Below are 56,180 nucleotides of genomic sequence, written 5' to 3'. Positions count from 1 at the left end.
CTTTAACATCAGCCTGCAGCCGGATATGAATGTGCTGAAACAAGCGATATCGGAACACTGGCAAAGCGCGGGCGGGGTGGCGGCGAAAGTGCTGCCTTCGCTGACCAGCGGCGGCATGGCGATTGTGGAGTTTCTGGTCAACATGCTGCTGGTGCCGGTGGTGCTGTTTTATCTGCTGCGCGATTGGGATATGTTGGTCAAACTGGTCGATGAAATGATTCCGCGCTACTGGCACCAGCAGATTTCCATATTGGCGCGCGAGACCGATCAAATTCTGGCGGAATTCCTGCGCGGACAGTTGTCTGTCATCCTGCTGATGAGTATTTGCTACATTACCGGCCTGTGGCTGGCGGGATTGGAATTCGCGTTGCCTATCGGCTTGGTTGCGGGCATTCTGGTTTTCGTGCCTTATCTCGGCATGATCGTCGGCCTGACGCTGGCGACGCTGGCCGCCGTGATGCAATTTCAGGATTGGAGCGGATTGATTCCGGTGTGGATCGTATTCGGCGTAGGTCAATTGCTCGAGGGCATGCTGTTTACTCCTTGGCTGGTGGGGGATCGTATCGGGCTGCATCCAGTCATGGTGATCTTCGCCTTGATGGCGTTCGGTCAATTATTCGGTTTTTTCGGCATCCTGCTGGCGCTGCCGGTGAGTGCCGTGTTGCTGGTCTGGCTGCGGCACCTGCATCAGCATTATCTGGTCAGCAATTTCTATAAATCATAAGCGCTGCCAATTTCGGGTCCGGCGATTACCTTGAGTCAGTATGATGCAACAATTGCTGCTGGATATTAGGCCGCTACCGTCCCCCCTGCTGGAAAATTTTCAGCCGGGAAGAAATGCCGAGCTGTTGCACATGTTAAGCGGTATTTTGTCGGGGCGCGAGCGGGAGCGTTTTGTTTATTTGTGGGGTGAGCCGGGATGCGGCAAGAGCCATTTGCTGCAAGCAACGGTCGCCGCTTATACCCAAAGAGACCTGAAAGCGGTATATTGCAGCGCCAAAAATCATAGCGGATTTCCCGTGGATAGCGCTATCGATTGCATCGCAATTGACGATATTGACTGTCTGGATGCACCGGCTCAAATCGAATTGTTTAATTTGTATAACCAGTTGCGCGACGAAGGTCACACATTTCTACTGTTGAGCGGCACCGTCGCGCCGATGTATCTGGAGATGCGGCAGGATCTGGTTACGCGCTTGGGGTGGGGGTTGGTGTTTCAAGTGCACGAATTAACCGAAGCAGAAAAAATCCAAGCGATGAAAACACATGCCGCCGATTGCGGTTTTGATATATCGCTGGAAATTTGTCTTTATCTATTGCGGCACGGGCGGCGCGATTTACCGTCGCTGATGATGACGCTGGATGCGCTGGACCGCTATTCGCTGGCGCAGCAGCGTCCGATTACCATTCCTTTATTACGAGAATTATTACAGGTGGCTTCATGAATTTAGCATTATTTGATCTGGATAACACGCTGATTGCAGGCGACAGCGATTTCCAATGGGCGCAATTTTTGATTGAAAAGAACGCATTGGACCGCGAGTTGCACGAAGCGAGAAATATCGAGTTTTACGAGCAATACAAAGCAGGCACGCTGGATATTCACGAATTTCTCGACTTTCAGCTCAAACCGCTGGCGCGTCATCCGCGTGCGCAACTGGAAGCCTGGCGTAAGGAATTCATGATCCAAAGGATTACACCGATCATCGCGCGCGGCACCCGGGAATTAGTCGAGCGGCACAAATTGGACGGCGATTTATGCATCATCATCACCGCCACCAACAGCTTCGTCACTGCGCCGATCGCCCACGCGCTCGGCATCGAACACTTAATTGCAACCGAACCGGAAGAAAAAGACGGCGAGTTTACTGGCCGGGTATCTGGCACGCCTTCGTTCCGGGAAGGAAAAGTTGAGCGGCTGGAGAAATGGTTGGATGCACATAATCTGACCTGGCTGTCGTTCCTGCGCAGCTGGTTTTACAGCGACTCACTCAACGACTTGCCGCTGCTCAGCAAAGTCACCCACCCGGTCGCCGTCGACCCCGATCCGACATTGAAAAGCCACGCCGAGAGAAATAATTGGCCGATTATTAGTTTGCGTTGATGGGGTGGGTTGGCGACTGAAGACTTAGGGAATGCTTTTCTTCCCGGATGACGTAAGCTGATCCAGGTTACTTGCTGATCGTGGCAAATGCATAAATATTCCCGATAGGGAATATTTTCTCAAATAAGCTGAGTCGAAGCATAATTTTTCCCGATCAGGAAAATTAACTTGCTCAGATGTGTACTTTGTTTCATAATTTCCCGAACGGGAAAATCGACAAAGCGAAATCCATGATCCGCATCCACAGCACTCAATCGCTCGGGCTCGCCCTGCGTGCAGCACGCAAGCAGCTTGGCCTGACACAGTCTCAGCTAGCTTTGGCAGCCGGTGTCGGGTTACGTTTCATTGTCGATCTCGAGGCGGGAAAGCCCACGCTGAGACTTGAGCAGGTTCTGCGGGTCATCGATGCATTAGGCGGCGAAGTCGTTCTTGCGGGCCTGCCGGAACAATCCGCAGCGATAAAAATAGACAACAATGACGCATGAACTCGAAGTCTGGCTGTTTGCCGATCACGTCGGTACTTTGTCGCTGCAGGAAGGGCGGCTCAGTTTCCACTATCTTGAAAACTGGCTGAATCGACCGGGAGCCATCGCGCTGTCTTGCTCGCTTCCCTTGCAATCGGATGCATTCGATGACATCCACACGCGCCCATTCTTTGCCGGTCTGCTCCCCGAAGGTCATCTGCGCCGCTTGATCGCACAGCAATTCCAGGTATCGGGTCAGAACGACTTTGCCTTGCTCGATCACATCGGCGGAGAGTGTGCCGGAGCCATTACGTTTCTGCCGCCTGGAACAACACCTCCTTCACCGTCCGGGGATGATCGCGTTCAGTGGCTGAACGATGATGAGCTGGTTGCCATCCTTGATGAATTGCCCCGCCACCCGATGATGGCTGGCAAGGATGGCTTGCGGCTGTCATTGGCCGGTGTGCAGGACAAGCTGCCGGTTGTTTTTGACGGACAGCGCATTGGTCTGCCTCAAGGAGGGCAACCCAGCACCCATATCCTGAAGCCGCTCATCCATGGCGTGGAAGACAGCGTCATCAATGAAGGCTTCTGTCTGGCCCTGGCTCGCGCCATGAAGCTGCAAGCCGCGCAAGCGCAGATCCGTGCCGTCACCGGGCGCCGCTTTCTGCTGGTGGCGCGTTATGACCGGCAAGACGGTACGCAAGGCCGCGTAGTACGCCTGCATCAGGAGGATTTTTGTCAAGCGCTGGGCGTGGTGCCCGAGATGAAATACCAAAACGAAGGGGGGGCCGATCTTGCTGCGTGCTTCAGCCTGTTGCGTGATGTTACCCGGCCTAACGCGCCGCAGGTACTGCGCCTGCTCGATTACGTGGTGTTCAACGCCTTGATCGGCAATCATGACGCGCATGCCAAGAACTTCTCCTTGCTTTATACCGGCAAGTTTCCGGTACTGGCACCGTTGTACGACACCCTGTCGACGGCGGTATACCAGACCCTCACACCCAAGATGGCGATGAAGATCGGCAGCAAATACAAGTTCAGCGAGGTGCAGGCTCATCACTGGGACCAGTTCGCCGAGAGCGCTGGCTTGGGCCGGGCCCAAACCCGCAAGCGCATTCTGGAACTGGCGCAGAGCCTGCCGAGGACTGCCCGCCAGCTTCAATCGCAAAAAGAGCTTGGATTCGCTGAAAACCCCTTGGTCGAGCAGATTATCACCCTGATAGAGCAGCGAGCCGCGCTAACGATACGTCGGCTCACCGAGCCGCAAGGAGATGCATAGACGATCGATGGGCGCGGATTCGATTCTTATTGGGGGATTGAACCGACTCGGAATGGCATAACTGTGTCCTCTGGGATTGACTGAAATTGGGGAAGGAACGAAAGATACCAAAGAATGGAGCGGCTACCGTTCTTCACGGCTAAACCGGCAGTAAAGGGTTATCTATCAAATTAATAACAATGAAGTTTATGTTCTCGTTGAACAGATTTTACCGCACGATGACCGGAGAAAATAATGAACGAATATCAATTGGCCAAAAAAACATACGACGTGTCAGTCGGCGAGTCGGTAAATGTCGTATACATTACGTTAGTTTGAATCACAAAAGGGAGCATACATGAATCGTAATATTGCAATATCGATGTTAGCTGTTTCAGTTTTTACCGGCTGCGTCTCAACCAGTGCAGTCTATGAAAAGGCTAGAAACCTAAATTATGAGCCTGAACCAAAAGCAGAAGTGTTAATTGCCTTAATGGCTGAACGCATTAGGCCAAATTTAAAAGACCCTGACTCTTTGAAGAATTAAAAATTTCATCTAAATACGCTTGTTACGCTTCATCTATGGGCGTCCCTGACAACATAAGTCCAAAGTATGAGTATGGCTACTGGTGTTACAACTTTTCTTATAACGCCACAAATAGTTATGGTGGCTATGTGCCAGGTACTGCTTTTGCAGTTTACTACAAAGGCAATTTATATAGTCCTTCTAAAATTGGTGAAACTGTTAGAAAGTCAGATGATGTCTGGGTTTACCACACAAAATAAAACTAACAAAGTGTTCCAACACCATTCCGACGCTTCGCCCCTCCACTCGGCAGTTTGTAAGTAGCGCATTTAACGGATTGCTGCGCAAAGTTTATCGCAATGCGTTACTTACAAACTGTGGTTGAACACTACGTTAGGTTTCACAAGATACTCTCGATCTTCCCGACAGAGGTTCCACCGACGGGCGATTTGGACAGGCACTCCAAAGTCGGAGTCGCATGGTTCTCGGATACGGTTCTTCTATACAAAAAACGACACCGACGAAGTGGTTCAAGAACTGCTATCTACTGTCGCTTGGCTTGTATTTGAGACTCTTCAAGGAGGGAATACCAAGGTTCGGGGCGGCTTAGCCTATGGGGATGACCCACTAAACGCCCTGTTCGTCGGGCGACCCATCGCCGAAGCATATAACCTTGAGAAAAGCCAGCAGTGGTCAGGAGCGGCATTTTCGCCTTCAACCGTTAATCGGCTCCCCGAAATGACTCGAAGTGGTCAATACGCCGATTGGTGGGTTAAGCCGTAGACGTGCCGCTAAAGAATCAGAAGACACTTCAAACGCTAGCCATTGACTGGAACTCGGGAATTCACCATCCGAGCTGGCGCGTGCGATGGTCGAAGGATCATGAACTACCGACCAAGACCGACTGGGAAACTAAACCCTGCGTGTGCGAGAAGTTTGTTAACACGAAAAAATTCCATGATTTCTATTGCCACGACTGCAAGCGCGGAACCTAACTCTATACAAAGTACAAAGGGGTCACGTCTTGACATCATTCATCCATAAAAGGCAGTCGCATAGGCGATAACGCCCCTAATCCTCCCGCCTTAACTGCGGAAACAAAATCACGTCGCGAATGCTGGGACTGTCGGTCAGCAGCATGACCAGCCGGTCGATACCGATGCCTTCCCCGGCAGTGGGCGGTAAACCATATTCCAACGCGCGGATGTAATCCGCGTCGTAGTGCATGGCTTCGTTATCGCCAGCATCCTTGGCTTTGGCTTGTTCCAGAAAGCGTGCGGCTTGGTCTTCCGGGTCGTTCAGTTCTGAGAAGCCGTTGGCGATTTCGCGCCCGGCGATGTAGAGCTCGAAGCGGTCGGTGATTTCGGTGTTGTTGTCGTTGCGCCGCGCCAACGGTGAGACTTCCGCCGGATAGTCGACGATGAACGTCGGTTCGAACAGCAGATGCTCCGTGGTTTCGTCGAACAATGAGAGCTGCAAGCCGCCGATGCCATCTTTCGGGCTAAAGTGTATGTTCAATGCTTGCAATTTTTTCACCAGAAAATCGCGGTCATTCAGTTGCGCATCGGTATATTCTGGATGGAATTTCCGGATGGCTGCGGTGATGGTCAGGCGGGCAAACGGTTTCGCCAGATCCATGGTTTTACCTTGATACGTGACTTCGGTGGTACCCAGCACTTTATGCGCGATTTCCGCCAGCATTTTCTCGGTGAAGTCCATCAGGTAAGTAAAGTCCTGATACGCCTCGTAGAACTCCACCATGGTGAATTCCGGATTGTGCCGCGTGGAAATACCTTCGTTGCGGAAATTGCGGTTGATTTCAAACACCTTTTCCATGCCGCCGACCACCAGCCGTTTCAAATACAATTCCGGCGCAATGCGCAGATACAGCGCCATATCCAGCGCGTTATGATGTGTCGAGAACGGCCGTGCCGAAGCGCCGCCGGGAATTGGATGCATCATCGGCGTTTCGACTTCCAGGTAGTTTCGCGCTACAAAGAATTCGCGCATGGCCTGAATAATTTTCGAGCGCACGGTAAATACCTTGCGCGCCTCTTCATTGGTGATTAAATCCAGATAACGCTGGCGGTATTTTTGTTCCTGATCGGACAAGCCGTGAAATTTTTCCGGCAACGGGCGCAGCGATTTGGTCAGTAACTGTAAGCCCGTGACGCGGATCGACAGCTCGCCGGTTTTAGTTTTGAACAATGTGCCTTGCGCGCCGAAAATATCGCCCAAGTCATGATGCTTGAACGCCGCGTGCACGTCTGCACCGGTGAGATCGTCCGAAATGTACAGTTGAATGCGGCCGCTCATATCCTGGATCGTGGCGAAACTGGCTTTGCCCATGACGCGCTTCAACATCATCCGTCCCGCCACTTTGACCGTAACCGGTGCTTCTTCCAGTTGCTCCTTAGTTAAATCATCGTATTGCCGGTGCAGATCCGCCGCTACATGTTCGCGCCGGAAGGTATTCGGGAAAGCGTTGCCTGCTTGCCGCCACTCGGCCAGTTTGGCGCGGCGTTCGGCGATAATTTGGTTTTCATCCTGGGGAACGGCTGATGGATTTTCCTGAGTCATATTCTTGTTTGCGGGAGTAAGTAATCGATTAAATGGATTGTTTGTCGTTTGGCGCTCATTATACGCTGCAAGCAGGGGATTCGTGACAGTGTGTGTCTATTCAGGGATCTTGAACAGAGTGACGGAAAACACATTGTGATAAACATAGTGTGTAAGGCTTTAACCCGGTTGCTGCTTTTATATCCAGCTTGTTAAAACGCGTATTTCCTGGCACGATGACTTCAAGATATCTTACATCAGTGGGACAGTTTCTTTCCTGGATAACCGAAAATGACTATCGATTAAATGATGAATGACATCTATTTATTAAATGTTAATTCGGTTACATTGATCATTGGTCGAAGAGGCTTGAGGTCTTCCTGATTGGCAATTAAGATGAATAAAACCAATAAGTTGATCTCAATAAATGAGCTTTATAAAATAAAAAAGATACTGCATAGGGTAGCGATCAATGATTCGAATACAGGGTATGACGTTGAAGGCGATTCAACAATCGAATGGAAACGTTCGTGCCAATGGCCGCGGAATCACGAATCCGGAAATGCTGTCCGCAATGACTGGCGCTATTGCCAGTAACCAACCATGTACTTAAGGCTAAAACCATCCATTCTCCTTCAGCGCGCAAAGAAGGAGCAAGGAGATCAAGCGGCTTCCGCTACTGACTGTTCCGAACGGCGCCGGGACGAGCGGCGCCAGCGGGAGGACAGACGCAATGTAACAGTTCTGCGCGGACAAGCACGCTATAACCGGCGGCGGCATGAGCGGCGTGATGTCCTCATGCAGCATGATCCGGCTTCCGGTTTGTCCATTCAGTCAATAACCAGGCGATTTGATGCATCCGGCCCGTCTGTGCAATGGAGCGCTCCCTTTCGTTTATGGATTATTTCCGGGCGAGAGGATTTAACGGGCCAGCTGCAAAACTACGCGGAGAAAGTGCCTGTTATCAGCGTTCTTCCGTACAAGCTCGATCAACTTAAAGATCGCTACGAAGAATTGGAGGATTCCGGTTCCAATTTGATCCTGATCGATACCGCTTTACCCGAAGCCGTTGTCATCGAGCAGTTGCGCGCCATTAGAAGAAGCCCGTCGGACGTGAAGATAATCTTGTTGTACGATAACGTTCTGCCCGATTTGGTCCAGGCCATTGTTGAATATCGCGTATCAGGACTCCTGTTAACCGGAGTCAGTCAGGAATTCTTTTTGAAGGCGGTGCATGCCGTGCATAAAGGGGAATATTGGTTCCCCCGTCAACTGATAAGCCGGATACTGAGTTTTTTCAGTAACCAGCGAAATCATTCCGCTGGCTTGCAGTCAGGCAATATTGTTTTTACCGAATGCGAACAAAAGGTCATCAATTTGCTGGTTCAAGGGTTAAGCAACAAGCAGATTGCAGCGCGTTTGGCCGTGAGCCCGGAAACGGTCAAGTCGCATCTGAAAGCCATTTTTGTAAAAACCGGAGTCAGTAACCGCAACCGGTTGATCTCGCTTTGTCTTACCGGAATGCGCGGTGGTCAGTTGAATCTAACAAATAGCGAGCGTTAATTTGCCGGATTCAGAAGTGTCTTTCAACGATCTATTCTGGCCACTTCAACCCGGTTGCGGCCTTTATGCTTGGCTTGGTAAAGCGCTTCATCGGCCCGTTGCAGCAGCAAATGTTCATCCAATGATTCTTCCCCGGTAGCGATAGCCACGCCCAGACTGATGGTTGCTGGAATCAATGTCTGGTTGGTGTTGATTTCCTCGCTGGCAATAGCCTTGCGAAATCGTTCCGCGGCTTTTACCGCACCTTCCTGACTATACGGTGAAATGATCGCCAGGAACTCTTCGCCGCCGTAGCGCCCGATATATTCATGTGAGCGCGCCGATTGTGTTAAACGATTGGCGATTTCGCATAACACCGCGTCCCCGGCGGGATGGCCGCAGGTGTCGTTGATGTTTTTGAAGTGATCGATATCGATCATAATCACCGCGATGCCAAACCCGCCACGCTTGGCGCGCAAAATCTGCTTGTGCAGAATATCGAAGATGGCAGGGCGGTTAAGCAAGCCGGTTAATGCATCGTGCGTGACGCGCTGTTCCAATGATTTCTTCTGTGCGATCAGTTGCTTGTTGAGTTTGATGCCTTTGTAGAGTTGGGTTTTCTCGATGATCACGGCCAGTTGGCTGGCGATTTGCAGCGATAAATCCTTATGCAGGTTTTTATAGGCGTTTTTTTTGCGGCAGGAAAAGAAAAGAAAACCAACGGGCTTTCCGTCCGCAATCAAAGGACAAATCAGGCAGGAGCGGATACCTTCCTTAAAAATGGCTTGCGCCAGCCTGGATTCCGCATGCATTTGCAAATGCGTGTTCAAATCATCGATGATCAGCATTTCATTGAGATCGATGAGGGTATGTAAGCTGCGATCCGTCATGGGAATGGATAAACCGGAGATTAATTCCGGCTTGTCATAGCTTGCACGCGACCAATGCAGTTTCAGTTTGTTTCTGTCACTCTCCAACAAAGCCAGACTGATCCGGTCGTAAGGCAAATGCTCCTGGAAAGATTCATAAATATGATTCAGCACATCGATCAACTGCAGATTGAGGTTGCACTCAACCATGATTTTGTACAGCGACTGACTTCTTTCCGATTGTTTTTGCAGGTAAGCGGATAATTCTTTGAGAGACTTGCCCAGGTTGCCGATGTCGTCGTCTCCGATGGGAATATCCGGTGCGAAATCACCACGCGCCATTGCTTCAGCCGCTTTACGCAAAGCCAGGATCCGGTCATTTTTTTTCATCTTCTCACCAATCCGTTCAAATAGTGACGTGCTTCAGCTTAAACCATGCAATCATCCGCTCATGTCAATTACTGCATCAGGGGCTTTGATGTAATTTACAGCGGATTAATTCACAGGAAAAGATATAACGTAAATAAATATAGCGTATTAAGCTATCCAATGGTTGGATATCATCAACCGTAAATATTTTCATGATCATTCCGGTAACACGGCATATTAAGGCACTGTCAATGCTAAAATCCGGAATGAGTGCTTATATTAAGCCGGATAACAATATAACAAACAGAATGATCGGGATTTTAGTTCTTACACATGAAGATTTAGGCGAGCATTTGATTCGTTGCGCTAGCCACGTCGTCGGTATGAAACCGCCGCAACTGATGCACTTGGGCGTTTTTATTCAAGATGATCCTGATGCGGTGCTAATCCAGGCGCGTGAATTGATTCAGCAGCTGGACAGCGGCGATGGTGTTTTGATATTGAACGATATGTTTGGCGCAACGCCCTGCAATATTGCCAGCCGCTTGGTGCAACCCGGTAAAGTCGCCTGTCTGTCCGGCGCTAACTTGCCGATGCTGGTGCGCGTGTTGACTTACCGGCATGAGCCGTTGCCGGCCGTGATCGAGAAAGGCTTGAGCGGCGGTCAACGCGGTGTGATACAAATTGATGCGGAACCTTGCCATGCAAACTAAAGAAGTCGAAATTATCAATAAACTCGGACTGCACGCGCGTGCCTCCGCCAAACTGACCAAACTGGCCAGTCAATTCCAGTGCGAAGTCTGGGCGACGCGCAATAACCGCCGCGTGAATGCGAAAAGCATCATGGGCGTAATGACACTGGCGGCCAATAAAGGCTCGCGGATTCAGCTGGAAACCAATGGCGATGACGAGATAGATGCGATGGCGGCGCTGGTTGCGTTGGTTGAAGATTATTTTGGCGAGGGCGAATGAGCTTTATATTGCAGGGTTCGGGCGTATCGGAAGGCATTGCCATCGGGCACGCGCATCTGGCTGCTCCGGCTGCATTGGAGGTGATGCATTACCTGATTCCGAAGCATCAGGTGGACAAGGAAATTGCCCGGCTGGATAGCGCTTTTGCGGTGGTGCGCAAGGAATTTGAGGCGCTGCAGAAAGCGGTTGCCGATGGGCATGCGCGTGCAGAGTTCAGTGCGTTTCTCGATCTGCATTTGATGATTCTGGACGATCCGACCTTGTCGGACGCCACCCGCAACATGATTACGCACACGCTGTGCAACGCGGAATGGGCGCTGACGCAGCAGATGCAGGCGTTACTGGAGCAGTTCGAGGAAATCGAAGATGCCTATTTGCGCGAGCGCAAAGCCGATGTCGTTCAAGTGGTCGAGCGTGTGCTCAAGGCGATGCTGGGGCATCCCGGTTATTTGCCGGTAGCGTCGCGCCTGACTGGCGACAGCATTCTGGTGGCGCATGATCTGAGTCCCGCCGATGTGATGCAGTACAAACAACACCAATTCACCGCTTTCCTGACCGATCTGGGCAGCCAGACATCGCATACCGCGATTGTGGCGCGCAGCCTCAATATTCCTTCGATCGTGGCATTGCATCATGCGCATCAGCTGATTCTGGAAAATGATTGCCTGATTGTCGACGGCACGCAGGGCATCGTCATCGTCAATCCGGATAAATACGTGCTGGATGAATACCGCTTGCGGCAAAGCCAGCTCGAATTGGAGAGAAAAAAGCTGCAACGGATTAAGACGGTTGCCGCAATGACGCTGGATGGCACGTTGGTCGATTTGTACGCCAATATCGAACTGCCGGAAGATATTGCGCAGGTTAAAGAAAGCGGTGCGACCGGCATCGGTTTGTTCCGCAGCGAATTTTTGTTTCTGAACCGCGATGATTTACCCGGCGAGGATGAACAATTTGAAGCGTACCGCACGGTTGCGGTCAAAATGCACAAACAGCCGGTGACCATCCGCACCTTTGATCTCGGCGCGGACAAAAATCTTAAAGGCAGTGAGCAAGTGGCGGCTAACCCGGCGCTCGGTTTGCGCGCGATCCGCCTTAGCTTGGCGGAGCCGAAGATGTTTCACACGCAGTTGCGCGCCATTCTGCGCGCTTCCAAGTACGGCGATGTGCGTATCTTGGTGCCGATGTTGTCCAATATCGCGGAAATTGATCAAACACTGGTTCATATCGAGTATGCGAAACAGGCATTGCGCGATGACAAAATAGATTTCAACGAGCACATCAAAGTCGGTGGTATGATTGAGATTCCGGCGGCCGCGTTGAGCCTGGATATTTTTATGCGCAAACTGGACTTTCTGTCGATCGGCACCAACGATCTGATTCAATACACCCTGGCGGTCGACCGCATCGACGATACCGTGGCGCATCTATATGATCCGTTTCATCCGGCGATTTTATGGCTGGTTTCGCATGTCATTCAAAGCGCCAATCGCGCCAAGGTGCCGGTATCGATTTGCGGTGAAATGGCGGGTGATAAGCAGTTCACAAGGCTGCTGCTGGGCTTGGGGTTGCAACAGTTTTCCATGTATCCGGCGCAATTGCTGACGGTAAAAAACCAGATCTTGAAGAGCAATTTGCCTGATATCATTCCGTTAGCGCAAAAAATCATCAAAGCCGATCAACCGGAAAAGATCGCCGCGTTGATGGCTAAGTTGAATGATTAAAATGCACTGTTGGGTTGAGTCATAGTTTTCCCTAGTGTGTGCCTCTTTTTTTGGCGATATAATGGCTGCCTGATATTCAGCCGTTTCTTCGGGATTTTCCTAATCTACTATACATGCAAGAATCAAAATCAGTCGGTGTGGTAACACCGCAGTACGTGCAAATCGACAAGCCATTGCAGTTGAAAAGCGGATTGTCGCTGGAGAGCTATCACCTGGTTTATGAGACCTACGGGCAGCTGAATGCCGCGCGTTCCAATGCAATCTTGATTTGCCATGCGCTTTCCGGTAATCATCATGTCGCCGGTGTGTATGCAGAAAATGAAAAGAGCGTTGGCTGGTGGGACAATATGGTGGGTCCCGGCAAGCCGATCGACACCGATCGTTTTTTTGTCATCGGCGTGAATAATTTGGGTGGCTGTCATGGTTCCACCGGCCCGGCCAGTATCGATCCGCGTACCGGTAAACAATATGGCGCGAGTTTTCCGGTGGTGACGGTGGAAGACTGGGTCGAAGCGCAGGCGCAATTGGCCGAGCATTTAGGAATTGAGCAATTTGCCGCCATCGTCGGAGGCAGCCTGGGCGGTATGCAGGCGATGCAGTGGACGCTCGATTATCCGGAGAAAGTGCGCCATGCGTTGGTGATCGCCGCCGCGCCAAAGTTGACCGCGCAAAACATCGCGTTTAATGATGTGGCTCGCCAGGCGATCATGACCGATCAGGAATTTTACGGCGGTAATTTTTATGCCTACGACACGTTGCCGCGCCGCGGTTTGCGGCTGGCGCGCATGCTGGGGCATATCACGTACCTGTCCGATGATTCGATGGCGGCGAAATTCGGCCGCAGTTTGCGCAAGGGTGAGCTTTCTTTCGGTTTCGACGTGGAGTTTGAAATCGAATCGTATTTGCGCTATCAAGGCGACAAATTCGCCGATTTGTTCGATGCCAACAGTTATCTGCTGATGACCAAGGCGCTGGATTACTTCGATCCCGCTGCGGCGTATGGTGGTGATTTGAGCGCGGCATTCCGCGCGGCCAAGGCGAATTTTCTGGTGGTTTCGTTTACCTCGGACTGGCGTTTTTCCCCGCAGCGTTCCCAGGAAATCGTCAAAGCGTTATTGGATAACGAACTGAGCGTCAGTTATGCGGAAATCAGTTCCAGTCATGGCCACGACTCGTTTTTGATGGAACCGTCCTGTTATCACCAGCTGGTACGGGCGTATATGGACAATATTACGATCTAAGTAAATCATGATTAATACCCCAGCACCTTCCCCCCTTGTATTACGTCCGGACTTTGCCGCTATTGCCGAATGGATCAAACCCGGTGCGAAAATACTCGATTTGGGTTGTGGCGACGGTTCGCTGCTGCGTTATTTGCGCGATACGCGCGATGTGTTCGGTTATGGCGTGGAAATTGACGAAACCAATCTGCTGAAATGTTTTCGCAACGGCATTAACGTTATCCAGAATGATCTGGAAGCGGGGTTATCAAGCTTTGCCTCGGATTCGTTCGATTATGTGATTTTGTCGCAAACCTTGCAAGCGATGCGGCATACCGAGGGGATCATCCAGGAAATGCTGCGTGTCGGTAAGGAAGGCATCGTCTCATTCCCCAATTTCGGTAACTGGAAAAACCGTATGCAGGTGATTTCCGGCCGTATGCCGGTGTCGGAAACACTGCCGTACCGCTGGTACAACACCCCCAATATCCATCTCTGCACACTGGACGATTTTGAAGAGCTGTGCCAGCAATGCGATGCACGCATTCTGGAACGCAAAGTGATGAGCAATCATTACCGTCCGGTTAATTTTCTGCCGAATCTGCGCGGTATGCTGGCATTTTACCGCTTTGAACGGCGGACGTGATTTCCTAACAGCGGAGTAACTCTGCAACGGCTGTCATTCACTGTGCCGTATTTCCGCCATGTTTTTTGGCGATTTCCATCTGTTCCAGCGCTTTGAGTTCCGCTAAGGAAAAACCCGCTTGCTGTCTTGCTTCGTAGTCGAACGGGCCGCACATCTGCCCGGAAAAATACTGGTTGACCAGTTCGTGAAATGTTTGCTCCGGATCGAGTCCGCGTTGCCGGCATAGATACTGAAACCAATGTGATCCGATGGCGACGTGCCCGATTTCATCACGCAGGATAATCTCCAGCACTGCTGCCGTTTTCGCATCACCCGCTTGGCGCATTCGTTTGATCAAACCGGGCGTTACGTCCAATCCCCTGGCTTCCAATACGCGCGGCACCAGCGCCATGCGCACCAACGGATCAAAAGCCGTGCGCTTGGCCATGTCCCACAAGCCGTTATGCGCCGGAAAATCGCCGTAATCGTAACCGAGCTCGTTCAGGCGTTCGCGCAGCAATTGGAAGTGATATGCTTCTTCGACCGCTACGGTTATCCAGCCGCTGTAAAATGCTTGCGGTAGATCGCGGAAACGATATACCGCATCCCACGCCAGATTGATGGCGTTGAACTCGATGTGCGTTATTGCATGAATCAACGCTGCCAGCCCTTCTTTTGTGTTCAAACGGCGTTTCGGCACATCAACCGGCGCGATCAGCACAGGCTTCGCCGGGCATCCCGGTTCTTCAACCGATTCAGGCTTGCCTGGGGATTGCAGTGCTAGCTGGCCATCGTGCCATGCCTGCGCGGTTTGCCTGGTCAAATGTAGTTTTGCTTCGATTTCATCGGCTGCAAGGCAACGGGCTGCGGCATCAAACAAGGATTCCATAACTCTGACAGACAAAATAATTCAATCGCGGTATTTTCCCGTGTTTTGGGCGGAATGGCCAATCCGTAATCGGTGGTAAAAAGAAATTCTGGTTCAAACGGAAAGATCATTGTATTCTTGGATAACAGGAATTCTTTTTGATCACTATCCGTTGAGCGACCTCTCTGCTATGGCTGATATACCGGACGATCCATCACTTCAAGTTCACTTGCCGGAAGGGCAACCGGTATTGCGCATGGTGCCGATGCCAGCGAATACCAATTATGCCGGGGATATTTTCGGCGGCTGGATCATGTCGCAAGTCGATATGGCGGGCAGCATTCCGGCGATCCGCCGCGCGCGCGGACGGGTTGCGACCGTTGCGGTCAATTCCTTTGTATTCAAACATCCAGTGTTTGTCGGCGATCTGGTCAGTTTTTATGCCGATATCGTCAAGATAGGGCGCACCTCGATTACCGTCGACGTAGCCGTTTATGCGCAACGCGGCGTGCGCGAAGGCGGCGAGGAAATCTGCATCAAAGTGACCGAAGCGGTGCTGACGTACGTTGCGATCGACAACAACCGCAAGCCAAGAGCAGTGCCGAAGGATTAACGTTGTTGCGTTGAAACCCGGCGGTGCCGAACTGCTTTAAAGTGCCCGCTCTAATCGATTAAAAGTATTCTTTCCCATCTACATGCCTACGCGAACAATTCGCGATCGCGAATCTTCCGGGCATCGGTGTAATCCTCGTCCCACCAGGGCTTCTCGCCAGGATTCCGTGGCGGTTTGGCGAGCACAAATTGCTTCCTGGCTTTCTTGGCTTCCTGTTGCGCCACGCGGAAATGGTGGTGGTCGAAAATGCGCAGCGCTTCAATCATGTAGGAGACGGCAATACGGCGGTCGCGAATCAGCATGAGGTTTTCCCCGTTCTTGAGGTCTGCTGGTGAGGAAAAATTATAAGAGCCGAGATAAACCCGGGCGCTGGGTTTATCGAAATCAATGACAACGAACTTGTGGTGCATGCGGATGCCGCTACCGCCTGCTGGTTCCGCGGAGAATGGCTCAGGGACGTTTTTCGTCAGCGCGGAAGGAAAAACGGGAGCGATATTGCCGTTCGGTTTTTGCAGATCGAGACCGCCGACTTTGCGGTCGGAAATACCATACACAAAGATATCGGCGTTACTGGTCACATTGGTGATCGCATCGAGAACCGGCCCAGGTGTCTGATACAGGAACGCCAGCGAATAGAACAGGGACGATGTTGTCTTGCCGCCGATGTCGTTAGCTACTGCTTTCAATAGCGCATTCGACTTATTGTGGGGTGAAAACGCCACGCGCGCATCGATCTTCGTTAAACCCAGATCGTTCCACAGCGCGGATGCCGTGCCAGTAAAATCTTTCGGTTTCTGCGACCAGTAGCCCTCAAATGCCGCCAGGAATGGTTTGATCGCGCTAGCTCCGTGCAGAATCATGGCGTTATTCGATTGCACGAAAAAACCACGCCAGCTGAAATTGGTCGAGCCGCATACGACCTTCTGAGTGTTGGGGCCATCGGCCACGATGACCTTATTGTGCTGGAGCGACAGCATGTGCTGCCGTTGCACATTTTCTGCACCCGCCGAGACCGTGAGCCGCTGAGCCGCCAGATTTTCACTGGCGTCCTCTTCGCCGTGGTCCTGGCTGTCATCGATGATGATTTTCAAGCGCTTGCCGAGTTTCTCCAGGCGCGTTAGAACGCCGGGTTCGTTGAGATCGTAGGCGATCACGCGAACCTGAGCCTTCGGGTCGGCGATGGCCTGGTCGAGCACTTCGAGAATGGCACTGCGCGCCTCGAATCCCATCCATGCGAGCGCTTCTTTGGTTTTGGGGTGGGTCGGTGTGAAAGTCAATCCATCGGTTGCCTTGGCCGGTAACAATGTCGAGATGTCACCCGCCGACGCGTACCGGTCGACAAACGCCTGCGAGGATACGAAGCCGCGCGTAAATGTGACGTTGAGCAATCCCGGATAAGTTTCGCGCCGTAGCTCGATCGCCACTTCCTGGGCATCGCCGTAGCTCAGTTCATCGGCGGTATTCATAAACACCGGCGTGACTCTGTAGATGAATTCGCCCTCGAGTTCGGCGTTACGCGGGAAATGCACCCAGCGGAATTTCTGGATCGGCGAGAGCCGCGTCGATAATTGGGTGGTATTGAGCTTGCCATCGGCGCCGCGAAAACCGAGGCGGTTTTTCAACGCGAAAAATCGATCGCCGCGGGGTTCCTTGTATTCGATGGCGAAGCCAACGAAATCCTGTGGCGGCCGGCCGTTCTTCCAGTTCATGGCAATGAGCGCCATGCCATCGCCGCGATGAAGTTTGAGTGTGAAGAGTGCTGCTGCGTTTTGACCACTGATCTGAAATTCATCCGTCATGGTAATCCCCTTAAGCATTGAATAAGCGGTTCGGTACGCGCGTTCACGAGAGTTCGCCGATGCCGGATGGAACGCAGGGTTGTTCGTGGAGCTATTCCGTAAAAACGATTGACGAGATCAGTTTACCTTGATGTGCGACTGGTGTCATTTGCCTGTGCGGGAAAGCGTTGAAAGACAGCGCATCAAAGTGACCGGACGTGATTTCACAACCGTGATCACTTGCCAAACCGGGAGTGTCCTTGTAAGTTAGCCATCCGTCATTTCAAAATAAGGCTGCAAAGATGCCGAATCATCCCCAACGCACCCATATCTACCAAAATCATCATTTCGACAGTACGCGCTGGGACTATTTTGAATCGCGCGCTGACGATATCGTCATTGCAACGTCGTACAAAGCGGGTACCACGTGGACGCAAGCGATTGTTGCACATTTGCTCTTTCCCGATGGGAATTTCCCGGCGCCACCGGCGCACATGTCGCCGTGGCTGGATATGCGGATCATTCCGCTCGAAGTGGTTCTGAACAACTTAAAGGCGCAGCAGCACCGCCGCTTTATCAAGACGCACCTGCCGCTCGACGGCATGCCGTATTGCGAAAAGACCAAATACCTGTATATCGCCCGCGATCCGCGAGATGTTTTCATGTCGTTGTGGAATCACTATACCGGCCTGAAAGAAGAGGTGTTTATGCTGATGAACGGGCTGCCTGGGCGCGTGGGTGATGAACTTCCGCCGCCACCGGATGATATCCATGTTTTCTGGCGGAACTGGATAACGCGTGGCTGGTTTGCATGGGAAACCGACGGCTGGCCCTACTGGTCGCACCTCTCCAATGTGCAATCGTGGTGGAATTTCCGTCACTTGCCCAATATCCGGCTGTTCCACTACAACGACATGCTCGCGAATACCGAGCGTGAAGTTCGCCGCATCGCCGAATTTCTCGAGATCGATGTACCCGAACACGCATGGCCCGGCATCATCAAGGCTGTGTCATTTACCGAGATGAAACGCCAAGGCGAATTGTATGCGCCGGGAGGAGGGCAATTCTTTAAGGGTGGAGCGCAGACTTTCCTGCACAAAGGTACCAATGGCCGCTGGCGCGACGTGCTTTCCGATGAAGAGCTGGCGCTTTATGATGCGGCTTGCGGGCGTGCGTTGACTGCTGATTGCCGGGCGTGGTTGGAGAATGGCGGGGCGATTTGATACTGAAACTTGCGCAAGACTCGATCTGAAGCACTGATGTTGTCGGAGGCCGAGCGTGCCGAGTTAGTGTATGTTTTGGTTAAAAGTTTGGATGCACCCATTTTACGGATGCCTTGGAAACTTTGGATAAGGAAATTCTTCGCTGTCTTGCGGAGATTGATGCGGGTACCGCGAAGTTGATTAATCGAGAGGAATTCCGGCGGCGAATGCGAACGTATATCGGCGGTTGATCATGCAAAGAATAAAGATTCTTGAAGAAGCCGCTGAGGAAGTTATTATTTAGATTATCTCTCGATTGATGCGCCTCTTTGCATCGGCACATCCTACCGTGCTTATGCATTTGTTTTTATGAACTCGAAGTCGATGTGCGCAACTGCCAGCATGCGTTCCAAAATAATGTCGCGGGTTATAACGAATGCATCACCATGGCGGGGAAGTGGCACACCAGCTGTTTAACGTGAGTGCAGAAACTTCCGGTGGAGGAAAATAGTAATTAGGCGGTTGCCGGATTTCTGATGCGCCTGCTTACGTCGGCGCATCCTACTGTGCCCGGCATAACATATCCTGTCACATTAGCATATAGTTTAATGAACTGGCTATTTGATCTTCTTGGCTTGGAGTTCTCCAACTATATTTTTTGCGTTCTCTAATGCTTTGTCATGCTGCTCTTCGGTGGTGCTTTTATCTAGCTCTGATAAAACTGAAGCCAAAGCAACCATTGATTCGCGTCTTCTCTCAGAAATATTGAATCGAAGTGTATCATCTTTGATTAAAAGCATCGTTTGGCAATCTGAAAACTGCAAAAGATCTATTGTTCCGATGAGATTCTTTGCTTCTTGTATTTTTTGTGGCTCGAACGATGCGCGCCCTATTTTGAATTCTGCAGAACCGCCAGTAATTTCAATTGGCAATTCAAATCCTGTTACCTCTACTTTATAACCAGAATATTTTACCGCTCTTTCACATTTAACAGATGTTCCCCACCAACTGGATATTGATTCGCAGCCTTGTAAAACAAATAAAACTGAAGTAGCTAGTAATCCAACCGAAAGTTTTTTCATATTAGTACCCTTTTCCTATTTTTTTATTGTAATTCCAGTGTGTTCTAAAATTTTATCCTTAGTAATGGAAATCGCTTTTAACACATCGTGTTCATTCTTTGCACTGCTCAAACGAGAGCCGTAAGTGCCGACAACGTCACTAATTAATTTATTTCTTTCCTCAGCAATCATCATTCTGACATGATCTGGATAAGCTTCGCTTACCATTTTTAGGCACATGGAATAGATAACGTTGTCGATTTCTCGAATAAGATTTGATGATTCTTGTAGAGTAGTTTCTGACACTTCAAGGCTTCCAAAAGCTACCAACTGATCCGGTGTATCCTTAGTCGCCCTCTCACAAGTAATATTTCTATATTGTAATGATGCGGGAAGTGACGAAGATTGTGAATATATGTTCTGGAGGCTACTGCTGACGTGACTAAAATCATCTTTATCAGAAATGGCTGAATTGATAAGTGATTGAGAAAAGTAACTAGAAAATCCTGAGCTAACTTCGAAAGCAAGAGAAACAGATGGGTACACAATAACCATCAAGCTAATTAGTCGCAGATTACTTGTGATCATATATCTGATCTTCATTATTTTGCTTACTACGAACCAGCTACAATTGGGTGATATGATATATTTCATCAGAAATGACAGCGATTAAGATAATAATCATAATGATACCTCACTATTTCAATTGTTTCTTGGGTTTGTTGACGTTTCTAAAATATGTATTTAAGAATAAGCGCTTTTAATCGCGAAAATAATTCACTAACACAAAATGTGTTTTTGTCAAATTTTGTAGACTCTAGGCAATCAAAATCCACCACTAGAGACATTGTGATGATTTTTGCGATATTTTCTAACCAATAGTTTCAAAAATTGTAACTGCCGATTTTGTGCGTTGCATTAACCAAACAATCGGCAATTTCGAATCAGGATTTTCACTCACTCGATCCAACAATCGCCGCTTACTCTCCCCCGTAACCACCAGAGCAATCTGCTCGCTTTCCGCCAGCAGTTTCAACGAAAGGCTGATGCGCAGCGATGGCGCAGCCGGTGGTGCGGCCGCAACGCAGTGATGAGTATCAATTAAATGGGGGGCCATGCCGGGAAATAGCGAGGCAATGTGCCCATCTTCGCCTAAGCCCAATACCGTCAAGCTCAATGGCAACGGCAGTTTTTCCAATCGCTGGTGAATTACTTCGATGGCGTCAAAGGGATTATCGTGATGGGTTCTGAGTCCCACGAAGCGCGTGTTCGCGGGTAAGTGATTCATCAGGTGTTGCTTGACCAGATGCTCGTTGGATTGCGTATCGTTGACATCAACCCAGCGCTCATCGGACAGCGTGACAGTAATCCGATCCCAAGGCAACTTACATTTTGCCAGTGCGGGCAGGTAATGGCGCGGGGTGCTGCCGCCGGGGACGACGAGGGTGGCTTGCGGTTTACGGTTCAGGGTATTTTGCAGCGCGGTTGCGGCAAAATCGGCGAAGCCTTGGCTTAACGACTCAATATTAGGGAAGACCTTGCGTTGCAGCGGCATGCGAGGGTTATTGCACCAGGCTGCGCAGATCCGGCACGGTTTCGATGTGCGCCGGGAACGGATTCGGGTCGCCGGGAAACACGCGCCCGAGGAAAGCGGTGTTGTTGGCTTGCGCACCTTCCAAATCTGCCATCGCATCACCGATCATCAATACCGATTCGGGTTTCAGTTCATGTGCTGCCAGAATTTCCGCGATGATGGTTTTCTTCAGCGCCGGGGCACCGCGTACGGCAGTAAAGTAGGGTGCGAGGCCGCGGCGTTCGACGATGACTTTAAGCTCGACTTCAGGTGTGCCGGAAGCAACGAATAATGGGATTCTGCCGGATTGCTGGCGGATCAGCTCGATTGCGCCAGGTACCGGTTCGGCAGCGATGACCGCTTCAACGACCAGTTCGGAAAAACGGATGTCCAATTGTTGTTCTTCCGCTTCCGTTAATGGCGGTTTGTTGAGGAAATGCTCCTGGAAATGGCGGAATTTGCGGTAGCGCGACATGCCGCCGTTTTGTGTGTGGAATTGCACCACTTGTGCGACGATGTCGTCGCCGTACGCGCGGTACAGTTCAGCGAACGCTTGTGTTTTGATTTTGCCAGATTCGACCACGACACCGTCGAAGTCGAAAATGATCGCTTGCCAGTTGAAATTGTTCATGGCTAGGCGCGATTGTCCGACGTGGACGGTGTGGCGTCGTCGTTTTCATCGCTATGATGCAAATCCTGGTGAATTTCCCGTAGGCAATCGAGGATGCCTTGACCCAGATCGACATGTTCATTCAGTACCAGCTTGCGGCCGACGCGCGGTTGAAACGCGTACGGGGTAATCTCATAGTGGTGCACAGCATTGGCTTCGTCAAAATGCAATTCCACAGGCCACGGCAGGATTTCCGAGATCATCGTCATGACATCCTTGATGCGTAATCTTTCCTGGCCGGTTAGGATCATGTGCCGGTTGGCGAATTCGGGTGCCAATATTTGCACGCTCATGCGCGCCGCATCTTCCACGTGAATATATTCGCGCATCGCGTCGCCACTACCTTTGTAGGTGATGGAATGATGCGCGACGGCTTCGTGCAGCATGCGGTAGATGCCGTTGCGTTTGTCGGAACGCCGCCCATACAGCGAGCCATAGCGCAGAATGCTGTAATCCAGGCCGTAGCGCTCGTGGTAAGTCTCGGTGAAACGTTCCGCGGCCTGTTTGCTGGCGCGGTAAAAAGAACCGGATTCGGAATAAACATAAATGCTGCTGGCGAAGACAAAACGGCGCGCACCGGCGATGCGGGCGGCTTCCAACGCGTGCATATTACCCAGTACATTGATGGTGGCGGTCGGGATCGGTTTGTCGTTGGCTTCGTCGATGTCGGCGATGGCAGCGAAGTTGTATACGATGGAAGTTCCCTTGGCTGCTTCGATCACTTGATCGAGATTCATGATGTCGCCGATGATCATTTCCTGATTGCTTTTCAGAAACGGCGATGGGCTGCGGTCAAATAACCGTACCCGGTAGCCCGCAGCCGATAATGCATCGGCGACATGGCTGCCCAAAAAACCGCTGGCGCCAAATACCACAACCGTTTCATTCACCATAGTGTTATCCGTTGTTGATGAGACCTGCTTTGATTAAACCCTGCACTAGATTTTCCGCCGCTTCGATTTCCATGCGCTGGCGTGATTCCCGGGCCAGCGATCCGACATGCGATGTCAGGGTGATGTTGCTGAATTCAAGCAGCGCGCCTTGATAGGGTTCCTGCTCGAATACATCGAGCGCCGTAGCGCTCACCTTGCCGGATTTCAGCGCATCGGCGAGCGCGCTTTCATCGATCAATCCACCCCGTGCGGCGTTGATGACGATGACCTCGGGTTTCATTGCCGCGAATGCCTTGACATTCAGCAAATGATGCGTATCCGCGCTGTATGATGTGTGCAGCGTGATGATGTCGGCGGTTGCCAGCAATTGTTCCAGCGGCACTAATGTCACGCCGCCGGGCACCTGAGTGGCGAACGGATCGTGCGCGATCACCGTGGCTTCAAACGCCTGGCATAAGCGCGCAACGCGGCGGCCGATGTGCCCCAGGCCGATCACGCCGACGGTTTGCGCCGCGAGCAGGCGGCCTTGCGTGCGCGGCCATTCGCCATTGCGCACTGCGCGATCGATCGTACCGATTTGCCGCAATAAGCTCAGGATATAACCGAGCGTTAGCTCAGCTACGGCTTGCGCGGGGGCTTCCGGTGTGTTCAGCACTTGAATGCCGTGATTCTTCGCCGCTGCCAAATCAACGCTGTCCATGCCGGCGCCGCAGCGCGAAATGACTTTCAGATTCGGGGCGGATTGAAGCACGCGTCCGGTCAACGGTTCGATCCCGGCGATCAAGCCGGTCGCGCCACCGCTCAGCAATTCGATGATTTCATCTTCGGTGAGTTTGCGCTTGTGCGGATTGGTGATGACCTGAAAACCTTGTTGCAGCAGGCGCTGAATGGCCGGATTGTTGCCGGTATCGAACGACGAAGTGGAAATGACAAATGAGTTCATGATGTTTTCAATGTGGCGTGAATGCTTTGTAAATGCGTGCGGCAGATAGAATCGAGAATGCGGATATCCAGTGCGTAGCCGAGGAAATTGAAACCGGCTGCGATGCGTTGCTGCAATGCCTGTGGATCGGGTTCGATGACATGAATACCGCCCGGCTTACCGGCGCAGCGACCTGCTTCCAGCACTTGCGCGATGGCCGCTTGCACGTCCGGGTGATTCAGATCGCCAGGGCGTCCCATCGAGCCGGATAAATCGTACGGGCCGATGATGTAGGCATCGATGCCGGGGACAGCCAGAATCTCGTCAATGGCTTTGACCGCGTCGACATGTTCGATCATCACGACGATCACGGCGTTTTCTTCCAGCCACTGGCGGTAAGCCTGGAAACTTGCACCGTAGCCTTGCGCGCGCGCCAGACCGACGCCGCGTTGCCCGCGCGGGGGGTAATACACGCCATCCACGGCTGCTTTGGCATCGGCGGCGGATTTGATCATCGGCACCATGATGCCGGTTGCGCCAGCATCCATGACGCGCTTGATCTGATCGGGATGATTCGATGTCAGACGCACGATGGCCGGGCATTGCTTGGCGTCCAGCACTTGGATAATCGTTTGTACTTCGCCGAGTTCCAGCACGCTGTGCTCCATATCCAGCACCAGCCAGTCGAATCCGGCGGATGCCATGATTTCGGCAATCGATGGATGCCCTAGCGTGACCCACGAACCGATGGTCAATTCGGACCGATTCAATCTTGATTTTAGTGACATGATCGTTCCTAGTATTGGGACAGCAACGGATCTGTTGCCATCAGTTTCTCGACGCGCGCCAGATCCTCCGGGGTATCCACCGCCTGGGTATTGTATTCGGTAGGAACCATCTTGACTTGCATGCCGTGCTCGAGCAGACGCAGCATGTCGATGGATTCCAGCTGTTCCAGCGGTGTCGGTGTCAAATGCGTGTATTGATACAAGGTGCTGCGGCGGAAAGGAATGATGCAGACTTGTTTGTAAGCGGCTGTATTGGCGAAACCGGTTTTGGCGATTGTCGGAATCGGGCGGCGTGACATATACAGCGCGTCATTGTGCTGATTCATGACGACCTTGATGGTATTGGCGTCGAGGTAATCGGCTTCATGGTCAATTTTGCGCACCAGGTTGACGCAGCCCAGTTTTGGATCATCTTTGAAAGGCGCTACGGCGGTATCGATCATATCGGGGTGTGTCATCGGTTCATCGCCTTGCACCATGACGATTAATTCGGCGTCCAGATAGACAACCGCTTCCGCGACGCGATCACTGGCGCGTTCGTGCGTATCGGATGTCATGATTACTTTGGCACCGAAACCTTCCGCGATTTGCCGGATTTCCTCGTCGCAGGTGGCGATGTAAGTGGCATCGAGCGATTTGCTCATCGCCACGCGTTTGTAAATATGTTCAATCATCGGGCGTCCCAGGATTTTTGCGATGGGTTTGCCTGGGAAGCGCGATGAGCCCATGCGGGCCGGTATTACAGCGATTGTTTTCATGAAAATGTTTTGTGTGTTTTGTAAAGGGTTGAGTACGAAAAGTTACCGTCTGAAGCGATGTGCTGATTATCCGGTTTTTCCTCTTTTCTGGGCAATATTTATTGTTAAATTTTGTCGATGTGTTGCTTGTTGCAATAATTTTAAGAATGCGAAGGATTCGTTGCTGGTAATTGCCAGATCGCCAGAGTAAAATGGCGCGCACTTACAGAATCTACTGTTTAAACTGGGAAAGTACTTGAAATGCTGCGAGTTCTGAATATTTTTGCCATCGTATCACAGTCATGAAAGCCCTCTTTTTTCTTCGCCACTATAACGATATCGATCATGTCACGCCAGTCATCTACAAATGGATTGGATTGGGCCATCAATGCGATGTGGTGCTGATCGGTTCCACCCAATTCCGCCGCGATTTCCGCATTAAATACTTAAGCCAACTGCAAGGTGTGCGCGTTGCGCATATGAAAGAGCTGTTTCCGCTGACCGTGTATATTAAATGGCGCTTGCAAATGTTGATGCTGACGCGCAATGTGCGGCGCATCAAGGTGATAGGCAAGTTGGCGGAAAAACTGGCCGAGCGCTGTGACGAAAAGCAACGCGCGCCATTGTGGCGGCATACCGCTGAATTTCTGTTGAACCGGTGTTTTGGCGATGCAGGTAAAGGTGTTGTCGCATTTGATTGGATTGAACGCAATTCGGTAATTTGCGTGGAATGGGTTGAAGTCGTGATTGCCATGGCAAAAGAGAAGGGATTGGGCACGATCTCTTTGCCGCATGGCGATAGCCCGCACGCCAGCCAATTGATCCGCCGCGGTGAAAGACGTGTGGAGCCGGATATTACATTTTCGGCGGCTACCATATTTGATAAGGTGGTGGTGCCTAATGAGTTATGTTCCGTGCGTTTCCGCCCGTTTATGACAGACAACCAGCTCGCCGTATTGGGCTCGCCGCGTTATTGTGAAGAATGGCTGAAGATACTGGCTGGATTGATGCCGCCTTCGCCGCTGATTCGTTCAGACAGCCGCCTTAAGATTGTCATGTTCCTGAGAAAAGCCAACTTTACGACATTCTGGGAAGAAGTCGGTGAAGTGGTTCATATGATCGCAGAGTTTCCCGGTGTAGAGCTGGTTATCAAACCGCATACCCGCAGCGGCTGGAAGCAGTCGCTGACCACGGACAGTTCGATCAAAAAATTGCCCAATGTCCGTGTTGCCAGCGACGATGCCCATTCGGTGCATTTGATGAATTGGGCTGATGTCATCATCGACTTGGCGACTTCCGTGGTATTTGAAGCCGTGCGGGCGAAAAAGCCCGTTCTGGCGGCTGATTATTTAATCGCGGCGCGTTCGGCAGTAGCGTATTACATGCCGGAAACCGAGCTGAAATGCCGCGACGAAGTGTATGAGAAAATAGATTATTTTCTTAACAACGGCTGCGATTCTTTTTATGTCGAAGAACACCGGCAGCGTTTTTTAAGAGAAATGCTGGATTATCCGGATGCAAATGTGCTACCCCGTTATGTGTCGCTTCTTGAGCAGCTCGCTGGTTAAGTTGCTTCAGATCTTGTCTTGTTAATAATAATCAAGGCTTATACCTAACCTAGAGTGTGATCATGATGCTGGCAAAAGACATATTGAATGAGTTGGTTGTGGCAGCCTATAAATTGAAAGGCGGTTATACCGATGTGCTGGTCAGAGATCAGCATATTTTGATTTCGGTTGATCACTTGCGTACACTCAATCGCGCTAAAACCTATTCAAAAAAAGAACCGGACACCCTGGATTGGCTGGATAGTTTTGAACCGGGCTCGTGTTATTTCGATATCGGCGCCAATATCGGGCAATATTCGTTATATCCGGCCAAGAAATACGGCGATAAGGTGCAAGTGTTTGCTTTTGAGCCGCAAAGTAATAATTACTATGCGCTCAATAAGAATATTTACCTGAATAACTTGGGGAAAAATATTCTGTCATACTGCGTGGCGGTATCGGGGCGAAGTGAATTTTCCAAATTGTATATTCCCAAGTTTATTCCCGGCGGGAACCGCTCGCAGTTCGGGCATGAAGACCTGGAGAACATGAAAATGCCGGCAACGCATATCCAAGGAATGTTTGGCGTGACGTTGGACGATCTGTGCGGGAAATGGGGTTTTCCGGTACCGAATTACATAAAAATCGATGTCGATGGCATTGAGATTCCCATTTTGCGAGGGGCATCCGCGGTTTTGGCAAACCCGGCGCTGAAATCCGTGATCATAGAACTGGGCACGGATACCGAGCAGGAAAAAGCCATTGCCATCATGAAACAGGCCGGTCTCGAAGTGAAACAAAGACCGTCCAAGAATTGGGGCGAAAGCTATTTGATTTTTGGCCGGATTTGATGCGTTAGGATCTCTTAGGCAGAACGCGATGAATGAAACTGCCGCACCGATTATTGATGTCGTGATTCCTGTTTATAATGCAACGGAATTGACGAAACAGTGTATTGATTCCGTCGTGACTCATTTGGGTTCGTCAATCAGAACCGTTCATATTCAGGACGATGCATCGGGTGCTGAGACTCGCGCGATGCTCGACAATCTATCTTATCCGCAGCTTCATATTTACCATGCGCCTGAGAACCAGGGATACGGAAAGTCAGTCAACGAAGCGGTTGCGCGTTCGAATGCCGATTGGGTGCTGGTGCTTAATTCCGATATCGAAGTATCGAACAATTTCTTGCTGCTGCTGTGCGGCGCTCTGGCTGCTGATTCAAAATTGGCGGTCATCAGCCCCATGGAAGGCGATAGTCAGGAAACACAAGCCAGCCGCTACGCGCGGCAGCCGGGCGGGTATATTTTGACCTATCGCTTCAGAGGCTATGCTTTCTTGATCCGCCGTGCTGTTTTTCAGACGATGGGCGGCTTTGATGCGCAATTTGGCAGGGGGTATTATGAAGATACCGATCTGGGACGCCGTTTGGATCAACAAGGCTGGCGCATGGGCGTGCATCCGGATGCGGCGATTCGTCACGAAACCGGCGCGTCGTTTGGGCGAGGAAAATCTTACCGGGAATTGGTGCAGCGCAATCGTGCACGGTATCTCTCGCGTTATCCGCTGGCGCGGCGGAATGTGCTGGCCGTTTCCGGCAATGCTATTTTGGCTGACTTGCCATCCCGGATTGCGGATTCGATGGAGCAAGTGATGCGGCAAGGCGGGCGGTTGCATTGGCTGACGCCATCGCCATTACCGCAGCTGTCGTGCCTGCAAATGCGTAACGGTAAAGCGAGCTTTAAAACCATCCTGAAACTGATGCTGCGTGGCTGGTCACGCGAAGATAAGCGCATCACCGCCGTGTGGATTTTGCCGGGGGTGCCAGCAGGACTGCGCATTGTATTAGCGCTGTTCATTCAGATGTATCGGCTGGAAATGCGCGAGTGGAAAGCGGATTAGCTTGAATCGGAATCACCGTGGCGCTTGCCGGATTCGCAATCGGACTTGCTGCCTCCACAGCGGCGCGCAAACACGATAGGGTCAAACAGAATCCGGAGTAATGGCACTTTCACGTTATTGGGACTTTCACCAAGGCTTATAAACATCGCTTGATTGGCTTTATGCACACATCCATCACACGGCAGGAAATATTCATCCGGTTTGCACTGGTTCTCGTTTGCGCGGGATTCTGGCGCGGCGAGTTGAATTATTTTTCCTTTCCCTTGCTCATTATTGCTTGCCTGATGGATGGTGGTTTGTACCGGTTGCATCAGGCTCACAGGTTGCCTCTGGTACAAGCGATTGTGCTGCTGTGCACGCTATTGCTGGTTGGGTTGTTGTGGAGCGAGCTACCCGATCATGGCAAGATGAAATGGGTGAAGTACTTTATGTTGCTGATGCTAATTCCGTTCTATTTACTGTTGAATAAGGAGCGCATGCCCTGGGCAGCCGGTGGATTGATCACGGGTTATCTGCTGGTTTTGGGTCTGGGTGTGTACCAGTGGCAGGTAACAGGCGAGCAGGGCATTGCGCTGTTGAACATGTCCTATCTGAGTTTTTCGGCAATGCTTGGAGCGGGCGCGATCGTGTCCGTCGGATGGGCTTGCATGAGCCGCTCGGTACCACTGGCGGTCGTCTTGTGGATTGTCGCCATCGCATTAATTTATGTGCAATTTCATCAATATGGCCGGGTGCTTCTGCTGGCGACGCTGATGGCCATCGTGTTGCAAACTTACTTGCGTTATAAACTGGATATCCGGAAATTCTTCGGCATTTTTGCCGCTGTGTCGATAGCCGCCGGGATTTTTGCTTATAGTAGCCCCGCCTTTCAAGAGAGATTACTGCTGGTTAAAAGCGATATCGAATTGTTGCAGGGGGGCAATTACAGTTCCAGTTTGGGGTATCGCCTAGCCATGTGGGATGTCGGCTTGCACAGTATCGCCGAGCGTCCGTGGACAGGGTATGGCACGGGTACGCCGGAGCGTTATTTCGATACCACGATTCAAACGTACAAAAACGGTCTTTATAAGGATTTACCGGCATTCCAGAAAACATCGCATTACCATAACGATTGGATTGAGATCGGTATGCATATCGGTATCGCGGGCCTGCTGGCGTTGCTATTTCTTTATTGGGCCTGGTATCAGACATTCCGGAGAATCGGCTTGGGTCTGCTGGGAGCTGGTTTGGTCAGTTATGTTTTTCTCGCAGGGCTGACGGACGCCTTTCTTATTTTCAGCAGAATGCCGGTATTATTGCTGGTGATCACTGCGATCGCCATGCGCTGGCAACAACAAAAACCGGAAAGGATTTAAGTGACGATACCAGCAGAGCAGATTGGCACCGAAGCAAATTCAACTTGCTATGCGTGCGGCAAACAAGGTGAAGTCCTGTATCGTGGTCTGACCGACCGGCTGTTTGGCGCGCCAGGCGAATGGGCACTGAGGAAATGTACGAATGCGGAATGCGGTCTGATCTGGCTTGACCCCAGACCGGCGGTGGATGAGATTGGCAAGGCTTACCGGAATTATTACACGCACGGCCATGCGAATCATGCGCGGCAATCACGCTGGGCGCGCATCGTTCGCGCCATTTTGCATACCATGAGTATTCATTTGCTGGGATTGCGGCGTGAACGGCGGCGTTATAAGTGTGTTTATCTGGACAAAACACCGCCGGGACGATTGCTGGAAGTGGGTTGCGGTAATGGAAAGCGGCTGGCGCGCATGCGCGCGCTGGGTTGGGATGTGATGGGGCAGGAAATTGATCCGGTGGCTGCGGAACATGTGCGGAACGTGAAAGGAATTCCGGTGCATTTAGGGCCGCTTGAAACCATCGAATCCGGTGAATATGATGTGGTGGTGCTGAGTCACGTCATTGAGCATGTGCACGATCCCGTGGCGATGCTAATGACTTGCCGCCGTTTGCTGAAGCACAATGGTTTGCTGGTGGTGCTGACGCCGAACGCCGCGAGTTATGGACACAGTAAGTTCGGTGCTGCTTGGCGTGGTCTTGAGCCGCCCAGGCATTTGCATTTATTTACCAGCCACACGTTGAACCAGCTGGCGCTGAAAGCTGGTTTCAGCGATCCGCGTTGCTGGACAACACCAATCGGTGCGTATGGCATTGGTCAGAGCAGTCCGCCATTGGCTGAAGCAGCAATCGGACAGCAATCCATTACGATCCGCGATGTCATACGGGGATTCAGGTTTCAGGTGGCTGCCAGTCTGGTTTATCTGTTTAATAAAAATTCCGGTGAAGAGTGTGTATTAATGGCATCAAAGAAAACAACTCCGTTCTGATTCACGATCATAAAGGAGGAATCAATGAACGATATTCAATCAGCGGTTATTCCTGAGTCAGACGGATTCATTCCGGTTAATCCGGCGGTTGAAGCGTATATGCGCACCTTGGTTACGCACAGCGATCACCCAGCGCTTGCTGAAATGGAAGAATTTGCGCAGCTGAGAAATTTTCCGATTGTTAATCGCTTGGCCGGTATTTTTCTTGAAACGCAGGCGAAAATGATTAACGCCAAGCGGGTATTTGAATTTGGCAGCGGTTATGGGTATTCGGCGTATTGGTTTGCCAGAGCGGTAGGCGCCGGTGGACGTGTGATATGCAGTGACGCGGATGCCAACAATCGCATGCGTGCGGAGAAATATCTCTCCGCTGCTGATGTATGGCAACGGATAGAGTTTTGCGTGGGGTTGGCACAGGATGTTTTTGCCCAAACGGATGGGATATTCGATATTTGTTATAACGATGTAGACAAGGGCTATTATCCGGAAATCTGGCAGATGGCGAAGCAACGCATACGTTCCGGCGGGCTGTATATTGCCGATAATGTGTTATGGCATGGCCGTGTTGCGTTGCAAGGCTCGCAAGAGACGGGGCGTGGTTCGACGGAAGCGATTATGGAGCATAACCGGCTGATTTTTAATGATCTGGATTTTGATGCGTTTATCAATCCAATCCGTGATGGTGTGATTGTTGCCCGGAAGAAATAATAGCCGCGCGTGCCTCTGAACGATGCGAATCCTTGTGCGAAGTGGATTTCTTGATCATGCAATTGGCATGGCGGTTTAATCGATAAATTGGTATAGTTAATATACTTTTCGTTTGCAATGCGGCATGTTTTTTATGATGTGCACAGTGCTATAAATTATCTTTTTCAAGGAAATAAATTTTTATGCAAATTCATGTTTACGATACGTATGTTAAGGCACAAGATGGACATACCATGCACTTTGATGTGTTCACAGCGGTGAAGGATGATCAGAAAGCGGTTGAATATGCCAAACAGTGGTTGACGTCAATCGGCGAAAACAATGCAGTTGTGACCAGCCGGGAATGTAGTTTTTGCCATAGCCAGAGCGCTCCTGCAAATGTGATTGATGAAATCACAAAAAACGGTTTTTATATATACAAGATGGAAGGCTGTTAATAATCTTGGCGAATGGTTGGTCATTGGAATTGAAGATGCTTCACTCATGATACTGATCAATCGCTGAAAAATCGTATCGACAATACTTCTCAAGGTTTTCAAAATGAAGCGGAAATGTAGAAAATTGATATTGACTGGTGTTATTTTTTCACTCTATAATTCAGTGCAAGCCGCAGAACCGAAACTGCTCGGCCAGCATGGTGACTGGACCGCTTATATGTTCATGGAGAACAATAGCAAGGTGTGTTACATGGTGAGCCAGCCGAAAAAATCGGAAGGGAATTACTCAAAGCGTGGCGATGTATTTGCGTTGATTACGCATCGCCCTGCAGAGAAGAGTAAAAATGTTTTCAGCTATATCGCCGGTTATCCCTATAAGCCGGGAAGTGATGCGACGGTTACTGTTAACAATCAAAGTTTCAAGCTGTTTACTCAGGATGATTCAGCGTGGGCTCCCGATCAAGCAACCGATAATAAAATAACGGATGCGATCAAACGTGGAAGCTCCCTGGTGGTTAAAGGTGCATCGGCTCGTGGAACAGAAACCGTGGATACATTCGGATTGGGCGGTTCGACGTCCGCGCATAAGGCAATCTCGGCTGAATGTGGTGTGAAATAATCGGATTCTTATCGTTCTTATCGTGTAGTTAGAGAATCTCGATCCAGCAGGCGGGAAAAAATATGGATGACAAGATCGTTATTTATCAAAAACCAACTTGCAGCAAATGCAGGGCGACCCTATCTTTGCTCAAAGAGAGTGGTGAAGAGTTCGAGTCAGTCAATTATTACGAGGTGCCTTTAACAGCGGATAAGCTGCGCGAGTTAATCCAAAAACTTAACCTGCCGGTGCGTGATATTCTCCGTAAAGATGAATCCGCAGCGCGTGATTTAAGTGCAGCGTCGGATGATGAAATTCTAGCAGCAATGGTTAGAAATCCGGACCTGATTCAGCGGCCCATCGTGGTGCGGGGTAGCCAAGCCAAACTATGCCGCCCGCCAGAGAATGTATTGGAGCTGCTTAAATAAGATCAACAGTAGTTGCTCTCTGTTGTTGCGTGTATTATCTGCGGTACTTCTGATAGGTAAAAGTAAGGATCAGTGCTGACATTGCACTGATCCTTATTGTGATGTTTGTTGTGCTGCGCCTTACTCTGCGGCTGCTGCGTTTTTGTTATTACCAGAAGAAGCACGCGCGGGCAGTTTCTCGCGAATCCGGGCCGACTTGCCTGCGCGGTCTCTGAGGTAATAAAGTTTTGCACGGCAAACGTCACCGCGGCGCTTAATTTCTATGCTCGCTATCAATGGCGAATAGGTCTGGAAAGTACGTTCAACACCTTCTCCGCTTGAAATCTTCCGTACTGTGAACGCTGAATTCAAACCACGATTACGTTTGGCTATTACGACACCTTCGTAAGCCTGAACGCGTTTACGATCGCCTTCAACCACATTAACGCTGACAATGACGGTATCTCCCGGAGAGAAATCAGGTATTTCTTTATTCAGGCGTTTAATTTCTTCTGCTTCTAATTGTTCGATGATGTTCATGATATTTCCCCTCTTTCTACCTGGATTTACAGGATTGTTTAAATTCTTCCAACAGTTTTTCTTCTTCTCGCGTCAAGCCATGCGAAAATTTTAACGCGAATAAATCAGGCCGCTTTAACCATGTTCTGCCGAGTGCTTGCTGCAAGCGCCAACGGCGGATATAGGCATGATTGCCTGACATCAATATTTCCGGTACACGATTTCCTTGATACACCTCAGGGCGAGTGTAATGCGGATAATCCAATAATCCCTCCACAAATGAATCTTGATTTGCAGATTCGGGATCTCCTAGAGCGCCCGGGATTTGCCGCACTATACAGTCAATTAACACCATTGCAGCCAGCTCGCCGCCGGAAACTACATAATCGCCAATTGAGATTTCAATTTCAACTTGACGATTGATTAAGCGCTCATCCACGCCTTCATATCGCCCGCACAGCAAAATAAGTCCTGGCAGTTTGCTCAGTTGCGTGACCATTTGGTGGTCAAGCCGCTTTCCCTGCGGTGTTAGATAAGCAACCGTGGGTTTTTCAATCCCGGCAGCATGCTGTCTCGCTCTGGCTTGTATGATGGCATCTTCCAACGGTTGAGCCATCATGACCATTCCGGGGCCACCCCCGTACGGACTATCATCGACAGTACGATAATTATTGCTGGTAAAGTCGCGCGGATTCCATGTGTTGAGTCGAAAGATATTATTCTTGTTCGCTTTTCCTGTTATGCCATAGTGCGTGATGGCATTAAACATTTCCGGAAATAGCGTAATAACATCGCATTCAAAAGGCATCGCTTATTATTACCTTAATCGTCTTTGCCCCAATCTACAATAACTCGAGAAAGCTTTAAATCAACTTTGATGATGAACTGATCAACAAAGGGGATAAGAATTTCTTTTTTATCCTCGCTCCCATTTTGTATGCACAAAACATCATTTGCGCCCGTCTCAAGTAAGCCAACAATCTTACCTAATTCTTCACCCGCTAGATTTTGCACCGTAGTGCCAATCAAATCCGACCAATAATAACCATCCATTCCATTTTCTGATAAATCAGGAAGCTGGTCGCGCGGAACTGCTATCTGCATTCCGTTTAATGCGAAGGCTTGTGTGCGATCGGTATATTCGGCGAATTTTGCATTCAGGATGCTGCCATTCATACGGCCGGAAACAACATGCACTTTCTGCCAGTCTTTGTTATCTTTACTTAACCACCATACTGGATATTGCATTAATCCATCGATGTATTCTGTATACGGATTAACTTTTACCCAGCCATAAACGCCAAATGGGCCGATAATATGGCCCATTATCACCATCGGTGTATTTTGTTCGCTTATTTTAGCTATTTGCTGATGCGACTTTGCTGGTGGAAAACTGTTTGATTAACCGGGTTGCCGTTGACGATAACTGCGCACCTTGAGATTGCCAATAAGCAACGCGATCTAATTGAACGCGCAATGCTTCTTCTTTCCCAGCGGCTCGCGGATTATAAAAGCCTACACGTTCGATAAACCGACCGTCACGTGCGTAGCGGGAATTAGCCACTACCATATTAAAAAACGGACGTTTTTTTGCACCACCCCTTGCCAATCTAATTATAACCATGTTTTTCCTATAAACCTGTCAGTCTAAAAGTATGAAGCTTGAATTTAATTAACATTTAATTTTACAGTAATTCTTGCGATTCTGACAAGTGCTAAAATAGCCATGAATTACTATGATGCTATTAAAGTAAGTGCGGATACTATGTCCAATTACAGTATTTCTGAAGCGGGATTATAAATTGCTCTCAAAGTTTTCCAAGAACTTGATTATCGATGAATCAAACCAGTGCGTTTCATGCGGTTTATGTTTGCCGCATTGTCCTACTTATCGTGTGTTGAAATCAGAAGCGGATTCTCCGCGTGGGCGTATCGCTTTAATGAATGGTGTTGCGAATGGGCGGATTGCTTTGAATGCGCGATTTATTCAGCATATGGATCGTTGTTTGACGTGCCGGGCTTGCGAAGCGGTTTGTCCGAATAGTGTTTCCTATGGACGTTTAATCGATGAAACGCGTGCCTTGATTGCGGATCAATCAAAATCTGCAGCAGCCGCCCGGAAATCAAGCTGGCGCATTGCACTGGAACGGCTATTGCTGACCCAGCCTGCGCGTTTGGACCGGTTGCGCCGATTGCTGCATTTCCTGCAGAAACGAGAATGGTTGCGCGGGTTGCGGAAATTAGGTTTGATCGAAAAAAATCGAATATTTAAATTCATTGCTCAGCTTCCTGTAGTTAAGTTTCCCTATACAACGCCTGCGGATGGAGAAAATACTGCAAGCAATAACGGCACTTGGCGGCCGGTTTATCCCGCGCAGGGTGAGAAACGTGGTGAAGTCGCATTATTTTTGGGGTGTGTGGCGCGTGTGACCGATGTAGCTACCTTAAATTCGAGTATTTATGTATTGAATCGCTTGGGTTACACAGTCCATATTCCGCGCGATCAAACGTGCTGTGGTGCTATCTATCAGCATAGCGGCGCGCTGGAGCAAGCCAATGCGCTGGTGGGGCGGAATAAAACGGCTTTTGCTGAATTTGATGCGGTGATCAGTACCGCATCGGGTTGCGGTGTGCAATTGCTGGAGTCCGGCGTTGCCGGTGAGCAGGGCAAAGTTATGGATATCAGCCAGTTTCTGATGGCAGTAAAGGGGTGGGAGAGTATTGGCCTTGCGTCATTGGCGCAAAAAATTCTGGTGCACGAGCCGTGCAGTTTGAGGCATGTATTGCGTGAGCAGGCATATCCTTATCAATTGATTGCCCGGATACCTGGCGCGGAAGCGGTGTCCTTGGCTGGTAATGACCAATGCTGCGGTGCTGCGGGTACTTATTTCATCGATCAGCCCGAAATTGCGGATATGTTGCTGCAAAACAAGATAACTACGGTGAAGGAAAGCAAGGCTCAGTACTTGGTGACTTCGAATATCGGTTGCGCGATGCATCTGGCCAATGGATTGTATGAAAAAGGAATTCATGTCGAAGTGTTGCATCCGGTTACATTGCTGGCTAGACAAATGGGGTTGGAATTATAACCGGGTAAATTTTAGTGTACCTAAATGCGGGCATATCGGCCTATAATGACGCGTCAATTCTTATTCAAGGATGAGGTAAAAGACGATGATTACTATCGATAAGCTTATCATTGGTTTTGACAGCGCCCTGCGGACACTCTCGACACCGGCCCAGACCTTGCGGCCTGTGCCTGGCAATGAACTGCCGGAAGCTGAGATGACGGATGCGGAAAAACGATTGTCGTGTGCATTGATGCGGGTGAACCATGTCGGTGAAGTGTGCGCGCAAGCGTTGTATCAGGGGCAGGGGCTGACAGCACGCAATGAGACGGTACAGCAAACGCTGATGCAGGCCGCGCGTGAAGAAACCGAGCATCTGGCCTGGACAGAGCGCCGTATCGCTGAACTGGGTGGGCATAAGAGTTTCCTGAACCCGCTATGGTACGGCGGATCTTTTGCCATCGGTGTTGTGGCAGGCATGCTGGGGGATAAGTGGAATCTGGGTTTTCTTGCCGAAACGGAACACCAGGTCGGCGCCCATCTGGCCGGTCATCTAGAGCTGCTGCCCAATCATGACGAGAAAAGCCGTGCCATCGTGTCGCAAATGAAAATTGATGAAGCCAGTCATGCGACCATGGCATTGTCATACGGTGGCGCAGAATTGCCGTTGCCGGTGAAGTTAACCATGAAACTTGGATCGAAATTAATGACTCATACCGCATACTGGGTCTGAGCGCGGCATTACATTGGAAAGATATCGGATAAGAGAGAAATCAGAATAGTCAGGTCATCGGTCAAAAAACATTCGCAATGAAAAGTATTAATCTGACACATCATTTTCTAATTGCAATGCCGGCAATGGCAGATTCTGTTTTTTCCAAAACACTGACGTATATTTGTGAACATAACGAGCAAGGTGCGCTAGGTATCGTCATCAACCGTCCCACCGATCTGACACTGATCAACCTTTTTAAACAATTGGGAATTCCACCAGCAGATTCTCTCGCGGACGCGGCGCCTGTGTTATTTGGCGGGCCGGTCCAACTCGATTGCGGATTCGTGTTGCATCAACCGGTCGGTAAGTGGCAATCCACGCTGGCCGTGAATGGGGAAGTGGGATTAACTACCTCATTGGATATTTTAAAAGCAATCGCCAATGCCGAGGGGCCCGATCAAGTCTTGATCGCGATGGGTTATGCAGGCTGGGCTGCAGGGCAAATCGAGCATGAGTTGGCGCAGAATGCCTGGTTGACCGTGCCTGCATCAACGAACGTGATATTCGATATGCCAACAGAAGAGAGGCTACCGGCTGCGATGCAGCTGTTGGGGATTCAGGATGCCAATCTCTCCAATGAAGTCGGGCATGCCTAAATTTTAGTTCGTATGACGGAAAGTCTTCTCGATGAGCCACCGGAAAATCATGTGCCAGACCAGTTTCCAGCCGGAGCTGTGCTGGCCTTTGATTTTGGAAAAAAACGCATTGGTGTGGCGATTGGTAATACAGCCGTGGGGGTGGCGCACCCGCTGGCAACGGTGGACAGTGAAGTGACGGAACGGCGTTTCGCGCTGATCGGGCAACTGATCCAAACCTGGCAGCCGGTTTTGCTGGTTGTGGGTTTGCCGCTGCATAGCGACGGCACGGTGCATGAATTGACGCAATTAAGCCAGCGTTTCGCGCGACGGCTGTCAGGCCGTTTTAATATCAAAGTGATCATGAAAGACGAGCGTTATACCAGCGAAACAGCCAGTGCAACGTTACGCGAAGCCGGTATCACGGGAAGAAAACAAAAAGCGGTATTGGATCAGGTCGCGGCACAACAAATCCTTCAATCATTCTTTGACGAGCAGTATGCAATTACCAGACGCTGAGAAAGCATTCGACAGTCTTGCTAAAAAAATCCAAGCCGATGCGGGCAGGGATTTTGCGCTGGTCGGTATTCACACCGGTGGAGTGTGGCTGGCCGAGCGCCTGCATCAAGCGCTGGGGACCAAGCAACCGCTGGGAACGCTGGACGTTGCTTTTTATCGCGACGATTTCGATAAGATAGGCTTGCATCCACAGGTTAAACCATCGGAAATACCGTTCGTAGTGGAAGGCGCGCATATTCTGCTGGTGGACGATGTGTTGCAAACGGGACGGACCATTCGTGCCGCAATCAATGAATTGTTCGATTACGGCCGTCCCGCTTCGATTAGTTTTGCTGCTTTGGTTGACCGGGGCGGCAGGGAATTGCCGATAACCGCGCAATATACCGGCATTACGCTGGAGTTACCGGCGGATAAAATGCTTGAGTTAAAGTGTGGAAAGAACGGAAAGTTAAGCTTTCATTTGTACGATAAGAGCATGCCCGAATGATCAATAGGAACCCGCAGCTGGATGAAAATGGCGTGTTGCAGCATTTGCTGACAACCGAGGGATTACCCGCTTCTGTTTTATTGCATATCCTCGATACCGCAGAGTCATTTGTCGGTGTCACGGAACGTGATGTCAAGAAAATCCCTTTATTGCGCGGGAAGTCGATATTCAATCTTTTTTTTGAACCCAGCACGCGCACGCGCACAACCTTTGAAATTGCCGCCAAACGTTTATCGGCGGATGTGTTCAATCTCAATATTGCCGTTTCTGCACAATCCAAAGGTGAAACACTGCTGGACACGGTCAATAATCTTTCCGCGATGAACGCGGATATGTTTGTCGTGCGGCATGCGCAGAGCGGCGCGGCGCACTTGATTGCGAAGCATGTGCAGCCGGAGATTCATGTGATCAATGCCGGTGATGGCAGCCACGCACACCCGACGCAAGCGTTATTGGATATGTTCACGATCCGGCGCTACAAAAGCGATTTTCGTAATTTGCGCGTGGCTATTATTGGCGACATTTTGCATTCACGGGTCGCGCGCTCCCAGATTCATGCATTGACCACGCTCGGTGTGCCGGAAGTACGTGTGATCGCGCCTAAAACGCTGCTGCCCAAAATGGTGGAGCGTTTGGGGGTGCATGTTTATCACGATATGGCGAAGGGACTGAAGGATATCGATGTGCTGATGATGTTGCGCTTGCAGAATGAGCGCATGAAAGGCGCGAATTTACCCAGTCCGGAGGAATATTTTAAATATTATGGGCTGACCCCGGAAAAACTGTCGCTCGCCAGGCGCGATGCCATTGTGATGCATCCGGGGCCGATGAATCGCGGTGTCGAGATTGATTCGGAAGTCGCGGATGGCAAACAATCGGTAATTCTCCCGCAAGTGACATTCGGCATAGCGGTGCGCATGGCGGTGATGTCAATTCTGGCAGGCAATCAGGTTTAGAGGCGGTTGCATGAAAATTCATATTAAAAATGGGCGCTTGATCGATCCCAAAAACGGTATCGATGCCGTGCAGGATATTTTTATTGCCAAAGGTAAAATCGTTGCCATCGGCACGGCGCCGGATGAATTTCAGGCCAGCCGTGTGATTGATGCGCAATCGCTTGTCGTGTGTCCGGGGTTGGTCGATTTGTCGGTGCGTCTGCGTGAACCGGGGCTGGAATATATGGCCACGCTGGAATCCGAAATGGCTGCGGCGGTTGCCGGTGGCGTCACGAGCATTGCTTGCCCGCCGGACACCGATCCACCCTTGGATGAACCGGGATTGGTGGAAATGCTGAAACATCGCGCCAAAAGCCTCAATCAGGCGCATGTCTATCCGATTGGCGCATTGACGCAAGGGTTGAAGGGTGAACGCTTAACCGAGATGGCCGAACTGAACGACGCCGGATGCGTGGTTTTTGGGCAACCGGACGGGTTATTGCCGAACTTGCGGGTGCTCATGCAGGCCATGTTGTATGCATCGACATTCGGTTTTAGCGTGTGGCTGCGTCCGCAGGAAATCACGTTGACCGGCGATGGGGTGGCGCATGATGGTGAAGTGGCGACCCGGCTGGGTTTGCTGACCGTTCCAGTGTGCGCTGAAACGATTGCCATCGGTAATATTATTTTATTGACCAAGGAAACCGGCGTCAGAGTGCACTTGTGCCGGATTTCCAGCGCTGAGGGTCTGGCGATGATTCGTTCAGCCAGACAGCAAGGTTTGCCGATCACTTGCGATGTGTCGATTAATCATTTGCACCTGTCGGATATGGATATCGGATTTTTTGATTCCAATTGTCATCTGATGCCGCCATTGCGCAGCTCGAGTGATCGCGATGCGTTGCGTCATGGTTTGCTGGATGGCACGATCGGCGCGATTTGTTCGGATCATGCACCGGTAGATGAAGACGCCAAATTATTACCGTTCGGTCAATCCGAGGTGGGTGCGACGGGAGTGGAGTTGTTGCTGCCGCTCACTTTGAAATGGGGATCGGAAATGCGGCTGCCGTTGCCCAACGTGTTATCCAAGATTACCTCGGATCCGGCCCGGATACTGGGAATTGACGCAGGGCATTTATCGCTCGGCAGTGCTGCGGATATCTGTATTTTTGATCCTGACCATTACTGGAAGGTGACCTCGTCAGCCATTTTAAGCCAAGGAAAGAACACGCCCTTTATGGGGATGGAAATTCCGGGTGGCGTTAAATATACCTTGGTAAATGGTCATATTGTTTATGAGCACTGAACTGGGCGGCATTTTGTTTATTCAGCAGCACAATTGTTACAGAATTTGTTTTTAACTGATTATTTGGAGCAACATGTCAAACCCATTACTTGATTTTTCCGGACTGCCGCGTTTTGCAGAAATCAACAACGAACATATCACACCGGCGATTGAAACCTTGTTAAAGGAAAATCGCGCGGTGATTGATAAGGTGCGGGCGGATGACAAAGCGCCTACCTGGAAAACTTTTGTGCAGCCAATGACGGATGCCAATGAACGGTTATCCCGTGCCTGGGGGCAGGTGTCGCATCTGAACGCGGTGATGAATACGCCGGAACTGCGTGAGATCTATAATGCCAATCTGCCTTTGATCACGCAGTTTTATGCCGAGTTATCGCAGGATGTGCGGTTGTTTGAGAAATTTAAACAGTTACGTGCAAGTGCGGAATTCGACCAACTGACGCCGGCACGGAAGCGAATCATCGACAATGAATTGCGCGATTTCCGTTTGGGTGGTGCTGAGTTGCCGACTGAGCAGAAACAACGTTTCTTGCAAATCCAGGAAGAACTATCAAAATTGACGTCCACGTTCAGCGATAATTTGCTGGATGCCACCAATGCTTATTCATTATTGATTGACGATGCGGAGAAGGTGGCGGGTATTCCGGATGATGTGCTGCAATCGGCGCAACAGTCAGCCGCAGCGGATGGCAAAACAGGCTGGAAATTCACCCTGCACATGCCATCGTATCTTCCCGTGCTGCAATATGCCGATAACCGCGATTTGCGCGAACAGATGTATCGCGCCTATGCGACGCGTGCCAGCGAGTTCGATAGTCAGGGGGATTCGAGCAAGGATAATATGCCGCTGATCAATAAAATATTGGAACTACGCCGTGAAGCGGCGCACATGCTGGGCTATGATAATTATGCTGAGGTTTCGCTGGCCACAAAAATGGCAACTTCTCCGCAGCAAGTTTTGGATTTTCTGACGAAACTGGCGGTTAAGGCAAAACCCTATGCTGTGGCCGACCTACAAGCACTGCAACAGTTTGCCGCGGAGAAATTGAATCTGAAGAAACTTGAAGCATGGGATTTGGCGTATGTCAGCGAGAAATTGCAGCAAGAGCGCTACGCTTTTTCGGATCAGGAGGTTAAGCAATACTTCCCTGAAGATAAAGTATTGACCGGTATGTTTAAAGTGGTGGAAAAGCTGTACGGTATCCGCATCACGCTTGCGGCGTCTGCACGCAATATTCAGTGCTGGCATCCCGATGTGAAGTTTTTTGATATTCATGACGCCAACGGTGAATTGATCGGTCAATTTTATTTGGATCTCTACGCCCGGCCAACTAAACGCGGCGGTGCTTGGATGGATGACGCGATTACACGCCGCCGGATCGATGATCAGCAATCGACGAAGCACACTATACAATTACCCGTTGCCTACCTTACGTGTAATTTCTCAGCGCCGGTTACTATGGATCATCAACCGCGCCCGGCTTTATTTACGCATAATGAAGTGATCGTGCTATTTCATGAATTCGGTCATGGTTTGCATCATTTGATGACCAAAGTGGAAGACTTGGGTGTATCCGGAATTAACGGCGTTGAATGGGACGCGGTGGAGTTGCCGAGCCAGTTCATGGAAAATTTTTGCTGGGAGTGGGATGTGTTGACCGGAATGACTCAGCACATTGAAACAGGAGAGTCATTACCCAAAGCGCTGTTCGATAAGATGATAAAAGCCAAGAATTTCCAAAGTGGCTTGCAGATGTTGCGGCAGATTGAGTTTGCGCTGTTCGATATGCATGTGCACTTCGATTTTAAACCGGATGGCGATCGGACGGTATTGCAGTTATTGGATGATATCCGCAATCAGGTCGCAGTAATTATTCCACCGGACTTTAACCGTTTCCCCAACAGTTTCGCGCATATTTTTGCAGGTGGCTATGCCGCGGGGTACTATAGTTATAAGTGGGCAGAAGTGCTTTCGGCGGATGCTTACAGCATGTTTGAAGAAACCGCTTCGGATGGCGTGGTGAATGCAGCTACGGGTTCGCATTTTCTGGAAGAAATTCTGGCTGTGGGAGGAAGCCGCTCCGCACTCGAGTCATTTATTGCGTTTCGAGGACGTGAGCCGGAATTGGATGCGTTATTGCGCCATAGCGGGATGGAAGCGGCTTAACCGGAGAATTGCATTGTTTTGTCCATTCTATTGTTGAGTCATAATTTATAAAGTGCAGGCATAATCTGTCGTATATTGAACGCCGGGCGCCTGATGAACTGGAAACTTTGTAATTATTCCGCATAATATCGATGGATGGCCGCCTGAACAAAAATAGCACTTTGTGCGGGGTTGTATTGAACCTATCGTATAAATGTGGCAAGATCGATCGAAATTTTTATTAGAAGAAATAAGAACATGATTAATATTATCCGTACCGTAGCTGTTGCTGTACTGGTTTCTGGTTTGTTTTTAACGGGTTGTGCCTCAACGAAGACAACGGCGAGTGCGAATGTGAACAACCAAAATGGTGTGAATGATCCTCTGGAATCCATGAATCGCGCTGTTTTTAATTTCAATGAAATGGTGTACGACAATGTTTTTGACCCTGTGGCCAGAGGCTATAAGCGGGTAACACCCGATCCGGTTGAATTGGTTGTCGGAAACTTTTTCTCCAATTTGAACGAAGTGGTGGTAATCACTAACTCCGTGCTGCAATTAAATTATGAGAGCGCGCTTGCCAGCAGTGCACGTTTATTGGTCAATACCACTTTTGGGATATTCGGCATGATCGATATCGCGAGTGATATCAGTGCTGTGAGCGATATTAATCTCAACAAACGAAACGAAGATTTCGGTCAGACACTGGGACGCTATGGAGTCGGCAGCGGACCTTACATCGTATTGCCTTTGCTGGGGCCAAGTTCTGTTCGCGATACATTCGGTATCGCTGTCGACAGCTTCTTTATGGATCCTGTGACACAAGGGGTGACCGGTGTTTTTATGACCGATGTTCCTTATCTTAATAAAACAGCGCTACGTTTCCCTGTGGCTGCAGCGAGAACGGTTAATGCACGAGCACAATTCCTGGAACAAGATAAGACACTGGAAGAAGCTGCATTGGATAAGTATGAATTCGTGCGCGATGCTTATTTGCAAAGACGTACAAGTCTGGTGAACAATAAGGCTGAAGAAAAATAAATAGCGCGGGAGTCGTTTTGATCTTCGGATGCATGCCGCATCCGTGCGCATACCAATAAAGTAGATACAAACAAGGCACATTGATTAGGAAGCTTACTCCGCTAATCAGTGTGCTTTGTTTTTTGTTAATCCAAAAAAGCAGCCGATTGCCGCTATGACGGTGCGATGACGGTCATAGGGTAAGCGTGAATGAGGTGGATTTAGAGATGGTGGAGATCTAAGTTAATGAAGAATCCCGTAGTTATTATAGGAAGTGGATTAGCCGGTTATGCGGTGGCGCGTGAATTACGTAAACTGAATACGGAACTTGATGTCGTCATGCTATCTGCTGATCATGGCGGTTTTTACTCCAAACCCATGCTGTCAAATGCATTGTCATCTGGGAAGACTCCCGAATCGATTGTCAACGGTGATGCAGTTCAAATGGCATCACAATTGAAGATTTCCATTCGCCCCCACTGTCGTGTCAGCGCGATTGATCAAACCGCGTGTGAAGTGACATTGGCCGATGGTGAGAAGATTATTTACAATCAATTGGTTTTGGCGTTGGGCGCTGATCAGGTGCATTTGCCGCTTTCGGGCGATGGTGTAGCGAATATATTGACTATTAATGATCTTGACGATTATAAAAAATTTCGCGTTGCACTGACCGGAAAAAAACGTATCAGCATTATTGGTGCGGGTTTGATTGGTTGTGAATTTGCCAATGATTTGGCAACCGCCGGTTATCATGTCGATGTGATAGATATCAGCGCACAGCCGCTGGGACGTCTTTTGCCGCCAGCGGGCGGGGTATTTATACGGCAAAGGCTGGAAGCTGTGGGTGTGGCTTTTCATTTGAATGCAACCACACAGTCCGTTGATCAGGTGCAAGAAAAGCTACGTCTGACATTCGCCGACGGAAGTGCAATTGAGTCTGATATCGTTCTGTCCGCAGTCGGGTTACGTGCGCGTACGCAACTGGCGGCATCGGCCGGTATTTCGGTTAATCGGGGAATTGTCGTGAATCGCTTATTACAAACGCAGTTTGACAATATCTACGCCTTGGGTGATTGCGCCGAAGTGGCAGGAAAAGTGCTGCCTTTTGTGATGCCGATTACGCATGCAGCCCGGGCTCTGGCGGCAACGCTTGCAGGTAATCCGACAGAAGTTCGTTATCCAGCGATGCCGGTTATCGTTAAAACACCTGCATGTCCCGCGGTTGTTTCGCCGCCTGATTTCACTATAAAAGGTGAATGGCATGTGGAAGCCGATCAGAATGGCGTAAAGGCACTCTATAAAGATGATGCCGGTCGATTGCTCGGTTATGCTTTGTTAGGTGCGGCGACGCAGGAGAAAAATAGCCTCACTCCTCATTTACCTCCGGTATTGGAGTAAGAAACATTTCTTGCTTTTGATGATCTACTCTCGGACGAGCCATTAAAAATTTACGATATTTACAGCGATGAAATTTCTCTTTGATCTATTTCCGGTAATTTTATTTTTCCTGGCGTTCAAGCTGTACGATATCTTCATCGCCACGGCGGTTGCGATGGTCGCAGCGATTGCACAAATAGTCTGGCTTTGGTTTCGCAATCGCCACGTCGATAAAATGATGTGGATCAATTTGGCTGTTATTGTCATTTTTGGCGGTGCGACATTAATATCCCAGGATGAAACGTTTATCAAATGGAAACCGACCGTGTTGTATTGGTTAATCGCAACCGTTTTAATGGGATCCCATGTAATTTTTAGAAAAAACCTGATACAGGCAATGCTTGAGAAACAGATGGTTTTGCCGCCTTTTGTCTGGAGCAGACTCAATTTAAGCTGGGTGGGGTTTTTTCTAGCGATGGGGTGTGTCAACCTTTATGTCGCGTTTAGTTTTCCAGTAGATACCTGGGTTACATTTAAGCTTTTTGGTGCTACGGGATTGATGCTTGTTTTTGTTATCGCACAAGTGTTGATGTTAGGGAAGTATTTGAAAGATGCGCCGGCTGCATTGACTGAGGATGCTCCTGTCAGTGAGCCGGATGATTTCAAGGATGAAAGAGAAAATAAAGCGAACAAGGAACAATAATGTTATATGCCATTAATGGAGAAGATGTACCGGATAGCTTGGGAAAACGGATGACAGTCCGTCCGGAGCATCTGAAAAGAATTCAAGTATTACAGGATGAAGGACGCTTGGTTTTGGCCGGCCCTTATCCGGCTATCGACAGTCAAGACCCTGGTCCCGCAGGGTTTTCCGGCAGTCTGATTGTCGCCGAGTTTGAATCCCTGGAGGCAGCGCAGGCATGGGCTAACGCCGATCCTTACATTAGTGCGGGTGTCTATCAGAAAGTGATCGTGAAGCCTTTTAAAAAGGTGCTGCCGGCATAAAGCGATTGCACACCATTTCTTCAACAGTATCAAGTTATTCAATAGAAATAATGGTCTGTAGAGATTCACGTCGATTCAGTTAAGGCGTATACTTTCTCGCGGCGATATATTCTGGCGAATATAATTTTATCTCAATCACAAAAAAGGAAATTCAATGCGTTTGACGAAATTCTCACAGGCAATGATGATTAGTGTTTTAGGAGTGATTACACTATCAGCTCAAGCCCAATCAACAGGTACCGTGGCTAAGGTAAATGGCGTAGCAATTCCGCAATCACGTCTGGAATTAATGGTGAAGGCCAGTGCGGCGCAAGGACAGCCTGATGGTCCGGAAATGAGAAAGGCTTTGCGTGAAAATCTGATTGCTGAAGAGATTCTCGCGCAAGAAGCAGTGAAAAAGAAATTGGATAAAGATCCCGACGTAATCGCACAACTCGAAATAGCTCGCCAAGCAGTGCTGGTCAGAGCTTTTCAAGCGGACTACATAAGAAATAATGTGGTGAGTGAAGAGACCTTGCGCAAAGAATACGAAGTTCTGAAAGTGCAGATGGGAGATAAAGAATACAAGGCACGCCATATTCTTGTCGCCAATGAGAATGAAGCCAAGGATATTATTGCAAAACTCAAAAAAGGTGGTAATTTTGCAAAAATAGCTGAAGAGAAATCGGTTGATGACGGCAGTAAAGAAAATGGCGGTGAGCTTAATTGGAGTCCACCGGCAGCTTATGTCAGACCATTTTCCGAAGCACTGGTGAAATTATCCAAAGGCGGATTGACTGAACAACCCGTGCAAACTTCTTTTGGCTGGCACGTGATTCAGTTAATGGATATCCGTCCAATGGAAGTGCCGCCTTTTGAAGAAGTTAAGCAAAATATTCAACAACGTGTATTGCAGCGCGAATTTGGAACAGTGGTACAAGAATTACGCAGCAAAGCAAAAGTAGAGTAAAGCTTGTAATTGAGATGTGCCCTGAGTAGATCGGATTGTGATGTTGTGTTTCTACAGCGAAGCAGTTTTTTCTACTCGGGCAGAAAGTGCGCAAAGTAACTCATAGCTGGTTGTACCAGCGCTCTGAGCAACTTCATCAACACACAATCCCTTCCCCCACAATGTAACGGGGCTATTCAATCCGGCATTTTCAATACCGGTTAAGTCTACCGCGAGCATGTCCATTGACACTCGGCCCAACAACCGGCTGCGTTGATTATTGATCAATACGGGGGTGTTCGTCGGCGCGTGGCGTGGATATCCATCCGCGTAACCGCATGCGACAATGCCGATGCGCATTGGCTCGACCGTTTGAAAAAGGCCGTGATAACCGACTCTGTCACCAATTCCCAAATCCTGTGTAGCAATAATTCTGCTCGAAAGCGTCATGACGGGTTGCAGGTCCAACTCCGCCGCGGTTTTATCCGTGAAAGGCGAGGCCCCGTATAGCATAATGCCAGGGCGCACCCAATCGGCATGGGTGACAGGATAATGAATGATTGCTGCGGAATTTGCGAGTGATCTGGGATAATGGCGGTACTCTTTCGTGATGGCTGCGAAGTATTGTAATTGGCGAAGGACATTTTTTTCTTCGTCAGGTTCATCAGCGGAAGCAAAGTGTGTCATCAAGGTAATGTTTTTGTAGTATTGCTTCTCGATCAGTGTGCCGATGGCTTGTGAAAATTGCTGTGGTGCTAGCCCCAAACGATTCATTCCGGTATTAATCTTTATAAACAAATCGATGTTGTAATGCTTGGAAGCTGACAACATGGCAATTTGCTCAGCATGATGGATGACCGCGCTCAAACGGTATTGCTCAAGGATCGCTAATTCTTCGGTTGAAAAAAAACCTTCCAGGAGCAAGATCGGATGCTGGTAACCGGCATCACGCAGGCATATTGCCGCATCCAGCTCCAGTAATCCGAATCCATCGGCGTCTTTTAGGGCGCTGGCGCTATGGAGTAATCCATGACCGTAAGCATTGGCTTTAAGGATTGCCATGATGCGCGACTGTGGAGCATGTTTGCGGACTATGGACAGATTATGAGTTAAAGCGGCAAGGTCGATAAAAGCTTGGGTTGGGCGTGGCATGAATTTAATGTTCAGAATAAACAAGAGCGAGTATTATTCGCAAGTTTTTTTATAATAATCTAATTTTGTGATACCGATTTAACTATTATGTCGCCATAACTTAACATGCAAGGAGGCATGATATGCTAATCTAATCTTGTGCGCCCGACCGGAGGCGGTTGAAGGGATCAGCCGCTGGTGATTTTATTACATAAGTGATGTATTGCATGAAAGAATGATTCAGTCCTGAATCTACTCAGAAAAAATAAATATACAAGGAAATAGCTTGGAACGCGGTTTTTATACGATTATGGCGGCGCAGTTTTTCTCTTCATTAGCAGATAACGCGTTGCTGGTTGTGGCGATTGCACTGTTGATTGATTTACATGCACCTGCCTATTTAACACCCATGCTGAAGTTTGTTTTCGTGTTGTTCTACGTGATTCTGGCTCCTTTCGTTGGCGCATTTGCGGATTCTATGCCCAAAGGGCGCGTCATGTTTATTAGCAACACCATCAAAATTACCGGCTGCGGATTGCTCTTCATCGCCATGCATCAATATTTCGCATTGGCTGCGTACGCGGTAGTGGGGTTGGGTGCGGCTGCTTATTCGCCTGCCAAGTACGGCATTTTGACCGAATTATTGCCTGCGGAGAAATTGGTGATTGCCAATGGCTGGATCGAAGGGTTGACGGTAGCATCGATAGTATTGGGTACGGTATTGGGCGGAGTGCTGATTACTCCTTCCGTTGCCGGTGCGCTGCTGCAGTTTGATTTTCCTGTTATCGACACGGGAATCGATAACGCATTGGAAAGCGGTATTCTGATCATCGCTGTCATTTACGCCATCGCGGCGTTGTTCAATCTGTACATTCCGAATACCGGTGTTGATCATCGTATTCCCAAAAAGAATCCTTTCTTTCTGATTCACGAGTTTAGTCACTGTTTGAAATTATTATGGGCCGACAAGCTGGGACAAATCTCGCTTGCGGTGACCACGCTGTTTTGGGGGGCGGGCGCGACATTGCAGTTTATTGTGTTGAAATGGGCCGAAGTAGCGATGAATTATCCGCTCAATCAAGCCGCGCAATTGCAGGGTGTGGTCGCAGTGGGGATTGCCGTGGGTGCTGTGATGGCAGCCCGGTGGATTTCGCTGCGGCAGTCCGTCAAAGTAATCCCGTTGGGCATTGCGATGGGCATTGTTGTGATGGCGATGATTCTGGTAAAAGATCTATGGATCGCCATCGCATTGCTGATGCTGATTGGCGGATTGGCAGGATTCTTCGTCGTGCCGATGAATGCTTTACTGCAACATCGCGGACATATTTTGATGGGCGCCGGACATTCCATTGCGGTGCAAAATTTCAATGAAAACCTGAGTATTCTGGCGATGCTGTTACTCTATGCGTTGCTGATATGGTTTGAAGTGCACATCTATATTGTGATTGCCGCTTTCGGATTATTTGTTTCTGTCATGATGGCATTGATCCGGAAATGGCATTTGTTAAATCAAAGTAAAGAAGACTCACTTCATTTGATCGGGGCAAAAAAAATACACTGATTTCGCGTGGAGTGATGTTGCATGAAGAACAGATGCTATCGCAGCGATTGCATTGTTGTTTGTGCGAAACACAAATCTTTCCAAGCTTTTGCCTTTTCAGGCAAAGAACGCAGCAGATAAGCCGGATGGTAAGTAACAATCAACGGTATGCCTGAATAATCGTGTACTTTGCCACGCAAGCTGGAGATGCTGTCGTCGCACTTCAAAAGATTCTGTGCAGCAACCTTGCCCAACGCGACGATAAGCTTGGGTCTGATTAATGCGATCTGCCGGGTTAAGTAAGGCTCGCATTGGGCTGCCTCATTCGCGCTCGGATTTCTGTTATTGGGCGGGCGGCATTTGACAATATTGGCGATATAGACTTGCTCGCCGCGCTTTAAGTGAATCGCGGCGAGCATCTGGTCCAGCAGCTTGCCGGCTTGCCCGACAAACGGTTCACCAATTTCATCTTCGCGCGCGCCTGGACCTTCTCCAACGAATAGCCAATCGGCATTCTCAGCGCCAACGCCAAACACGGTTTGTGTGCGTGTTTGGCTTAGTGGGCACGCAACACAATGCGCTACCGCCGTCTTCAATTGATTCCAATCCATTTGTGCGATCGGCAACGTCTGCGTTGTGCTTTTCACAGGCTCGGACGGCAGCGGTGAATTTTCGTTTGCAGCAACATACGGCTCCGTGGCTTCGCTATGCTGGGTGGTATCTGATTTTAAGCGCCACACCGGCAGCAAATTCAATTCCTTCAGTATTTGTCTGCGCCGGGTGTTCATAACATCAGCCGCATAACAAGCGCATCTTCGCGTCCGCACATGGCGGGATAATAGCCTTTGCGTGTGGCGATATGCTGAAAACCCATTTGTTTATAGAGCTGTGCGGCACCTTGATTGGATTCGCGTACGTCCAGGAAAATCGATTTTGCACTTTGTTCTTTGGCATGCTGAATGAAGAATTGCAGCATTTTTTTCCCCAAGCCTTTTTTTTGCCAATTGGCGGCAATGCCGAGGGTGAGGATATGGGCTTCTTCGGGACTCATCATCATGATTCCGTAACCCATCAGCGTATCGGTTTGTTGCAGAACCCGGCACACATATCCGGTTTTGATGGAATCGGCAAAGTTTCCCAGTGACCAAGGGAACAGAAAGATTTCCCGTTCGATCAGGATAATACGATCCAAATCCGAGAGCTGCATCGGTCTAATTTCTATAGGTTGTTGCGCTACCATGTTCATCGCTCGTTTTCCTTTAGCGCGACTTTGTTGCGGATGTATACGGGCATTGCATGAGCCGGATCAACGCATGCGCCATCGCGGAATTTAGGAAGCGCAAGTTGCGCCACTTCGTGTGCTCGCGGGTGCAGTCCATAATGGATCTGCTGAATATGTTCGCGATACAACTGTGATAAATCCGGATAAACATCAAAACCGCTACCGCATCCATGCCACCCATTACCGGAAACTGCAGGCGCTTGTTGCGGCAGGCAAAGCGTGGGCGGGTTGATAGTTGTCCAATCAGCAGATGCCGACTTCTGATAGGCGGCATAATAAAGCTCACCCATACGGGCATCAAGGGCTACGATCACTTTCTCTGCATCAATTTGTTGCGCGACGGCTTCCAGTGTGCTGATTGCCGCAACCGGGAGACCGGTGGCGTAAGCCAAACCTTGCGCGACCCCACAAGCAATGCGTAGACCGGTGAATGATCCGGGGCCTGCGCCGAAAGCGATGCCATCCAATTGTTGCAATGCTAATTCTGCTTCGGCCAGGAATTTTTGTACCATAGGGAGAATCATTTCAGAATGATTGCGCCCGGCAAGGATTTCCTGACCGGATACTTTGCCGTCCAGACTGAGTGCAACGGAACAAAATTCAGTAGAGGTTTCGAGAGCGAGAATTTTCAAGTTAATTGCGGGCCGAGGTATGTGGGAATTTTACTGTCAATACGGTTGAGAAATAAGTTTGAGCCATAGAACTCTTGCCGCTGACTGCTTATTTTAACTGCCAATGACCGAGTGGAACATAGTCAATCCCTGTTTGTGTTGGTTTCGACTGCAACAGAATCCATTCACTGACAGGCCAATGGATAGGATTGATCAGCTCCGTATTGACTGGATGCGAGGCTTTCCGGAAAAGCGTAATGTGTGGTTTGTATACCCGGTGGTCAAATACGAATCCGGCTTCTGACAGAGCTGATTGTAATGCAGCAACCAGATCGAACAGTTCAGCCGGGAATTGCTTCGCGTGGAGGTAAATAATTTGATTGTGTTTCCAGTAGCTGATCTTATTTAAATAAAGCGCAAATTTCTTTGCCGCTATATTTTTCATGATGTGCCGGAGCGTTTCGATGCGCTGAACGCTGACATCACCCAGAAATACCAGCGTGAGGTGAAAATGCGGCATTACGATTTGGCGCCCGCCGCAAATGGGCGCCAGTAATTCGGCCTGGTGCGCCAGCTGTTTTTGTACAAATTTACTGGGAGAAATAGCAAAGAATACACGAATGGATTTTATTTCCGGATCAGTATCTTGTTTAGTCAATCTTGCTTTCCGCGCGGTCAATCAGGCATACGACTTCGGCTGCGATGCCTTCTTTGCGGCCGATCGCACCCAAATGCTCGGCGGTTTTGGCTTTGATATTGATGTTGCGTGCTGAGGTTTGCAGATCTTGCGCAATATTGGCGATCATTGCCGGGATATGCGGCGCCATTTTGGGGGCCTGCGCAATAATGGTTGCATCAAGATTGACGAATTTGTAATGATTATTTTCCAGCAAGTTGTATACATTGCGTAGCAGCACGCGGCTATCAATATTTTTGTAGCGCGGATCGGAGTCGGAAAAGTGTTGTCCGATGTCTCCCAATGCCGCTGCACCCAACAGTGCATCACAGATGGCATGTAATAACACATCCGCATCCGAGTGGCCAAGCAGCCCTTTTTCATGCGGGATCGTAACACCGCCTATGATCAGCTGACGGCCTTCAACCAGTTGATGAACGTCAAAACCTTGTCCTATTCTTATCGTGCTCACGGATGATTCCTTTTTTGTATGATCAATTCGGCCAGAGCCAGATCTTGGGGGAAGGTTACTTTAAAATTGTACGCATCGCTAGGTACCAGTTTGGGATGAAGCCCCAATGCTTCAATGGCGCTGGCATCATCCGTCACATTAATGTTTGTCGCATTTTGCAGTGCCCGGGTGAGCAGTTCATAGCGGAACATTTGTGGTGTTTGTGCCTGCCATAGATTATCGCGAGGTTCAGTTTGTCGCACGTGGTTGTCTGCGGTGCTACGTTTCAGGGTATCGGCTACAGGTACAGCCAATAATCCACCGACTGTGTCACTGGCTAATTCACTGATCAATTTATCCAGTTGATCGGATGTCAAGCAGGGTCTAGCAGCATCGTGCACCAACACCCAGTCTTGTGGATTGATCAGGCCCTGTTGTTGTGCGGCGGTAAGGCCATTGAGCACGCTGTCCGCCCGGGTTGCTCCGCCGCAGTGTAATACCGTTAATTTTTGAGAAAATTCGGACCAATCGTATTGAGACCAGTGAATATCGTCGGGCGCCAGTACGATAAGTACTCCCGCAATCGACCGATTATTACTTAGTGTTTTGATTGCATGATAAATCATCGGCCTGTTGCATAGCGGCAAGTATTGTTTGGGGAGTTCGTTCCCCATACGTGAGCCTGAGCCCGCGGCAGGAATTAAAGCAAAAAATTGGGACATTATTTAAGAAATGATGAGACCAAGTTTAAAAATAAGCTGGTGGATAAAAATGTACGATTAGCTAACTATATATAAGCTGAGCATTATAATTTTTTATTAGCGGCTTGTTTGAAATTGTTACCAATTCGTCTTGCGTGTTATTGGGGATATGTATGCAATGGCTGGATTGACGGAAGGCGCTCGGAACTAAAATCCAGTAAACGGTATAATCAGTAAATTCAAACTAAGGGTGAAATGTATGGAAGCTGAACAAATTAATGCAGTGTCTAATCATCTCCAGGATCTGGGTAATCGTGCTGGTGAATTACGGAGGTTTCTTTGACTTCGATGCTAAACAGACCCGATTAAACGAGTTAACGCGTTTGCTTGAAGATCCGGCAATCTGGAATGACAGTAAGCGTACCCAAGAAATTGGACAAGAAAAAAAGCTATTGGAAGATACTGTGGTGACATTGGTATCGATGGAACAACAGTTGCAGGATGCAGAAGAGTTATTTCAAATTGCGAAGGAAGAAAATGATGAAGCGGCGCTTGAGAGTATTGCCGTTGATGTCAATAAGGTAGAGCAGGTCATTGCGAATCTGGAATTTCGCCGTATGTTTTCCGATCCGATGGATCCGAAGAATTGTTTTGTGGATATTCAATCGGGTTCGGGAGGAACAGAAGCGCAAGATTGGGCGGCCATGCTTGAGCGCATGTATCTGCGCTATTGTGAGAGGCAAGGGTGGACAGTTGAAGTGTTGGAAGAGTCACCAGGGGATATTGCCGGCATCAAGAGTGCTACCTTGAAAGTGACAGGTGAATATGTGTATGGATACTTGCGCACTGAAACGGGTGTGCACCGTTTGGTTAGAAAATCACCGTTTGACTCAGGTAATCGTCGTCATACCTCATTTGCAAGTGTTTTTGTTTATCCGGAAGTAGACGACACGATAGAAATTGAAATTAACCCGGCTGATTTGCGCATAGATACATTCCGCGCATCGGGTGCGGGAGGTCAACATATCAATAAAACCGATTCCGCTATCCGGATTACCCACAACCCGACGGGGATCGTCGTGCAATGTCAAAGCGGGCGTTCGCAACATCGGAACAAAGCGGATGCCATGGTTATGCTGAAATCGCGTTTGTATGAAGCGGAGTTGCGTAAACGTAACGAAGAAAAGCAAGCTATAGAAGAAACGAAAACAGATATAGGCTGGGGCCATCAAATCAGATCTTATGTATTAGATCAGTCGCGCATAAAAGATTTGAGGACAAATATTGAAATTGGTAACACACAAAGTGTTTTAGATGGAGATTTGAACAGCTTCATTGAGGCGAGCCTTAAACAGGGTGTGAAATAAAAAAATTTAATAAAAAATTGAGTAAATTAAATAACTGTATTAAAAGGGATTTTGTTGTAGTATGGGCTTCGTGACGTTATTTAATTAAAATTATCTACAGAAATTGCTTGATCGGTTTTTTAGACTCTGTATAATTCCGCTTCTCGCTACTGCGCAACACAAAAAACAAGTAGCAACGCTCTTTAAAAAAATACAATCGATAGGTGTGAGTACTTAAATTGAGAGCAGATTCGAAAGAATCGAAAAATTTAAATATTCGCAAGAAATAAGTAGATATTGGTTTTTATTAATCAACATCATAATACGTCAAGCGAAAGTTTTACCAGAATTAAACTTAAGAGTTTGATCCTGGCTCAGATTGAACGCTGGCGGCATGCTTTACACATGCAAGTCGAACGGCAGCACGGGTGCTTGCACCTGGTGGCGAGTGGCGGACGGGTGAGTAATGCATCGGAACGTGTCCTAAAGTGGGGGATAACG

General features: G+C 49.5%; 62 protein-coding genes and 1 rRNA gene (2 of these 63 cut by a window edge). 40 read left to right on the top strand and 23 right to left on the bottom strand.

What is annotated here, in order from left to right:
* From DU481_RS03720 to DU481_RS03695, 6 genes are all read left to right on the top strand, one after another.
* Window positions 1-724, top strand: the 3' portion of a protein-coding gene (locus DU481_RS03720; RefSeq protein ID WP_107802562.1) for an AI-2E family transporter. It extends 341 nt beyond the left edge of the window; only the last 724 of its 1,065 coding nucleotides appear in the window; its start codon lies beyond the left edge, outside the window; its stop codon occupies window positions 722-724.
* 43 nt (window positions 725-767) lie between these two features.
* The gene (hda, locus tag DU481_RS03715) at window positions 768-1,445 is read left to right on the top strand and encodes a DnaA regulatory inactivator Hda (protein ID WP_502889905.1); all 678 of its coding nucleotides are present in this window, start codon (window positions 768-770) and stop codon (window positions 1,443-1,445) included.
* Window positions 1,442-2,104 carry a histidinol-phosphatase gene (locus tag DU481_RS03710; protein ID WP_350132687.1) on the top strand — a complete coding sequence of 221 codons (663 nt, stop codon included), beginning with the start codon at window positions 1,442-1,444 and terminating at the stop codon, window positions 2,102-2,104. The genes hda and DU481_RS03710 overlap by 4 nt, the downstream gene beginning before the upstream one ends.
* Window positions 2,105-2,280: 176 nt before the next feature.
* Entirely contained in the window at window positions 2,281-2,589 is a 309-nt protein-coding gene (locus DU481_RS03705; RefSeq protein ID WP_350132685.1) for a helix-turn-helix transcriptional regulator, read from the top strand.
* Entirely contained in the window at window positions 2,579-3,850 is a 1,272-nt protein-coding gene (locus tag DU481_RS03700; protein WP_350132683.1) for a type II toxin-antitoxin system HipA family toxin, read from the top strand. The genes DU481_RS03705 and DU481_RS03700 overlap by 11 nt, the downstream gene beginning before the upstream one ends.
* A gap of 337 nt (window positions 3,851-4,187) precedes the next feature.
* The gene (locus DU481_RS03695) at window positions 4,188-4,376 is read left to right on the top strand and encodes a hypothetical protein (protein WP_350132681.1); all 189 of its coding nucleotides are present in this window, start codon (window positions 4,188-4,190) and stop codon (window positions 4,374-4,376) included.
* A gap of 1,050 nt (window positions 4,377-5,426) precedes the next feature.
* On the opposite strand, the gene lysS is transcribed toward DU481_RS03695, so the two are convergent.
* The gene (gene lysS / locus DU481_RS03690; RefSeq protein ID WP_350132679.1) at window positions 5,427-6,935 is read right to left on the bottom strand and encodes a lysine--tRNA ligase; all 1,509 of its coding nucleotides are present in this window, start codon (window positions 6,933-6,935) and stop codon (window positions 5,427-5,429) included.
* Between the two features lie 451 nt (window positions 6,936-7,386).
* On the opposite strand from lysS, the gene DU481_RS03685 reads away from it, so the two are divergent.
* Both DU481_RS03685 and DU481_RS03680 read left to right on the top strand, forming a co-directional pair.
* Complete coding sequence (locus DU481_RS03685) at window positions 7,387-7,527, top strand: hypothetical protein (RefSeq protein WP_183082451.1); 141 nt, start codon at window positions 7,387-7,389, stop codon at window positions 7,525-7,527.
* Window positions 7,518-8,477 (top strand): helix-turn-helix transcriptional regulator, encoded by a 960-nt coding sequence (locus tag DU481_RS03680; RefSeq protein ID WP_350132677.1) that lies wholly within the window; start codon window positions 7,518-7,520, stop codon window positions 8,475-8,477. Before DU481_RS03685 ends, DU481_RS03680 begins: the two co-directional genes overlap by 10 nt.
* A 23-nt stretch (window positions 8,478-8,500) precedes the next feature.
* Here the strand turns inward: DU481_RS03680 and DU481_RS03675 are convergent, their stop codons facing one another.
* The gene (locus DU481_RS03675; RefSeq protein ID WP_350132676.1) at window positions 8,501-9,715 is read right to left on the bottom strand and encodes a diguanylate cyclase; all 1,215 of its coding nucleotides are present in this window, start codon (window positions 9,713-9,715) and stop codon (window positions 8,501-8,503) included.
* 287 nt (window positions 9,716-10,002) lie between these two features.
* Here DU481_RS03675 and DU481_RS03670 point away from each other — a divergent pair, with 287 nt between their 5' ends.
* The 5 genes from DU481_RS03670 (at window position 10,003) to metW (ending at window position 14,256) form a co-directional block, all read left to right on the top strand.
* On the top strand, window positions 10,003-10,407 hold the full coding sequence (locus tag DU481_RS03670) for a PTS sugar transporter subunit IIA (protein ID WP_121165951.1): 405 nt from the start codon (window positions 10,003-10,005) through the stop codon (window positions 10,405-10,407).
* A complete protein-coding gene (locus DU481_RS03665; protein ID WP_350132674.1) occupies window positions 10,397-10,666 on the top strand; it encodes an HPr family phosphocarrier protein in 270 nt (89 codons plus the stop codon). The genes DU481_RS03670 and DU481_RS03665 overlap by 11 nt, the downstream gene beginning before the upstream one ends.
* Window positions 10,663-12,390 carry a phosphoenolpyruvate--protein phosphotransferase gene (ptsP, locus tag DU481_RS03660; protein WP_350132672.1) on the top strand — a complete coding sequence of 576 codons (1,728 nt, stop codon included), beginning with the start codon at window positions 10,663-10,665 and terminating at the stop codon, window positions 12,388-12,390. The genes DU481_RS03665 and ptsP overlap by 4 nt, the downstream gene beginning before the upstream one ends.
* Window positions 12,391-12,503: 113 nt before the next feature.
* A complete protein-coding gene (metX, locus tag DU481_RS03655; RefSeq protein ID WP_350132670.1) occupies window positions 12,504-13,631 on the top strand; it encodes a homoserine O-succinyltransferase MetX in 1,128 nt (375 codons plus the stop codon).
* Between the two features lie 7 nt (window positions 13,632-13,638).
* Complete coding sequence (metW, locus tag DU481_RS03650) at window positions 13,639-14,256, top strand: methionine biosynthesis protein MetW (RefSeq protein ID WP_350132668.1); 618 nt, start codon at window positions 13,639-13,641, stop codon at window positions 14,254-14,256.
* A 37-nt stretch (window positions 14,257-14,293) separates the two neighbouring features.
* Here the strand turns inward: metW and DU481_RS03645 are convergent, their stop codons facing one another.
* Window positions 14,294-15,139: a ferritin-like domain-containing protein gene (locus tag DU481_RS03645; RefSeq protein WP_350132666.1), complete on the bottom strand. Its 846-nt coding sequence runs from the start codon at window positions 15,137-15,139 to the stop codon at window positions 14,294-14,296.
* Window positions 15,140-15,293: 154 nt separating this feature from the next.
* Here DU481_RS03645 and DU481_RS03640 point away from each other — a divergent pair, with 154 nt between their 5' ends.
* A complete protein-coding gene (locus DU481_RS03640) occupies window positions 15,294-15,716 on the top strand; it encodes an acyl-CoA thioesterase (protein WP_292668763.1) in 423 nt (140 codons plus the stop codon).
* 86 nt (window positions 15,717-15,802) lie between these two features.
* Here DU481_RS03640 and DU481_RS03635 read toward each other — a convergent pair whose 3' ends face one another.
* Window positions 15,803-17,515, bottom strand: coding sequence for a phospholipase D-like domain-containing protein (locus DU481_RS03635; protein WP_350132664.1), 1,713 nt, complete (start codon window positions 17,513-17,515; stop codon window positions 15,803-15,805).
* Between the two features lie 281 nt (window positions 17,516-17,796).
* Here DU481_RS03635 and DU481_RS03630 point away from each other — a divergent pair, with 281 nt between their 5' ends.
* Window positions 17,797-18,717, top strand: coding sequence for a sulfotransferase domain-containing protein (locus DU481_RS03630; RefSeq protein WP_350132662.1), 921 nt, complete (start codon window positions 17,797-17,799; stop codon window positions 18,715-18,717).
* 596 nt (window positions 18,718-19,313) lie between these two features.
* On the opposite strand, the gene DU481_RS03625 is transcribed toward DU481_RS03630, so the two are convergent.
* The 8 genes from DU481_RS03625 to DU481_RS03590 all read right to left on the bottom strand — a co-directional run bounded on the left by DU481_RS03625 (window position 19,314) and on the right by DU481_RS03590 (window position 25,361).
* Window positions 19,314-19,778 (bottom strand): hypothetical protein, encoded by a 465-nt coding sequence (locus DU481_RS03625; RefSeq protein ID WP_350132661.1) that lies wholly within the window; start codon window positions 19,776-19,778, stop codon window positions 19,314-19,316.
* A gap of 15 nt (window positions 19,779-19,793) precedes the next feature.
* A complete protein-coding gene (locus DU481_RS03620) occupies window positions 19,794-20,345 on the bottom strand; it encodes a hypothetical protein (RefSeq protein ID WP_350132659.1) in 552 nt (183 codons plus the stop codon).
* Between the two features lie 283 nt (window positions 20,346-20,628).
* Window positions 20,629-21,312 carry a 6-phosphogluconolactonase gene (gene pgl / locus DU481_RS03615; RefSeq protein WP_350132657.1) on the bottom strand — a complete coding sequence of 228 codons (684 nt, stop codon included), beginning with the start codon at window positions 21,310-21,312 and terminating at the stop codon, window positions 20,629-20,631.
* Window positions 21,313-21,319: 7 nt separating this feature from the next.
* Window positions 21,320-21,961 (bottom strand): HAD family hydrolase, encoded by a 642-nt coding sequence (locus DU481_RS03610; RefSeq protein ID WP_350132655.1) that lies wholly within the window; start codon window positions 21,959-21,961, stop codon window positions 21,320-21,322.
* 2 nt (window positions 21,962-21,963) lie between these two features.
* Window positions 21,964-22,893, bottom strand: coding sequence for an NAD-dependent epimerase/dehydratase family protein (locus tag DU481_RS03605; RefSeq protein WP_350132653.1), 930 nt, complete (start codon window positions 22,891-22,893; stop codon window positions 21,964-21,966).
* A 4-nt stretch (window positions 22,894-22,897) separates the two neighbouring features.
* A complete protein-coding gene (locus tag DU481_RS03600) occupies window positions 22,898-23,836 on the bottom strand; it encodes a phosphoglycerate dehydrogenase (RefSeq protein ID WP_350132651.1) in 939 nt (312 codons plus the stop codon).
* Complete coding sequence (locus DU481_RS03595; protein WP_350132649.1) at window positions 23,833-24,603, bottom strand: HpcH/HpaI aldolase family protein; 771 nt, start codon at window positions 24,601-24,603, stop codon at window positions 23,833-23,835. Before DU481_RS03595 ends, DU481_RS03600 begins: the two co-directional genes overlap by 4 nt.
* 8 nt (window positions 24,604-24,611) lie before the next feature.
* Window positions 24,612-25,361, bottom strand: coding sequence for a 3-deoxy-manno-octulosonate cytidylyltransferase (locus DU481_RS03590; RefSeq protein WP_350132647.1), 750 nt, complete (start codon window positions 25,359-25,361; stop codon window positions 24,612-24,614).
* Between the two features lie 281 nt (window positions 25,362-25,642).
* Here DU481_RS03590 and DU481_RS03585 point away from each other — a divergent pair, with 281 nt between their 5' ends.
* From DU481_RS03585 to DU481_RS03545, 9 genes are all read left to right on the top strand, one after another.
* Window positions 25,643-26,908 carry a hypothetical protein gene (locus DU481_RS03585; protein WP_350132645.1) on the top strand — a complete coding sequence of 422 codons (1,266 nt, stop codon included), beginning with the start codon at window positions 25,643-25,645 and terminating at the stop codon, window positions 26,906-26,908.
* Between the two features lie 62 nt (window positions 26,909-26,970).
* Window positions 26,971-27,738, top strand: coding sequence for an FkbM family methyltransferase (locus tag DU481_RS03580; protein ID WP_350132643.1), 768 nt, complete (start codon window positions 26,971-26,973; stop codon window positions 27,736-27,738).
* Between the two features lie 28 nt (window positions 27,739-27,766).
* Entirely contained in the window at window positions 27,767-28,789 is a 1,023-nt protein-coding gene (locus DU481_RS03575) for a glycosyltransferase family 2 protein (RefSeq protein ID WP_350132641.1), read from the top strand.
* A gap of 161 nt (window positions 28,790-28,950) precedes the next feature.
* Window positions 28,951-30,144 carry an O-antigen ligase family protein gene (locus DU481_RS03570; RefSeq protein ID WP_350132639.1) on the top strand — a complete coding sequence of 398 codons (1,194 nt, stop codon included), beginning with the start codon at window positions 28,951-28,953 and terminating at the stop codon, window positions 30,142-30,144.
* Window positions 30,145-31,131: a class I SAM-dependent methyltransferase gene (locus DU481_RS03565; protein ID WP_350132637.1), complete on the top strand. Its 987-nt coding sequence runs from the start codon at window positions 30,145-30,147 to the stop codon at window positions 31,129-31,131. It abuts the gene before it with no gap.
* Window positions 31,132-31,155: 24 nt separating this feature from the next.
* On the top strand, window positions 31,156-31,839 hold the full coding sequence (locus tag DU481_RS03560; protein ID WP_350132635.1) for an O-methyltransferase: 684 nt from the start codon (window positions 31,156-31,158) through the stop codon (window positions 31,837-31,839).
* A gap of 182 nt (window positions 31,840-32,021) precedes the next feature.
* Window positions 32,022-32,276: a DUF2024 family protein gene (locus DU481_RS03555; protein WP_090315493.1), complete on the top strand. Its 255-nt coding sequence runs from the start codon at window positions 32,022-32,024 to the stop codon at window positions 32,274-32,276.
* 103 nt (window positions 32,277-32,379) lie between these two features.
* Window positions 32,380-32,895, top strand: coding sequence for an invasion associated locus B family protein (locus DU481_RS03550; RefSeq protein WP_350132633.1), 516 nt, complete (start codon window positions 32,380-32,382; stop codon window positions 32,893-32,895).
* A 62-nt stretch (window positions 32,896-32,957) separates the two neighbouring features.
* Window positions 32,958-33,302 (top strand): arsenate reductase family protein, encoded by a 345-nt coding sequence (locus DU481_RS03545; RefSeq protein ID WP_350132631.1) that lies wholly within the window; start codon window positions 32,958-32,960, stop codon window positions 33,300-33,302.
* 120 nt (window positions 33,303-33,422) lie between these two features.
* Here the strand turns inward: DU481_RS03545 and rplS are convergent, their stop codons facing one another.
* Genes rplS through rpsP form a run of 4 tightly spaced genes read right to left on the bottom strand, consistent with a single transcriptional unit; the run spans window position 33,423 to window position 35,424 of the window.
* On the bottom strand, window positions 33,423-33,821 hold the full coding sequence (gene rplS / locus DU481_RS03540) for a 50S ribosomal protein L19 (RefSeq protein ID WP_350132629.1): 399 nt from the start codon (window positions 33,819-33,821) through the stop codon (window positions 33,423-33,425).
* A gap of 16 nt (window positions 33,822-33,837) precedes the next feature.
* On the bottom strand, window positions 33,838-34,608 hold the full coding sequence (trmD, locus tag DU481_RS03535; RefSeq protein ID WP_350132627.1) for a tRNA (guanosine(37)-N1)-methyltransferase TrmD: 771 nt from the start codon (window positions 34,606-34,608) through the stop codon (window positions 33,838-33,840).
* Between the two features lie 14 nt (window positions 34,609-34,622).
* On the bottom strand, window positions 34,623-35,126 hold the full coding sequence (gene rimM / locus DU481_RS03530) for a ribosome maturation factor RimM (protein WP_350132625.1): 504 nt from the start codon (window positions 35,124-35,126) through the stop codon (window positions 34,623-34,625).
* 31 nt (window positions 35,127-35,157) lie between these two features.
* Entirely contained in the window at window positions 35,158-35,424 is a 267-nt protein-coding gene (gene rpsP / locus DU481_RS03525; protein ID WP_350132623.1) for a 30S ribosomal protein S16, read from the bottom strand.
* 130 nt (window positions 35,425-35,554) lie between these two features.
* Here rpsP and DU481_RS03520 point away from each other — a divergent pair, with 130 nt between their 5' ends.
* From DU481_RS03520 to DU481_RS03460, 13 genes are all read left to right on the top strand, one after another.
* Window positions 35,555-36,889, top strand: coding sequence for a (Fe-S)-binding protein (locus DU481_RS03520; protein ID WP_350132621.1), 1,335 nt, complete (start codon window positions 35,555-35,557; stop codon window positions 36,887-36,889).
* 85 nt (window positions 36,890-36,974) lie between these two features.
* Window positions 36,975-37,601, top strand: coding sequence for a 2-polyprenyl-3-methyl-6-methoxy-1,4-benzoquinone monooxygenase (gene coq7, locus DU481_RS03515; protein WP_350132620.1), 627 nt, complete (start codon window positions 36,975-36,977; stop codon window positions 37,599-37,601).
* A 77-nt stretch (window positions 37,602-37,678) separates the two neighbouring features.
* The gene (locus DU481_RS03510) at window positions 37,679-38,239 is read left to right on the top strand and encodes a YqgE/AlgH family protein (RefSeq protein ID WP_121165895.1); all 561 of its coding nucleotides are present in this window, start codon (window positions 37,679-37,681) and stop codon (window positions 38,237-38,239) included.
* A 12-nt stretch (window positions 38,240-38,251) separates the two neighbouring features.
* Complete coding sequence (gene ruvX / locus DU481_RS03505) at window positions 38,252-38,737, top strand: Holliday junction resolvase RuvX (protein ID WP_350132618.1); 486 nt, start codon at window positions 38,252-38,254, stop codon at window positions 38,735-38,737.
* A complete protein-coding gene (gene pyrR, locus DU481_RS03500) occupies window positions 38,718-39,224 on the top strand; it encodes a bifunctional pyr operon transcriptional regulator/uracil phosphoribosyltransferase PyrR (RefSeq protein WP_350132616.1) in 507 nt (168 codons plus the stop codon). Before ruvX ends, pyrR begins: the two co-directional genes overlap by 20 nt.
* On the top strand, window positions 39,221-40,180 hold the full coding sequence (locus DU481_RS03495) for an aspartate carbamoyltransferase catalytic subunit (protein ID WP_350132614.1): 960 nt from the start codon (window positions 39,221-39,223) through the stop codon (window positions 40,178-40,180). The genes pyrR and DU481_RS03495 overlap by 4 nt, the downstream gene beginning before the upstream one ends.
* Before the next feature lie 10 nt (window positions 40,181-40,190).
* Window positions 40,191-41,465, top strand: coding sequence for a dihydroorotase (locus tag DU481_RS03490; RefSeq protein WP_350132612.1), 1,275 nt, complete (start codon window positions 40,191-40,193; stop codon window positions 41,463-41,465).
* A gap of 73 nt (window positions 41,466-41,538) precedes the next feature.
* Window positions 41,539-43,632, top strand: a complete 2,094-nt coding sequence (locus tag DU481_RS03485; protein WP_350132610.1) for a M3 family metallopeptidase — start codon at window positions 41,539-41,541, stop codon at window positions 43,630-43,632.
* Window positions 43,633-43,869: 237 nt separating this feature from the next.
* Entirely contained in the window at window positions 43,870-44,652 is a 783-nt protein-coding gene (locus tag DU481_RS03480; RefSeq protein ID WP_350132608.1) for an MlaA family lipoprotein, read from the top strand.
* Window positions 44,653-44,877: 225 nt separating this feature from the next.
* A complete protein-coding gene (locus DU481_RS03475; RefSeq protein WP_350132606.1) occupies window positions 44,878-46,029 on the top strand; it encodes an NAD(P)/FAD-dependent oxidoreductase in 1,152 nt (383 codons plus the stop codon).
* A gap of 67 nt (window positions 46,030-46,096) precedes the next feature.
* Window positions 46,097-46,711, top strand: a complete 615-nt coding sequence (locus DU481_RS03470; RefSeq protein WP_350132604.1) for a septation protein A — start codon at window positions 46,097-46,099, stop codon at window positions 46,709-46,711.
* Entirely contained in the window at window positions 46,711-47,013 is a 303-nt protein-coding gene (locus DU481_RS03465) for a YciI family protein (protein ID WP_350132602.1), read from the top strand. The genes DU481_RS03470 and DU481_RS03465 overlap by 1 nt, the downstream gene beginning before the upstream one ends.
* Window positions 47,014-47,167: 154 nt before the next feature.
* Window positions 47,168-47,962 carry a peptidylprolyl isomerase gene (locus tag DU481_RS03460; RefSeq protein ID WP_090315532.1) on the top strand — a complete coding sequence of 265 codons (795 nt, stop codon included), beginning with the start codon at window positions 47,168-47,170 and terminating at the stop codon, window positions 47,960-47,962.
* Between the two features lie 51 nt (window positions 47,963-48,013).
* Here the strand turns inward: DU481_RS03460 and alr are convergent, their stop codons facing one another.
* Window positions 48,014-49,093 (bottom strand): alanine racemase, encoded by a 1,080-nt coding sequence (gene alr / locus DU481_RS03455; RefSeq protein WP_350132600.1) that lies wholly within the window; start codon window positions 49,091-49,093, stop codon window positions 48,014-48,016.
* A gap of 265 nt (window positions 49,094-49,358) precedes the next feature.
* Between alr and lplT the strand changes: the two genes are divergently transcribed.
* Window positions 49,359-50,633: a lysophospholipid transporter LplT gene (gene lplT / locus DU481_RS03450; RefSeq protein ID WP_090315536.1), complete on the top strand. Its 1,275-nt coding sequence runs from the start codon at window positions 49,359-49,361 to the stop codon at window positions 50,631-50,633.
* Between the two features lie 35 nt (window positions 50,634-50,668).
* On the opposite strand, the gene DU481_RS03445 is transcribed toward lplT, so the two are convergent.
* The 6 genes from DU481_RS03445 to ispD all read right to left on the bottom strand — a co-directional run bounded on the left by DU481_RS03445 (window position 50,669) and on the right by ispD (window position 54,354).
* Window positions 50,669-51,400, bottom strand: a complete 732-nt coding sequence (locus DU481_RS03445; RefSeq protein WP_350132598.1) for a uracil-DNA glycosylase — start codon at window positions 51,398-51,400, stop codon at window positions 50,669-50,671.
* Entirely contained in the window at window positions 51,397-51,858 is a 462-nt protein-coding gene (gene rimI, locus DU481_RS03440) for a ribosomal protein S18-alanine N-acetyltransferase (RefSeq protein ID WP_350132596.1), read from the bottom strand. Before rimI ends, DU481_RS03445 begins: the two co-directional genes overlap by 4 nt.
* Complete coding sequence (tsaB, locus tag DU481_RS03435) at window positions 51,855-52,526, bottom strand: tRNA (adenosine(37)-N6)-threonylcarbamoyltransferase complex dimerization subunit type 1 TsaB (protein ID WP_350132594.1); 672 nt, start codon at window positions 52,524-52,526, stop codon at window positions 51,855-51,857. Before tsaB ends, rimI begins: the two co-directional genes overlap by 4 nt.
* A gap of 88 nt (window positions 52,527-52,614) precedes the next feature.
* Window positions 52,615-53,163, bottom strand: coding sequence for an RNA 2',3'-cyclic phosphodiesterase (thpR, locus tag DU481_RS03430; RefSeq protein ID WP_350132592.1), 549 nt, complete (start codon window positions 53,161-53,163; stop codon window positions 52,615-52,617).
* On the bottom strand, window positions 53,156-53,653 hold the full coding sequence (ispF, locus tag DU481_RS03425) for a 2-C-methyl-D-erythritol 2,4-cyclodiphosphate synthase (protein ID WP_350132590.1): 498 nt from the start codon (window positions 53,651-53,653) through the stop codon (window positions 53,156-53,158). The genes thpR and ispF overlap by 8 nt, the downstream gene beginning before the upstream one ends.
* Complete coding sequence (gene ispD, locus DU481_RS03420) at window positions 53,650-54,354, bottom strand: 2-C-methyl-D-erythritol 4-phosphate cytidylyltransferase (RefSeq protein WP_350132589.1); 705 nt, start codon at window positions 54,352-54,354, stop codon at window positions 53,650-53,652. The genes ispF and ispD overlap by 4 nt, the downstream gene beginning before the upstream one ends.
* 238 nt (window positions 54,355-54,592) lie before the next feature.
* Here ispD and prfB point away from each other — a divergent pair.
* A protein-coding gene (prfB, locus tag DU481_RS03415) for a peptide chain release factor 2 (protein ID WP_121165865.1) occupies window positions 54,593-55,700 on the top strand; the annotation gives its coding sequence in 2 pieces (ribosomal slippage) (window positions 54,593-54,673 and window positions 54,675-55,700; 1,107 coding nt in all).
* A 330-nt stretch (window positions 55,701-56,030) separates the two neighbouring features.
* A 16S ribosomal RNA gene (locus DU481_RS03410) occupies window positions 56,031-56,180 on the top strand (it continues 1,388 nt past the right edge of the window).

Source organism: Nitrosomonas sp. (genome assembly GCF_040240425.1).
Lineage (GTDB): Bacteria > Pseudomonadota > Gammaproteobacteria > Burkholderiales > Nitrosomonadaceae > Nitrosomonas.
Note: the sequence above shows the minus strand (reverse complement) of the source record. Positions and strands in the feature narration are given on the sequence as shown.

What these genes read in the sequence shown, in the direction of transcription:
- hda (WP_502889905.1), top strand. Translation starts at nt 768, where the DNA reads ATGCAACAATTGCTGCTGGATATTAGGCCGCTACCGTCCCCCCTGCTG.
- DU481_RS03710 (WP_350132687.1), top strand. Translation starts at nt 1,442, where the DNA reads ATGAATTTAGCATTATTTGATCTGGATAACACGCTGATTGCAGGCGAC.
- DU481_RS03705 (WP_350132685.1), top strand. Translation starts at nt 2,281, where the DNA reads ATGTGTACTTTGTTTCATAATTTCCCGAACGGGAAAATCGACAAAGCG.
- DU481_RS03700 (WP_350132683.1), top strand. Translation starts at nt 2,579, where the DNA reads ATGACGCATGAACTCGAAGTCTGGCTGTTTGCCGATCACGTCGGTACT.
- DU481_RS03695 (WP_350132681.1), top strand. Translation starts at nt 4,188, where the DNA reads ATGAATCGTAATATTGCAATATCGATGTTAGCTGTTTCAGTTTTTACC.
- lysS (WP_350132679.1), bottom strand. Translation starts at nt 6,935, where the DNA reads ATGACTCAGGAAAATCCATCAGCCGTTCCCCAGGATGAAAACCAAATT.
- DU481_RS03685 (WP_183082451.1), top strand. Translation starts at nt 7,387, where the DNA reads ATGATTCGAATACAGGGTATGACGTTGAAGGCGATTCAACAATCGAAT.
- DU481_RS03680 (WP_350132677.1), top strand. Translation starts at nt 7,518, where the DNA reads ATGTACTTAAGGCTAAAACCATCCATTCTCCTTCAGCGCGCAAAGAAG.
- DU481_RS03675 (WP_350132676.1), bottom strand. Translation starts at nt 9,715, where the DNA reads ATGAAAAAAAATGACCGGATCCTGGCTTTGCGTAAAGCGGCTGAAGCA.
- DU481_RS03670 (WP_121165951.1), top strand. Translation starts at nt 10,003, where the DNA reads ATGATCGGGATTTTAGTTCTTACACATGAAGATTTAGGCGAGCATTTG.
- DU481_RS03665 (WP_350132674.1), top strand. Translation starts at nt 10,397, where the DNA reads ATGCAAACTAAAGAAGTCGAAATTATCAATAAACTCGGACTGCACGCG.
- ptsP (WP_350132672.1), top strand. Translation starts at nt 10,663, where the DNA reads ATGAGCTTTATATTGCAGGGTTCGGGCGTATCGGAAGGCATTGCCATC.
- metX (WP_350132670.1), top strand. Translation starts at nt 12,504, where the DNA reads ATGCAAGAATCAAAATCAGTCGGTGTGGTAACACCGCAGTACGTGCAA.
- metW (WP_350132668.1), top strand. Translation starts at nt 13,639, where the DNA reads ATGATTAATACCCCAGCACCTTCCCCCCTTGTATTACGTCCGGACTTT.
- DU481_RS03640 (WP_292668763.1), top strand. Translation starts at nt 15,294, where the DNA reads ATGGCTGATATACCGGACGATCCATCACTTCAAGTTCACTTGCCGGAA.
- DU481_RS03635 (WP_350132664.1), bottom strand. Translation starts at nt 17,515, where the DNA reads ATGACGGATGAATTTCAGATCAGTGGTCAAAACGCAGCAGCACTCTTC.
- DU481_RS03630 (WP_350132662.1), top strand. Translation starts at nt 17,797, where the DNA reads ATGCCGAATCATCCCCAACGCACCCATATCTACCAAAATCATCATTTC.
- DU481_RS03625 (WP_350132661.1), bottom strand. Translation starts at nt 19,778, where the DNA reads ATGAAAAAACTTTCGGTTGGATTACTAGCTACTTCAGTTTTATTTGTT.
- DU481_RS03620 (WP_350132659.1), bottom strand. Translation starts at nt 20,345, where the DNA reads ATGATCACAAGTAATCTGCGACTAATTAGCTTGATGGTTATTGTGTAC.
- pgl (WP_350132657.1), bottom strand. Translation starts at nt 21,312, where the DNA reads ATGCCGCTGCAACGCAAGGTCTTCCCTAATATTGAGTCGTTAAGCCAA.
- DU481_RS03610 (WP_350132655.1), bottom strand. Translation starts at nt 21,961, where the DNA reads ATGAACAATTTCAACTGGCAAGCGATCATTTTCGACTTCGACGGTGTC.
- DU481_RS03605 (WP_350132653.1), bottom strand. Translation starts at nt 22,893, where the DNA reads ATGGTGAATGAAACGGTTGTGGTATTTGGCGCCAGCGGTTTTTTGGGC.
- DU481_RS03600 (WP_350132651.1), bottom strand. Translation starts at nt 23,836, where the DNA reads ATGAACTCATTTGTCATTTCCACTTCGTCGTTCGATACCGGCAACAAT.
- DU481_RS03595 (WP_350132649.1), bottom strand. Translation starts at nt 24,603, where the DNA reads ATGTCACTAAAATCAAGATTGAATCGGTCCGAATTGACCATCGGTTCG.
- DU481_RS03590 (WP_350132647.1), bottom strand. Translation starts at nt 25,361, where the DNA reads ATGAAAACAATCGCTGTAATACCGGCCCGCATGGGCTCATCGCGCTTC.
- DU481_RS03585 (WP_350132645.1), top strand. Translation starts at nt 25,643, where the DNA reads ATGAAAGCCCTCTTTTTTCTTCGCCACTATAACGATATCGATCATGTC.
- DU481_RS03580 (WP_350132643.1), top strand. Translation starts at nt 26,971, where the DNA reads ATGATGCTGGCAAAAGACATATTGAATGAGTTGGTTGTGGCAGCCTAT.
- DU481_RS03575 (WP_350132641.1), top strand. Translation starts at nt 27,767, where the DNA reads ATGAATGAAACTGCCGCACCGATTATTGATGTCGTGATTCCTGTTTAT.
- DU481_RS03570 (WP_350132639.1), top strand. Translation starts at nt 28,951, where the DNA reads ATGCACACATCCATCACACGGCAGGAAATATTCATCCGGTTTGCACTG.
- DU481_RS03560 (WP_350132635.1), top strand. Translation starts at nt 31,156, where the DNA reads ATGAACGATATTCAATCAGCGGTTATTCCTGAGTCAGACGGATTCATT.
- DU481_RS03555 (WP_090315493.1), top strand. Translation starts at nt 32,022, where the DNA reads ATGCAAATTCATGTTTACGATACGTATGTTAAGGCACAAGATGGACAT.
- DU481_RS03550 (WP_350132633.1), top strand. Translation starts at nt 32,380, where the DNA reads ATGAAGCGGAAATGTAGAAAATTGATATTGACTGGTGTTATTTTTTCA.
- DU481_RS03545 (WP_350132631.1), top strand. Translation starts at nt 32,958, where the DNA reads ATGGATGACAAGATCGTTATTTATCAAAAACCAACTTGCAGCAAATGC.
- rplS (WP_350132629.1), bottom strand. Translation starts at nt 33,821, where the DNA reads ATGAACATCATCGAACAATTAGAAGCAGAAGAAATTAAACGCCTGAAT.
- trmD (WP_350132627.1), bottom strand. Translation starts at nt 34,608, where the DNA reads ATGCCTTTTGAATGCGATGTTATTACGCTATTTCCGGAAATGTTTAAT.
- rimM (WP_350132625.1), bottom strand. Translation starts at nt 35,126, where the DNA reads ATGGGCCATATTATCGGCCCATTTGGCGTTTATGGCTGGGTAAAAGTT.
- rpsP (WP_350132623.1), bottom strand. Translation starts at nt 35,424, where the DNA reads ATGGTTATAATTAGATTGGCAAGGGGTGGTGCAAAAAAACGTCCGTTT.
- coq7 (WP_350132620.1), top strand. Translation starts at nt 36,975, where the DNA reads ATGATTACTATCGATAAGCTTATCATTGGTTTTGACAGCGCCCTGCGG.
- DU481_RS03510 (WP_121165895.1), top strand. Translation starts at nt 37,679, where the DNA reads ATGAAAAGTATTAATCTGACACATCATTTTCTAATTGCAATGCCGGCA.
- ruvX (WP_350132618.1), top strand. Translation starts at nt 38,252, where the DNA reads ATGACGGAAAGTCTTCTCGATGAGCCACCGGAAAATCATGTGCCAGAC.
- pyrR (WP_350132616.1), top strand. Translation starts at nt 38,718, where the DNA reads ATGCAATTACCAGACGCTGAGAAAGCATTCGACAGTCTTGCTAAAAAA.
- DU481_RS03495 (WP_350132614.1), top strand. Translation starts at nt 39,221, where the DNA reads ATGATCAATAGGAACCCGCAGCTGGATGAAAATGGCGTGTTGCAGCAT.
- DU481_RS03490 (WP_350132612.1), top strand. Translation starts at nt 40,191, where the DNA reads ATGAAAATTCATATTAAAAATGGGCGCTTGATCGATCCCAAAAACGGT.
- DU481_RS03485 (WP_350132610.1), top strand. Translation starts at nt 41,539, where the DNA reads ATGTCAAACCCATTACTTGATTTTTCCGGACTGCCGCGTTTTGCAGAA.
- DU481_RS03480 (WP_350132608.1), top strand. Translation starts at nt 43,870, where the DNA reads ATGATTAATATTATCCGTACCGTAGCTGTTGCTGTACTGGTTTCTGGT.
- DU481_RS03475 (WP_350132606.1), top strand. Translation starts at nt 44,878, where the DNA reads ATGAAGAATCCCGTAGTTATTATAGGAAGTGGATTAGCCGGTTATGCG.
- DU481_RS03470 (WP_350132604.1), top strand. Translation starts at nt 46,097, where the DNA reads ATGAAATTTCTCTTTGATCTATTTCCGGTAATTTTATTTTTCCTGGCG.
- DU481_RS03465 (WP_350132602.1), top strand. Translation starts at nt 46,711, where the DNA reads ATGTTATATGCCATTAATGGAGAAGATGTACCGGATAGCTTGGGAAAA.
- DU481_RS03460 (WP_090315532.1), top strand. Translation starts at nt 47,168, where the DNA reads ATGCGTTTGACGAAATTCTCACAGGCAATGATGATTAGTGTTTTAGGA.
- alr (WP_350132600.1), bottom strand. Translation starts at nt 49,093, where the DNA reads ATGCCACGCCCAACCCAAGCTTTTATCGACCTTGCCGCTTTAACTCAT.
- DU481_RS03445 (WP_350132598.1), bottom strand. Translation starts at nt 51,400, where the DNA reads ATGAACACCCGGCGCAGACAAATACTGAAGGAATTGAATTTGCTGCCG.
- rimI (WP_350132596.1), bottom strand. Translation starts at nt 51,858, where the DNA reads ATGAACATGGTAGCGCAACAACCTATAGAAATTAGACCGATGCAGCTC.
- ispD (WP_350132589.1), bottom strand. Translation starts at nt 54,354, where the DNA reads ATGTCCCAATTTTTTGCTTTAATTCCTGCCGCGGGCTCAGGCTCACGT.